Origin of the sequence: Streptomyces minutiscleroticus (assembly GCF_014650875.1) — a bacterium.
In the GTDB taxonomy this organism is placed as follows: domain Bacteria; phylum Actinomycetota; class Actinomycetes; order Streptomycetales; family Streptomycetaceae; genus Streptomyces; species Streptomyces minutiscleroticus.
On sequence record NZ_BMVU01000035.1, the window covers coordinates 1 to 57671 of the forward strand.

The 57671-nt window shown below is 74.2% G+C and carries 51 protein-coding genes (1 of these 51 running past the window's edge); 21 read left to right on the plus strand and 30 right to left on the minus strand.

Translation table 11 applies throughout. The features are described from left to right. The 3 genes from IE271_RS27585 to tkt form a co-directional block, all read right to left on the minus strand. The coding region (locus tag IE271_RS27585; protein WP_229919595.1) for a glucose-6-phosphate dehydrogenase at positions 1-1122 on the minus strand (1122 nt) is incomplete at its 3' end. Between the two features lie 2 nt (positions 1123-1124). Continuing rightward, on the minus strand, positions 1125-2270 hold the full coding sequence (gene tal / locus IE271_RS27590; protein ID WP_190193159.1) for a transaldolase: 1146 nt from the start codon (positions 2268-2270) through the stop codon (positions 1125-1127). A 19-nt stretch (positions 2271-2289) separates the two neighbouring features. Continuing rightward, positions 2290-4365, minus strand: a complete 2076-nt coding sequence (gene tkt / locus IE271_RS27595) for a transketolase (protein ID WP_190193160.1) — start codon at positions 4363-4365, stop codon at positions 2290-2292. 145 nt (positions 4366-4510) lie between these two features. On the opposite strand from tkt, the gene IE271_RS27600 reads away from it, so the two are divergent. Next, entirely contained in the window at positions 4511-5419 is a 909-nt protein-coding gene (locus IE271_RS27600; RefSeq protein WP_190193161.1) for a helix-turn-helix domain-containing protein, read from the plus strand. Between the two features lie 242 nt (positions 5420-5661). Here the strand turns inward: IE271_RS27600 and IE271_RS27605 are convergent, their stop codons facing one another. After that, positions 5662-7047, minus strand: coding sequence for a glycoside hydrolase family 16 protein (locus IE271_RS27605; RefSeq protein ID WP_190193162.1), 1386 nt, complete (start codon positions 7045-7047; stop codon positions 5662-5664). A 207-nt stretch (positions 7048-7254) separates the two neighbouring features. Beyond that, the gene (locus tag IE271_RS27610; RefSeq protein WP_190193163.1) at positions 7255-8037 is read right to left on the minus strand and encodes an IclR family transcriptional regulator; all 783 of its coding nucleotides are present in this window, start codon (positions 8035-8037) and stop codon (positions 7255-7257) included. Positions 8038-8316: 279 nt separating this feature from the next. On the opposite strand from IE271_RS27610, the gene IE271_RS27615 reads away from it, so the two are divergent. Beyond that, positions 8317-9654 (plus strand): 6-phospho-beta-glucosidase, encoded by a 1338-nt coding sequence (locus tag IE271_RS27615; RefSeq protein WP_190193164.1) that lies wholly within the window; start codon positions 8317-8319, stop codon positions 9652-9654. 150 nt (positions 9655-9804) lie between these two features. On the opposite strand, the gene IE271_RS27620 is transcribed toward IE271_RS27615, so the two are convergent. Continuing rightward, positions 9805-11013: an ATP-grasp domain-containing protein gene (locus IE271_RS27620; protein WP_190193165.1), complete on the minus strand. Its 1209-nt coding sequence runs from the start codon at positions 11011-11013 to the stop codon at positions 9805-9807. A 273-nt stretch (positions 11014-11286) separates the two neighbouring features. On the opposite strand from IE271_RS27620, the gene IE271_RS27625 reads away from it, so the two are divergent. Beyond that, positions 11287-12195: a metallophosphoesterase family protein gene (locus tag IE271_RS27625; protein WP_190193166.1), complete on the plus strand. Its 909-nt coding sequence runs from the start codon at positions 11287-11289 to the stop codon at positions 12193-12195. Then, a complete protein-coding gene (locus tag IE271_RS27630; protein WP_190193167.1) occupies positions 12143-12823 on the plus strand; it encodes a 4'-phosphopantetheinyl transferase family protein in 681 nt (226 codons plus the stop codon). The genes IE271_RS27625 and IE271_RS27630 overlap by 53 nt, the downstream gene beginning before the upstream one ends. A gap of 356 nt (positions 12824-13179) precedes the next feature. Here IE271_RS27630 and IE271_RS27635 read toward each other — a convergent pair whose 3' ends face one another. After that, positions 13180-13413, minus strand: a complete 234-nt coding sequence (locus IE271_RS27635) for a hypothetical protein (protein WP_190193168.1) — start codon at positions 13411-13413, stop codon at positions 13180-13182. Positions 13414-13731: 318 nt separating this feature from the next. Between IE271_RS27635 and IE271_RS27640 the strand changes: the two genes are divergently transcribed. Further along, positions 13732-14733 carry an alpha/beta fold hydrolase gene (locus tag IE271_RS27640; RefSeq protein ID WP_373308849.1) on the plus strand — a complete coding sequence of 334 codons (1002 nt, stop codon included), beginning with the start codon at positions 13732-13734 and terminating at the stop codon, positions 14731-14733. Positions 14734-14770: 37 nt separating this feature from the next. Here IE271_RS27640 and IE271_RS27645 read toward each other — a convergent pair whose 3' ends face one another. The 3 genes from IE271_RS27645 to IE271_RS27655 all read right to left on the minus strand — a co-directional run bounded on the left by IE271_RS27645 (position 14771) and on the right by IE271_RS27655 (position 17330). Then, positions 14771-15982 (minus strand): MAB_1171c family putative transporter, encoded by a 1212-nt coding sequence (locus IE271_RS27645; RefSeq protein ID WP_190193228.1) that lies wholly within the window; start codon positions 15980-15982, stop codon positions 14771-14773. Positions 15983-16107: 125 nt separating this feature from the next. Beyond that, positions 16108-16638 carry a toxin-antitoxin system, toxin component gene (locus IE271_RS27650; protein WP_190193229.1) on the minus strand — a complete coding sequence of 177 codons (531 nt, stop codon included), beginning with the start codon at positions 16636-16638 and terminating at the stop codon, positions 16108-16110. 32 nt (positions 16639-16670) lie between these two features. Continuing rightward, a complete protein-coding gene (locus IE271_RS27655) occupies positions 16671-17330 on the minus strand; it encodes a helix-turn-helix domain-containing protein (protein WP_190193170.1) in 660 nt (219 codons plus the stop codon). Positions 17331-17597: 267 nt separating this feature from the next. On the opposite strand from IE271_RS27655, the gene IE271_RS27660 reads away from it, so the two are divergent. Beyond that, positions 17598-18257, plus strand: coding sequence for an MmyB family transcriptional regulator (locus IE271_RS27660; protein WP_190193171.1), 660 nt, complete (start codon positions 17598-17600; stop codon positions 18255-18257). A 33-nt stretch (positions 18258-18290) separates the two neighbouring features. Here IE271_RS27660 and IE271_RS27665 read toward each other — a convergent pair whose 3' ends face one another. Both IE271_RS27665 and IE271_RS27670 read right to left on the minus strand, forming a co-directional pair. Then, entirely contained in the window at positions 18291-19067 is a 777-nt protein-coding gene (locus IE271_RS27665; RefSeq protein ID WP_190193172.1) for a PDC sensor domain-containing protein, read from the minus strand. Then, entirely contained in the window at positions 19015-19827 is an 813-nt protein-coding gene (locus tag IE271_RS27670) for a FadR/GntR family transcriptional regulator (protein WP_190193230.1), read from the minus strand. Before IE271_RS27670 ends, IE271_RS27665 begins: the two co-directional genes overlap by 53 nt. Before the next feature lie 125 nt (positions 19828-19952). Between IE271_RS27670 and IE271_RS27675 the strand changes: the two genes are divergently transcribed. The 11 genes from IE271_RS27675 to IE271_RS27725 all read left to right on the plus strand — a co-directional run bounded on the left by IE271_RS27675 (position 19953) and on the right by IE271_RS27725 (position 33112). After that, a complete protein-coding gene (locus tag IE271_RS27675) occupies positions 19953-20999 on the plus strand; it encodes an ABC transporter ATP-binding protein (protein WP_190193173.1) in 1047 nt (348 codons plus the stop codon). Positions 21000-21083: 84 nt separating this feature from the next. Then, positions 21084-22289, plus strand: a complete 1206-nt coding sequence (locus IE271_RS27680; protein WP_190193174.1) for an ABC transporter substrate-binding protein — start codon at positions 21084-21086, stop codon at positions 22287-22289. 8 nt (positions 22290-22297) lie between these two features. Beyond that, positions 22298-23194, plus strand: a complete 897-nt coding sequence (locus IE271_RS27685; protein WP_190193175.1) for an ABC transporter permease — start codon at positions 22298-22300, stop codon at positions 23192-23194. Positions 23195-23212: 18 nt separating this feature from the next. After that, positions 23213-24028 carry an ABC transporter permease gene (locus IE271_RS27690; protein ID WP_190193176.1) on the plus strand — a complete coding sequence of 272 codons (816 nt, stop codon included), beginning with the start codon at positions 23213-23215 and terminating at the stop codon, positions 24026-24028. 121 nt (positions 24029-24149) lie between these two features. Next, positions 24150-25160 (plus strand): LacI family DNA-binding transcriptional regulator, encoded by a 1011-nt coding sequence (locus IE271_RS27695; RefSeq protein ID WP_190193177.1) that lies wholly within the window; start codon positions 24150-24152, stop codon positions 25158-25160. Between the two features lie 172 nt (positions 25161-25332). Then, positions 25333-26697, plus strand: a complete 1365-nt coding sequence (locus IE271_RS27700) for an ABC transporter substrate-binding protein (RefSeq protein ID WP_190193178.1) — start codon at positions 25333-25335, stop codon at positions 26695-26697. 7 nt (positions 26698-26704) lie between these two features. Beyond that, entirely contained in the window at positions 26705-27676 is a 972-nt protein-coding gene (locus IE271_RS27705; protein ID WP_229919596.1) for a carbohydrate ABC transporter permease, read from the plus strand. Next, complete coding sequence (locus IE271_RS27710; RefSeq protein ID WP_190193179.1) at positions 27673-28551, plus strand: carbohydrate ABC transporter permease; 879 nt, start codon at positions 27673-27675, stop codon at positions 28549-28551. The genes IE271_RS27705 and IE271_RS27710 overlap by 4 nt, the downstream gene beginning before the upstream one ends. Before the next feature lie 78 nt (positions 28552-28629). Then, complete coding sequence (locus tag IE271_RS27715; protein WP_190193180.1) at positions 28630-30258, plus strand: glycoside hydrolase family 13 protein; 1629 nt, start codon at positions 28630-28632, stop codon at positions 30256-30258. 113 nt (positions 30259-30371) lie between these two features. Continuing rightward, positions 30372-32549: a discoidin domain-containing protein gene (locus tag IE271_RS27720; RefSeq protein WP_190193181.1), complete on the plus strand. Its 2178-nt coding sequence runs from the start codon at positions 30372-30374 to the stop codon at positions 32547-32549. Between the two features lie 167 nt (positions 32550-32716). After that, positions 32717-33112, plus strand: coding sequence for a group I truncated hemoglobin (locus IE271_RS27725; protein ID WP_190193182.1), 396 nt, complete (start codon positions 32717-32719; stop codon positions 33110-33112). Between the two features lie 64 nt (positions 33113-33176). On the opposite strand, the gene IE271_RS27730 is transcribed toward IE271_RS27725, so the two are convergent. The 7 genes from IE271_RS27730 to IE271_RS27760 all read right to left on the minus strand — a co-directional run bounded on the left by IE271_RS27730 (position 33177) and on the right by IE271_RS27760 (position 38971). After that, positions 33177-33998: an ABC transporter ATP-binding protein gene (locus tag IE271_RS27730; RefSeq protein WP_190193232.1), complete on the minus strand. Its 822-nt coding sequence runs from the start codon at positions 33996-33998 to the stop codon at positions 33177-33179. A 20-nt stretch (positions 33999-34018) separates the two neighbouring features. Next, complete coding sequence (locus IE271_RS27735) at positions 34019-34798, minus strand: ABC transporter permease (RefSeq protein ID WP_190193183.1); 780 nt, start codon at positions 34796-34798, stop codon at positions 34019-34021. After that, complete coding sequence (locus IE271_RS27740) at positions 34795-35568, minus strand: ABC transporter permease (protein ID WP_190193184.1); 774 nt, start codon at positions 35566-35568, stop codon at positions 34795-34797. The genes IE271_RS27735 and IE271_RS27740 overlap by 4 nt, the downstream gene beginning before the upstream one ends. Continuing rightward, the gene (locus IE271_RS27745; RefSeq protein ID WP_190193185.1) at positions 35565-36539 is read right to left on the minus strand and encodes an ABC transporter substrate-binding protein; all 975 of its coding nucleotides are present in this window, start codon (positions 36537-36539) and stop codon (positions 35565-35567) included. Before IE271_RS27745 ends, IE271_RS27740 begins: the two co-directional genes overlap by 4 nt. Before the next feature lie 241 nt (positions 36540-36780). Continuing rightward, on the minus strand, positions 36781-37728 hold the full coding sequence (locus IE271_RS27750; protein WP_190193186.1) for a PDR/VanB family oxidoreductase: 948 nt from the start codon (positions 37726-37728) through the stop codon (positions 36781-36783). Continuing rightward, positions 37725-37910, minus strand: coding sequence for a hypothetical protein (locus IE271_RS27755; protein ID WP_190193187.1), 186 nt, complete (start codon positions 37908-37910; stop codon positions 37725-37727). Before IE271_RS27755 ends, IE271_RS27750 begins: the two co-directional genes overlap by 4 nt. After that, positions 37907-38971 carry a Rieske 2Fe-2S domain-containing protein gene (locus IE271_RS27760; RefSeq protein WP_190193188.1) on the minus strand — a complete coding sequence of 355 codons (1065 nt, stop codon included), beginning with the start codon at positions 38969-38971 and terminating at the stop codon, positions 37907-37909. Before IE271_RS27760 ends, IE271_RS27755 begins: the two co-directional genes overlap by 4 nt. A gap of 591 nt (positions 38972-39562) precedes the next feature. Here IE271_RS27760 and IE271_RS27765 point away from each other — a divergent pair. Together IE271_RS27765 and IE271_RS27770 are read left to right on the plus strand one after the other, a co-directional pair. Continuing rightward, positions 39563-41623, plus strand: a complete 2061-nt coding sequence (locus IE271_RS27765; protein WP_190193189.1) for a phosphocholine-specific phospholipase C — start codon at positions 39563-39565, stop codon at positions 41621-41623. A gap of 178 nt (positions 41624-41801) precedes the next feature. Beyond that, positions 41802-42635 (plus strand): LURP-one-related family protein, encoded by an 834-nt coding sequence (locus tag IE271_RS27770; protein WP_190193190.1) that lies wholly within the window; start codon positions 41802-41804, stop codon positions 42633-42635. Between the two features lie 155 nt (positions 42636-42790). Here the strand turns inward: IE271_RS27770 and IE271_RS27775 are convergent, their stop codons facing one another. Together IE271_RS27775 and IE271_RS27780 are read right to left on the minus strand one after the other, a co-directional pair. Then, entirely contained in the window at positions 42791-43792 is a 1002-nt protein-coding gene (locus IE271_RS27775) for a DMT family transporter (protein WP_190193191.1), read from the minus strand. Further along, a complete protein-coding gene (locus tag IE271_RS27780) occupies positions 43789-44589 on the minus strand; it encodes a phosphatase PAP2 family protein (RefSeq protein ID WP_190193192.1) in 801 nt (266 codons plus the stop codon). The genes IE271_RS27775 and IE271_RS27780 overlap by 4 nt, the downstream gene beginning before the upstream one ends. 226 nt (positions 44590-44815) lie before the next feature. Between IE271_RS27780 and IE271_RS27785 the strand changes: the two genes are divergently transcribed. Next, positions 44816-45439, plus strand: coding sequence for a TetR/AcrR family transcriptional regulator (locus tag IE271_RS27785; RefSeq protein ID WP_190193193.1), 624 nt, complete (start codon positions 44816-44818; stop codon positions 45437-45439). Between the two features lie 147 nt (positions 45440-45586). On the opposite strand, the gene IE271_RS27790 is transcribed toward IE271_RS27785, so the two are convergent. The 3 genes from IE271_RS27790 to IE271_RS27800 are packed head-to-tail and all read right to left on the minus strand — an operon-like array spanning position 45587 to position 49138. Further along, positions 45587-46618, minus strand: coding sequence for a DUF2510 domain-containing protein (locus IE271_RS27790; protein WP_190193194.1), 1032 nt, complete (start codon positions 46616-46618; stop codon positions 45587-45589). Positions 46619-46673: 55 nt separating this feature from the next. Further along, the gene (locus tag IE271_RS27795; RefSeq protein WP_190193195.1) at positions 46674-47831 is read right to left on the minus strand and encodes an anhydro-N-acetylmuramic acid kinase; all 1158 of its coding nucleotides are present in this window, start codon (positions 47829-47831) and stop codon (positions 46674-46676) included. Then, a complete protein-coding gene (locus IE271_RS27800; protein ID WP_190193196.1) occupies positions 47822-49138 on the minus strand; it encodes an MFS transporter in 1317 nt (438 codons plus the stop codon). Before IE271_RS27800 ends, IE271_RS27795 begins: the two co-directional genes overlap by 10 nt. Before the next feature lie 222 nt (positions 49139-49360). Here IE271_RS27800 and IE271_RS27805 point away from each other — a divergent pair, with 222 nt between their 5' ends. Further along, a complete protein-coding gene (locus IE271_RS27805) occupies positions 49361-52039 on the plus strand; it encodes an ATP-binding protein (protein ID WP_190193197.1) in 2679 nt (892 codons plus the stop codon). Between the two features lie 120 nt (positions 52040-52159). Here the strand turns inward: IE271_RS27805 and pcaDC are convergent, their stop codons facing one another. The 6 genes in view from pcaDC to IE271_RS27835 are tightly spaced (at most 13 nt apart) and all read right to left on the minus strand, a layout consistent with a single transcriptional unit that may run on beyond the window. Continuing rightward, positions 52160-53305 (minus strand): bifunctional 3-oxoadipate enol-lactonase/4-carboxymuconolactone decarboxylase PcaDC, encoded by a 1146-nt coding sequence (pcaDC, locus tag IE271_RS27810; RefSeq protein WP_190193198.1) that lies wholly within the window; start codon positions 53303-53305, stop codon positions 52160-52162. Then, complete coding sequence (gene pcaB / locus IE271_RS27815) at positions 53302-54636, minus strand: 3-carboxy-cis,cis-muconate cycloisomerase (protein WP_190193199.1); 1335 nt, start codon at positions 54634-54636, stop codon at positions 53302-53304. The genes pcaDC and pcaB overlap by 4 nt, the downstream gene beginning before the upstream one ends. Continuing rightward, positions 54633-55241 (minus strand): protocatechuate 3,4-dioxygenase subunit alpha, encoded by a 609-nt coding sequence (pcaG, locus tag IE271_RS27820; RefSeq protein ID WP_190193200.1) that lies wholly within the window; start codon positions 55239-55241, stop codon positions 54633-54635. Before pcaG ends, pcaB begins: the two co-directional genes overlap by 4 nt. 5 nt (positions 55242-55246) lie before the next feature. Further along, complete coding sequence (gene pcaH / locus IE271_RS27825; protein ID WP_190193201.1) at positions 55247-56020, minus strand: protocatechuate 3,4-dioxygenase subunit beta; 774 nt, start codon at positions 56018-56020, stop codon at positions 55247-55249. A gap of 13 nt (positions 56021-56033) precedes the next feature. Further along, positions 56034-57239, minus strand: coding sequence for a thiolase family protein (locus IE271_RS27830; RefSeq protein ID WP_190193202.1), 1206 nt, complete (start codon positions 57237-57239; stop codon positions 56034-56036). Then, positions 57236-57671, minus strand: partial view of a CoA transferase subunit B gene (locus tag IE271_RS27835; protein ID WP_190193203.1) — the 3' portion only. It continues 215 nt past the right edge of the window; the window shows 436 of its 651 coding nt (coding positions 216-651); the start codon falls outside the window, past its right edge; it ends in the stop codon at positions 57236-57238. The genes IE271_RS27830 and IE271_RS27835 overlap by 4 nt, the downstream gene beginning before the upstream one ends.

Sequence of the window (57671 nt, forward strand, 5' to 3'; positions counted from 1 at the left end):
GATGCCGTCGTAGTAGCCGGCGCGGCCGCCGATGCCGATGTCCTCGGCCATGGTGATCTGCACGTGGTCCACGTAGGACCGGTTCCAGATCGGCTCGTACATCTGGTTGGCGAAGCGCAGCGCCAGGATGTTCTGGACCGTCTCCTTGCCCAGGTAGTGGTCGATCCGGAAGACCTGGTCCGGGTCGAACACCTCGTGCACGATCTTGTTCAGCTCGCGCGCGCTGGCCAGGTCGCGGCCGAAGGGCTTCTCGATGACCGCGCGTCGCCAGGACCCCTCGGAGGACTTGGCGAGCCCGTGCCGCTTGAGCTGCTGGACCACCTTGGGGAAGAACTTCGGCGGCACCGACAGGTAGAAGGCGTAGTTGCCGTTGGTGCCCCGGGAGGCGTCCAGCTCGTCGACGGCCTCGCGCAGCTGCTCGAAGGCGGCGTCGTCGTCGAAGTCGCCCGGGATGAACCGCATCCCCTCGGCGAGCTGCTGCCAGACCTCCTCACGGAACGGCGTACGGGCGTGCTCGCGCACCGCCTCGTGCACCACCTGCGCGAAGTCCTGGTCCTCCCACTCGCGGCGGGCGAAGCCGACCAGCGAGAAGCCTGGCGGCAGCAGACCGCGGTTGGCCAGGTCGTAGACCGCCGGCATCAGCTTCTTGCGGGACAGGTCGCCGGTGACACCGAAGATCACCAGACCGGAGGGGCCGGCGATGCGGGGCAGGCGGCGGTCGCGCGCGTCGCGCAGCGGGTTGTCCCAGTCGGGGCCGAGGGCGCCGGCGAGGGCCTGCTCGACGGAGAGCGACTCCTCGGCGGACTTCGGCAGCGTCTCGCCCTCCGCCCCGGCCGCGTCCGCCTCCTCGTCCGCGGCCCCGGCCGCCGCACGGTCGGAAGCCTCGGCCGTCAGCTCGCCGGCGGCCTCGACGGCCGCGCGCTCGCCCGCGGCGTCGGCTGTCTCCCGGTCGGTGGCCGGGTCCGCGGCCGGCTCCGCGGCCCCGGCCGCGTCGGCCTTCGCGGGCGTCACCGTGGAACCGGGGTCGGCGGCCGAGGCCCCGGCCCCGGCCGCCGTCGCCCCGGCGGACCCCTCCGTGGGCTCCCCGGCCGTGGCGGTGCTGTCCTGACGCTTCTTTCTCATGCTCATACGCCTTCGCCTCCCTTGGCGCGCAGCGACGTGGCGACCGCCTCCAGCAGGTCCTGCCAGGCGATCTCGAACTTCTCGACGCCCTCGTCCTCCAGCTGCCGCACGACCTCGTCGTAGGAGATCCCGAGCCGCTCGACGGCCGCGAGGTCCGCGCGGGCCTCCTCGTACCGGCCGGTGACCGTGTCGCCGGTGACCTCGCCGTGGTCGGCGACCGCGTCGAGCGTGCCCTGCGGCATCGTGTTGACGGTGCCCGGAGCGACCAGCTCGTCGACGTAGAGCGTGTCCTTGTACGCGGGGTCCTTGACGCCGGTCGAGGCCCACAGCGGGCGCTGGCGGTGGGCCCCCGCGTCCTTCAGCGCGGTCCACCGCTCGCCGGCGAAGACCTCCTCGTAGGCCTCGTAGGCGAGCCGCGCGTTGGCGAGCGCCGCCTTCCCCTTCAGGGCGAGGGCCTCGTCCGTGCCCACCTTCGCCAGCCGCTTGTCGATCTCGCTGTCGACGCGGGAGACGAAGAACGAGGCGACGGAGTGGATGCTGGACAGGTCCAGGCCGCGCTCCCTGGCCTTCTCCAGGCCGGCGAGGTAGGCGTCCATGACCGCGCGGTAGCGCTCCAGCGAGAAGATCAGCGTGACGTTGACGCTGATGCCGAGGCCGACGACCTCGGTGATCGCCGGGAGGCCCGCCTCGGTGGCCGGGATCTTGATCATGGCGTTCGGCCGGTTCACCAGCCAGGCCAGCTGCTTGGCCTCGGCGACGGTGGCCTCGGTGTCGTTCGCCAGACGGGGGTCGACCTCGATGGAGACCCGGCCGTCCCGGCCGCCTGTCGCGTCGTACACCGGGCGCAGGACGTCGGCGGCGTCCCGGACGTCGGCGGTGGTCATCATGCGGACGGCCTCGTCGACCGTCACACCGCGCACGGCCAGGTCGGCCAGCTGCTCCTCGTAGCCCTCACCGGAGCCGATGGCGGCCTGGAAGATCGAGGGGTTCGTGGTGACGCCCACCACGTGCCCCCTCTCGACCAGGTCGGCCAGGTCGCCGGAGGTCAGGCGCCTGCGCGACAGGTCGTCGAGCCAGACGGAGACGCCCTCGGCGGCGAGGCGCCTGAGTGCTCCCGCGGGTGCGGTCGCTTCGGTCACTGTGATCATCTTCTTTCGAGCGTTCGGATCAACCGCGCACGGCGGCCAGGGATTCCCGGGCTGCCGCGGCGACGTTCTCGGGGGTGAAGCCGTACCGGGCGAACAGCGTCCCGGCGTCGGCGGAAGCACCGAAGTGCTCCAGCGAGACGATGCGCCCTGCGTCACCGACGTACCGGTACCAGGTCAGACCGATCCCGGCCTCGACCGCCACGCGGGCCTTCACGGACGGCGGCAGAACACTTGCGCGATAGGCCTGCTCCTGCTCCTCGAACCACTCGACGGACGGCATGGACACGACCCGGGTGCCCACTCCCTCCGCCTCCAGACGTTCCCGCGCCTCGACGGCGAGGTGCACCTCGGAGCCGGTGGCGATGAGGATGACCTCGGGCGTCTCGGTCGAGGAGTCGCGCAGGACGTAGCCGCCGCGCGCGGCGTCCGGGTTCGCCGGGTAGGTCGGCACGCCCTGGCGGGTGAGGGCCAGGCCGTGCGGGGCGGGACGGGTCGCATGCCGCTTGAGGATCTCACCCCAGGCGATCGCGGTCTCGTTGGCGTCGGCCGGACGGACGACGTTCAGGCCGGGGATGGCGCGCAGGGAGGCCAGGTGCTCGACCGGCTGGTGGGTCGGGCCGTCCTCGCCCAGGCCGATGGAGTCGTGCGTCCAGACATAGGTGACGGGCAGCTGCATCAGCGCGGAGAGGCGGACGGCGTTGCGCATGTAGTCGGAGAACACCAGGAAGGTGCCGCCGTAGATGCGGGTGTTGCCGTGCAGGGCGATGCCGTTCATCTCCGCGGCCATGGAGTGCTCGCGGATGCCGAAGTGGATCGTGCGGCCGTACGGGTCCGCCTCGGGGAGCGGGTTGCCCTCCGGGAGGAACGACGACGTCTTGTCGATCGTGGTGTTGTTGGAGCCGGCCAGGTCGGCGGAGCCGCCCCACAGTTCGGGGATGACCGCGCCGAGCGCCTGGAGCACCTTGCCGGAGGCGGCGCGGGTGGCCAGCGAGGAGCCCTCCTCGAAGACCGGCAGGGCCTCCTCCCAGCCCTCGGGCAGCCGGCCGGCCACGATCCGGTCCAGCAGGGCGGAGCGCTCGGGCTGCGCGGCGCGCCACTCGGTGAGCCGCTTGTTCCAGGCGGCGTGCGCCTCGGCGCCCCGGTCCAGGGCCCGCCGGGTGTGGGCCAGCACCTCCGGCTCCACCTGGAAGGACTGCTCCGGGTCGAAGCCGAGGACGCGCTTGGTGGCCGCGATCTCCTCGGCGCCGAGGGCCGAGCCGTGGGACGCCTCGGTGTTCCGCGCGTTCGGGGCGGGCCAGGCGATGATCGTGCGCATCGCGACGATCGAGGGGCGCTCCGTCTCCGCGCGGGCCGCCTGCAGGGCCGCGTACAGGGCCCGCACGTCGATGTCGCCGTCGGCGGTGGGCTCGATGCGCTGGACGTGCCAGCCGTAGGCCTCGTAGCGCTTGAGGACGTCCTCGGAGAAGGCCGTCGCGGTGTCGCCCTCGATGGAGATGTGGTTGTCGTCGTAGACGAAGACGAGGTTGCCGAGCTTCTGGTGGCCGGCCAGTGAGGACGCCTCGGCGGAGATGCCCTCCTCCAGGTCGCCGTCGGAGACGATCGCCCAGATCATGTGGTCGAACGGCGAGGCGCCCTCGGGGGCGTCCGGGTCGAACAGGCCGCGCTCGTAGCGGGCGGCCATCGCCATGCCCACCGCGTTGGCGACGCCCTGGCCCAGCGGCCCGGTGGTGGTCTCGACGCCGGCGGTGTGCCCGTACTCGGGGTGGCCCGGCGTCTTCGAGCCCTGCGTGCGGAACGCCTTCAGGTCGTCCAGCTCCAGCTCGTAGCCGGACAGGAAGAGCTGGGTGTAGAGGGTCAGCGAGGTGTGGCCGGGGGAGAGGACGAAGCGGTCACGGCCGGTCCACTCGGGGTCCGCCGGGTCGTGCCGCATCACCTTCTGAAAGAGGGTGTAGGCGGCCGGGGCCAGGCTCATCGCGGTGCCGGGGTGGCCGTTGCCGACCTTCTGCACCGCGTCCGCGGCGAGGAGTCGGGCGGTGTCGACGGCACGCCGGTCAAGGTCGGTCCACTCCAGGTGGTCGTGTGTCTGCGCGCTCATCTTCAAGAAGTCCTCAGGAAGTATGGAGTAACTGCCGGAACGCCTTCAAACCTAAAAGTCTGACTTTTGCTGACCAAGGTCATCGTGTGCCAGGCTTCGGTGAATCTGGGACACGGGGTCGCGGACGAGCAGGTACGAGACGGACATGACGGGCGAAGCGAGCTACGAGGGCAGGGCCGACGGCGGGACCGACGGCGGGATCAGGACCTTCCCGTTCGACGCGAGCGCGAGCGTCTGCGGGGTGGGCATGCAGATCGGCCCCATGGGGTCCGACCGCGCCTGGCACGCGGACGCCGTCCGGCGGCGCGTGCACCGCATCGACTTCCACCTGGTGCTGCTCTTCACCGGCGGCCCGGTGACCCACATGGTCGACTTCGCCGAGTACGAGGCGCGGGCGGGCAGCCTGCTGTGGGTCCGCCCCGGCCAGGTGCACCGCTTCTCGCCCTCCGACGCCTACGCGGGCACGGCGCTCACCATGCAGCCGGGCTTCCTGCCCCGGGCCACCGTCGAGGCCGCCGGCCTGTACCGCTACGACCTGCCGCCGCTGCTGACCCCCGGCCCGGCGCAGCTCACCGGGCTCCAGGACTCCCTCGACCAGCTCGGGCGCGAGTACGAGGACACCGAGACGCTGCCGCTCAGCCTGCACACGGCGGTGCTGCGGCACACCCTGACGGCGTTCCTGCTGCGGCTCGCGCACCTGGCCGCCCGGTCCGCCGAGCCGGGGCAGGGGCAGGCGGACAGCACCTTCACACGGTTCCGTGAGGCGGTCGAGCGGGGCTTCCCCACCAACCACAGCGTCAGCGCGTACGCCGACGCGCTCGGCTACTCCCGGCGCACCCTGGTCCGCGCGGTGCGCGCCGCCACCGGGCAGACGCCCAAGGGGTTCATCGACCGCCGCGTGATCCTGGAGGCCAAGCGGCTGCTGGCCCACACGGACATGCCGATCGGCCGCATCGGGGTGGCGGTGGGCTTCCCCGACGCGGCCAACTTCTCCAAGTACTTCCACCAGCACACGGGCGCCACGCCGGTGGCCTTCCGGGCCGAACTGCGCTGAGGCCCGCCGCTCGGAAAGCGGCGGGCCCGGACGGTGAACGCCCGGCGGGCCGCCCGCGGTGACGCGGACGGCCCGCCGGGTCGTGGTGGCCCGGCCCGGCCGGACCGCGCGGCGTCCCCCGGGGAAGGGGGCCGGGCGCGGGAGGCGCTCCGCCCGGCCACGGGGTGCCGGCGGACCGGCCGGGGAGTGCCGGTGCCGGCTGCCGTGCGGCCCGGCCGCCGCGTCCGGGCGGCCGGAGCGGGTCAGCGGCCGAAGGTGAACCAGTTGACGTTCACGAAGTCGGCCGGCTGGCCGCTGGTGAAGGTCAGGTAGACGTCGTGGGTGCCGGTGACGTCGGAGATGTTCGCCGGGACCGTCCGCCACGACTGCCAGCCGCCGGTGTTGCCCACCGCGAAGCTGCCGATCGGCGTGCTGGTGCGGCTGTCCAGGCGCACCTCGACCAGGCCGCTGACGCCGCTCGCCGCGCCGCTGGCCACCCGGGCGCTGAACTGCTTCGCCGCCGTGGAGCCGAAGTTCACACCCTTGTACAGGGCCCAGTCGCCGTTGGCGAGGGCGCCGATGTTCTGGCCGCCGCCGGAGTCGGTGGTGGACTCGGTCAGCGTGCCGCTCTGCTGGTCGAAGGACTCGGCCTGGACGGTGCCGTAGGCGTCGCGGTTGCCGGTGGGCGGCGGGGTCGTGCCGCCGCCGGAGGACTGCAGGACCTGGACGTAGTCGACCACCATCGAGTGGCCCGGCACGGTGTTGCCGTCGGGGCCGCCGCCGAAGGCGTCCACGAAGCCGCCGCCCATCGCCACGTTCAGGATGACGAAGTAGCCGTGGTTCGTGGCGTTCGCCCACGTGGTGGCGTCGACCTGGTTGGCGCGCACCGTGTGGTAGTTGCGGCCGTCGAGGTAGAAGCGGATCTCCTCCACGCTCGTGGACCTGTCCCACTCCATCGCGTACGTGTGGAACCCGGCCTGGCACGTGGTGCCCTGGCAGGTGGTGGAGGAGCCGATGCCGGAGGTCTCGTTGCACGGGCCGCCCGGGCTCGTGCCGCAGTGCATCGTGGCGTGGACGGTGTTGAGGCCGTTGGCGTTCTCCATGATGTCGAGCTCGCCGACGCTCGGCCAGTTCCAGTAGTTGCCCCGGTAGGGGGAGCCCAGGGCCCAGAACGCCGGCCAGTAGCCGCGGGCCGCGGTGCCCGTCACGTTCGGCAGCTGGATGCGGGACTCGATGCGCAGCTTGCCCCCGGAGGGCGGCTGGAAGTCGGTGCGGCGGGTCTCGATGCGGCCCGACGTCCAGTTGCCCGCGGCGTCCCGGCGCGGCGTGATGCGGAGGTTGCCGTTGCCGTCGAGCGACACGTTGTTCGTGCTCGACGTCATCGTCTCGATCTCGCCGGTGCCCCAGTTGGCGGCTCCGCCGGGGTAACCGGTGCCGGTCGCGTACTGCCAATTGTTCGTGTTGACGCCGGTGCCGGCGGTGCCGTTGAAGTCGTCGACGAAGACCTGCGACCAGCCCGAGGGGGGAGTGGGGGCGGACGCGCCGGCGGGCGTGGCGGCCGTGGCCGCGGTGGCCGCCAGGCTCAGGGCGCCGAGCACGGCGACGAGCGCGCGTCTGAGCGGGCGGCGTCTGCCGGAGGTTTCACGCATGGGGTGCCTCTTCTGGGTGGGGAGAGGGGTGAGAGGAACACGGGTGTCGTGCACGCGGCCGGGAACGCTTTCTGAGAGCGCTCTCAGGCTGCGCCGACAATGTGCTCTCTGGCACTCCGGCCGTCAAGAGGTAAAGCCGAGAAAGTCCTTGCGCTCCGGAGGAGTTCACGGGGTGAAAGGGGCATGGAGGGGTGAACTCGGCCGGGCCTACGGCTCCTGTGGCGGGTCGGTGTCCGTGTCGGGGTCGCGCGGCTGCCAGCCGAGTGCGCGTGATATGCCGCGGGCCGCCAGCCGGACCGCCGGGACCAGCGCCGGGGTGCGGGCCGTGGGGTACGGCACCACGACCGAGACCGCCGCGACCACCGCGCCCGCGGGACCGCGGACGGGCGCGGCCACCGACAGCGCGTCGTCCGTCACCTGACGGCGGCTCACCGCCACGCCGGTGCGCCGCACCTCGGCCAGCGTCCGGCGCAGCACGGCCGGGTCGGTGACCGTGTGCGCGGTGAACGCCGCGAGCGGCCGGGCGCAGTAGGCGTCCTGGACGGCCGGCACCTCGTGGGCGAGGAGGGCCAGGCCCACCCCGGTGGCGTGCAGCGGCCAGCGGGCGCCCACCTGGATGCGGACGCCGACCGCCGACCGCCCGGAGATCCACTCGGTGTAGACCACCTCCGGGCCGTCGCGCACGGCCAGCTGGACGTTCTCGTGCGTCGCCTCGTACAGGTCCTCCAGGTACGGCAGCGCGGCCTGGCGCAGCCCGAGGCCGCGCGGGGCGAGCGCCGCGACCTCCCACAGCCGCAGCCCCACGTGGTACGCGCCGGACGCGTCGCGCTCCAGCGCGCCCCAGCCCGCGAGCGCGCCGACGAGCCGGTGGGCGGTGGTGAGGGACAGCCCGGCGCGGCGGCTGATCTCCGTGAGCGACAGCGCCGGGTGGTCGTGGTCGAAGGCGGCGAGCACGGCGAGCAGCCGGTCGGCCGCGGAGGGGCCGGTCACCGGACCGGCCCGGATGCGGAGCCGGTCCCGGTCCGTGGGGTCCGGGCGGTCCTGGTCTGCGCGGCGTGCGGCCGGCGGGCGATGGCGTACCCCCTGGTGTCGGCCCCGGCGGGGCGGCGGTCGGTCCGGTGCGGCACCCAGGATGGCCCGAGACCGGCCGTCCCGACCCCGCCGTGCGGGCCGGAGTCCACACCGCCGGGCCGCCGTACGTGCTGGTGGTGACGGGCGCCGGGGTGATACCGGTAGAAGCAGTTCCGGACCGGGAAGGCGGTTGTGCGCGTGAGGCTGACGATTCTGGGCGGTGGCGGGTTCCGGGTGCCGCTGGTGTACGGGGCGCTGCTCGGGGACCGCGCGGCGGGCCGCGTCACCCACGTCGTCCTGCACGACCTGGACGCGGACCGGCTCACGGCCGTCTCCCGGGTGCTGGCCGAGCAGGCGGCGGACGTGCCCGACGCGCCGGAGGTGACCGCGACCACCGACCTCGACGAGGCCCTGCGCGGCGCCGACTTCGTCTTCTCCGCGATCCGCGTCGGCGGCCTCGAGGGGCGCGCGGCGGACGAGCGGGTGGCGCTCGCCGAGGGCGTGCTCGGCCAGGAGACCGTGGGCGCGGGCGGCATCGCGTACGGCCTGCGCACCGTGCCGGTCGCCGACGACATCGCGCGGCGCGTGGCCCGGCTCGCCCCCGACGCCTGGGTCATCAACTTCACCAACCCGGCCGGCCTGGTCACCGAGGCCATGTCCCGCCACCTGGGCGACCGGGTGATCGGCATCTGCGACTCGCCGGTGGGCCTGGGCCGCCGCGTCGCCCGCGTCCTGGGCGCCGACCCGCGCGAGGCGTGGATCGACTACGTCGGCCTCAACCACCTCGGCTGGGTGCGCGGCCTGCGCGTCGACGGCCGCGACGAACTCCCGCGCCTGCTGGCCGACCCGCGGCTGCTCGGCTCCTTCGAGGAGGGCAGGCTGTTCGGCCCCGACTGGCTGCGGGCGCTGGGCATGATCCCCAACGAGTACCTGCACTACTACTACTTCAACCGCGAGACCGTGCGCGCCTACCAGGAGGCGGAGCGGACCCGCGGCGCCTTCCTGCGCGACCAGCAGGCGCGGTTCTACGCACAGGCGGTGCGGCCCGGCACGTCCGCGCTCGCGGCCTGGGAGTCCACCCGCGCCGAGCGCGAGGCGACGTACATGTCCGAGAACCGGGACACGGCCGGCGCGGGCGAGCGCGAGGCCGACGACCTCTCCGGCGGCTACGAGAAGGTGGCGCTCGCCCTGATGCGGGCCGTCGCCCGCGACGAGCGCACCACCCTGATCCTCAACGTCCGCAACGGCCGCACCCTGGCCGCGCTCGACGCGGACGCCGTGATCGAGGTGCCCTGCCTCGTCGACGCAGGCGGCGCGCACCCCGTGGCCGCCGACCCGCTGCCGGACCACGCCACCGGACTGGTCTGCTCGGTCAAGGCCGTGGAGCGCGAGGTGCTGGCCGCCGCCGCGTCCGGCTCCCGCGCGACGGCCGTCAAGGCCTTCGCCCTGCACCCGCTCGTCGACTCCGTGGGCGTCGCCCGCCGCCTCGTCGACGGCTACACGGCGGCGCATCCGGGGCTGGCCTATTTGAGGTAGCGGACCGTCCGAGGCACAGGTTTCCCATCGGGCCGGGCCGGGCGCAGCCGGTCGGGCACGCGGACCCGGAGGCCGCCCCTGCGCCCTGCCTGGCGGAACCGGCGGGGGCGTGGGGTCGCTAGACGCCCACCGGCCCGGGCGGCCCCCGGGTCAGACCGCCAGCGGCCGGTCCGCCGCGGGCTGCGGCCGCACGGCGAGTCCGGCCGCGGCGGCCGGAGCGGCCGGAGCGGCCGGAGCGGCCGGAGCAGTCGTGGCGGCCGGAGCGGTCGCAGCCGCGGGGCCGGGCACGGGGGCCGGCTCCGCCGGGGCGTCCGTGCGCTGCTGCTGGGGCAGGGAGACCGGCCGCACCGGACGCGGCCCGGCGACCACCGCGTAGTCCTGGCCGAGGAACGGCGGCACCACGTCGCCCGGGTCCTCGCCGAGCGCCAGCCGGACCGCCGCCCAGGGAGCGTTGATCCCGCACAGGGACAGCTGGTGCAGCCCGCCGGCCGGGCGCGTGTTGACGTCGAGCAGCACCGGCTCACCGCCGTGCACGCGGAACTGGATGTTGGAGAGGTGGTGCAGCCCGAAGTTCTCCGCGATCAGCCGGGCCGGCTCGATCCAGCGGGGATGGAGCGTGAAGCCGCGCCGCCGCCCGTTCTTCGTCCGGCCCACGGCCATCCGCACCCGCCCGTCCGTCCCGGTCAGGCAGTCGACGGACACCTCGGGCTCCGTCAGCAGCGGCATCACCAGCCAGTCGACCGGCTCCTCGGTGCGCCGCAGGGCGTCGAGCACCAGGTCCAGCGGCACGTACGGGCTCGGGAACCCGCCCAGGTGCAGCAGTGAGAAGGGGGAGCGGGTGACGATGCGGAAGCCCATGCCGCCCGCGCCCGTCGCCGGCTTGAAGCACGCCTTGTGCCCGGCCGCCTCCAGCGCGTCGACGGCGGCGAGAAGCTCCTCGGCCGACCGCACCCGCGACCACGGCGGCACCGGCACGCCGAGCGCCCGGACCGCCTCGTACGCGGTCACCTTGTCCTGGAAGGTGGCCACGGCCCGCGCGGACGGCGCCAGCAGCGCCGTGCCGACGGCCGCGAACTCCTCGCGGTGCTCCACCAGCGCCGCCTGGTGCAGCACCGGCACGAACACGTCGATGCCCCGCCGGGCGCACTGGTCCAGGGCGTACTCGACGTACGCGGCGGTGGACAGGCCCTCCGGCTCCATGGCGGCGGTGTCGGCGGCGGCGAGGACGGGGGAGTCCGGGTCGCCGTGGGTGGCGTGGATCTCGACGGGACGGCCCTGCGGATTACTTCGCAGCTGATCCATGAAGAACACGTTCTCCGCGTACGTGCGGTTGAGCCAGACGCGTACGCGAGAGACCATGCAGGCCGCCTTTCGGGGTTCGCGGGCAGGGCGAAGCAGGCCGTGCCCGGCCGGGGAGTAGGGAGGTACACCAAACCGCCGTTCGGAAACGGGAGTTCGTGAGCGGTCGTGTGAGGCCGATCATAGGGGTTTCCGGGGCACGGTGCTGCTACACCCGTGTTACGGATCCGGGCAGACGGTGGTCCGGCCGGGCGCGCGCCCCGCCGGGAGGCTCCTGTACGGTCGTCCGGAGCGTGTTCTTGTGTACGTGTCAGGATTCGTGGAGGGGGCGGCGTGGAGTCGACGGCTGACCGGTCCGGCCGGCTGCTGGCCATCAGCGATCTGCACATCGGGTACGCCGAGAACCGTGCCCTCGTCGAGGCGATGCGCCCGGAGACCGACGACGACTGGCTGCTGGTGGCCGGCGACGTCTCGGAGATCTCCACCGACATCCGCTGGGCGCTCAAGACCCTCGCGGGCCGCTTCCGCAAGGTCGTCTGGGCTCCCGGCAACCACGAGCTGTGGACCCACCCCTCGGACCCCGTGACGCTGCGCGGCGTCGCCCGCTACGAGCACCTGGTCGGGATGTGCCGCGAGCTGGGCGTGGTGACCCCCGAGGACCCGTACCCCGTGTGGGAGGGGCCCGGCGGGCCCGTCGCGGTCGCCCCCCTCTTCCTGCTCTACGACTACTCGTTCCTGCCGAAGGGCTGCGCCACCAAGGAGGAGGGGCTGGCCTACGCGCACGGGACGGGCGTCGTCTGCACCGACGAGCACCTGCTGCACCCCGATCCGTACCCGAGCCGCGAGGACTGGTGCGCGGCGCGGGTCGCGGAGACCGCGCGCAGGCTGGACGCGCTGCCGGACGACCTGCCGACGGTGCTGGTCAACCACTATCCGCTGGACCGGCACCCCACCGACGTCCTGTGGTACCCCGAGTTCGCGATGTGGTGCGGCACCACGGCCACCGCGGACTGGCACCGCAGGTACCGCGCCGCCGCCATGGTCTACGGGCACCTGCACATCCCCCGCAGCACCCGGCTCGACGGCGTCCCCTTCGAAGAGGTCTCCGTGGGATACCCCCGCGAGTGGCGCAAGCGCACGCAACCGCCGGGCCGGCTGCGCCGCATTCTGCCGATGGAGGTCGGATCCAGTGATCGAGGAACTGCTCCCGGACTCGGTCGTGGCCGTGGAGGCGCACGGTGACGAGCCCGTCGCGGGCACGACGCTGTACCCCGAGGAGGAGGCGCTGATCGCCCGGGCGGTGGAGAAGCGGCGCCGGGAGTTCACCGTCGTCCGCGGCTGCGCGCGCCGCGCCATGGAGAAGCTGGGCGTGCCCCCGCACCCCGTCGTGTCCGGGGAGCGCGGCGCCCCGCAATGGCCGGACGGCGTGATCGGCAGCATGACGCACTGCGAGGGCTACGGCGCCGCGGCGCTCGCCCGCGCCGCCGACCTCGCCTCCCTCGGCATCGACGCCGAGCTCCATCTGCAGTTGCCGCAGGACGTGCTCCCCGCGGTGTCGCTGCCCGCGGAGCGGCGGCGGCTGGAGGACCTCGCCCTGGACCGTCCCGCCGTCCACTGGGACCGGCTCCTGTTCAGCGCGAAGGAGTCCGTCTACAAGGCGTGGTTCCCGCTCACCCGCAAGTGGCTGGACTTCTCCGAGGCGGACATCGAGCTGTTCACCGACCCGGAGGACCCGTCCTCCGGCCGGCTGCGCGCCCGGCTGCTGGTGCCGGGCCCGGTGGTCGGCGGCCACCGCCGCGACCACTTCGACGGCCGCTGGACCGTACGCGACGGCCTGCTGGCCACGGCGGTGACGGTGCCGCACGCCTGAGGACGGCCGGGCGGCCGGACGCCGCCGTCCGTCCTGGTGCGGACGATGCAGGTCGTCCTGATGAGGGCGCCGCCGTCCGTCCTGGTGCGGACGGCGCCGGCCGCGCGACGCCCGGGGCGCCGTCCTCGTGCCGGCGGCGGTGAGGACGCCCGCCGGACGGTGCGGGCGGCTGCGCAAGCGCGCGACGCCCGCCGCCGGGCCGTGCCGCCGCCGGACGCGACCCCGGCGGGCGGGGCGGGCACGGACGGCGGACGAGACCCGGCGGGCGGGACGGGCGCGGGTGGTGGACGGCCGGCGTCCGCCACGCCACCCCGGGGCCCGTCCGCGGGCGCGTCCGCCGCGTCGGTCCGCCGTCCTCAGCCGGGGCCGGGATACCAGGCGTGCAGCAGTCTGAAGAAGGCATCCTCATTGCCCTCCAGGCCCGCGGCGGCCAGGGCCTGCTCCGCCTCGGCCAGGGCGGAGGGCGGCACCATCACCGGCGGCCGGCCGCTGTCGGGCGGGCCGTCCAGCGCGGCCCGCACCGTGTGCAACAGGCGCAGGTACGCCTGCACGGCCGTGCGTTCGCTGTCGGTCAGTACGGCGGTCGGCATCGGACGGCTCTCCCTGTCGTCTTCGTCGTCTTCTCCGGCCTCACGGCCTGTCTCGCCCCGCGGCCGTTCCCCCGAGGTACCGGCCGCCCCGCGCACGGAGCCGGGGCGCACCGACCAGCTTGCCGTCCGCCACTGACAATCCCCCCTGACCAGCTTGTGGGCACCCGGCCCACGGCGGAAGGATTCCGGCGACATCCCAAGGGGGACATGCGTTTTAAGCTGGAAGAACGGGCTGGGGGCCGCCCTCGGGCGGCCGGGCGGACGGGAGGGACCCCGGTGGCCCACGTTCCACGGCAGCGTCCGCGGCGCAGCTTCCGGCTGCGCCCGGTGGGCGACAGCGAGCTGCGGCTGCACCACCGCGTCGTGCACGGTTACCGCCGCGCCTACCGCATGGCCGGCCAGGGCCCTCCGCTCGTCCTCATCCACGGCATCGGCGACTCCTCCGCCACCTGGGCCGAGCTCATCCCCGACCTGGCCCGCACCCACACCGTGGTCGCCCCGGACCTGCTGGGCCACGGCGCCTCGGACAAGCCGCGGGCCGACTACTCGGTGGCCGCGTACGCCAACGGCCTGCGCGACCTGCTGACGACCCTGGACATCGAGCAGGCCACGCTCGTCGGGCACTCGCTGGGCGGCGGCGTCGCCATGCAGTTCGCGTACCAGTTCCCCGAGCGCACCGAGCGGCTCGTCCTGGTCAGCGCGGGCGGCGTGGGCCGCGAGGTGAACCCGGTGCTGCGCACGGTCTCCCTGCCCGGCGCCCACCTGATGCTGTCCGCCCTGCAGCTGCCGGGCATGCGCCTGTACGTGGGGCTGTTCGCGCACCTGATGCGGCTGCTGGACACCGACCTGGGGCAGGACGCCTCGGAACTGCTGACCCTCGTGGACGCGCTGCCCGACGCGACCTCCCGCAGCGCCTTCATCCGCACCCTGCGGGCCGTGGTCGACTGGCGGGGGCAGGTGGTCACCATGCTCGACCGCTGCTACCTGACCGAGGGCATGCCCACGATGCTCATCTGGGGCGACCGCGACGGCGTGGTGCCCGTGCGGCACGCCTACGGGGCGCACGAGGCGATGCCCGGCAGCCGGCTGGAGATCTTCGAGGGGGCGGGGCACTTCCCGTTCCACAGCGACCCGGCCCGCTTCCTGTCCCTCGTCCAGGACTTCACCGGCACCACGAGCCCGGCCGACTGGAGCCGCGAGCGCTGGCGCGAGCTGCTGCTGGCCGGCCGTCCGGGCAGCGCGGCGGGACAGCCCGACACGCCCCTGGCCCGCGCGGTCGAGCGCGAGCTGCAGGAGGCGAGCGAGCGCAGCGCCACCTGACCCCGCACGGCCGTACCGGCGCGCCGGGCGCCCGGGCTCAGCGGGGAGCGCGCTCGGGGACGCCGCTCCCCGGCCTGGCCGCGGACCGCCCCCGTACGGCCGCGACGACGGGGGAGCGGCGCAGGGCGAGGGAGATGCGGACGAGGTCACGGGGGCCGTCGGCGAGGCCCGGGGGAGCGTCGGCCGCCTCCGCCGAGCCGGCGACGCGGCCCTCGGGGTCGGCGGTCCTGGCCCGCAGGGCCGCCACGACCATCGCCGCGTCGGCCTCCGCCCGCGCCCGGTCCGCGCCGGAGCCCGCCGCGAGGGCCGCCGCGCGGGCGGCCGCGCGCACCCCGGCGTCGAAGTACGGGTACAGCGCGAGCATGCCGTCGTGGATCTGCGCCTCCCGGTGGACGACCCGCAGCCCGGCCGGTGTCCACCAGGACATCCGCACCGCCCGGTCCCGGTGCGCGGACACCGGCCGCAGCTCCCGCCACAGCGGGCCGAGCCTGTGGTACGCCGACCGGGCCGCCCAGCCGTCCGCGAGGCGCGGTCCCGCCAGGGGCAGGGCGAAGCCGACCGCGCTGACCTGCGCCCCGACCGACGCCAGGACGGGCGCGGCGCAGCTGCTCAGGGCGTCCAGGTCGCCGCCGTACCAGCGGGCGGCCACGGCCGCGGAGCGGGCCGCCAGCGAGGCGAGGACGCACACGTGGCCGACCACGACGACCGTCAGCCCCGCGCGCAGCCAGCCGCGCACCCGGCGGGCCCAGCGCCGGCAGAGGTGGATCATCGCGACGACCGCGACGGCCAGCGCCACCAGGTGGAGCACGATCATCTCGCGGAGGTACGGCGCGGTGGCGTAGTACGTGTCCAGGTCGCGGGGCCCCTCCGCCGGGGCGTCGCCGAGCAGGAACAGCACCACGATGCCCGTGATCACCGCGCCGTGGCCGAGGACCAGCCGGCGGGTGGTGCGCCGCAGGGCCCGGGGCGTGCCGCCGCGCCAGTGCGCGAGGAGGACCAGGCAGGCGGCGCCGCAGGCGTTCAGCAGGCACGAGGCCAGCACCGCGGAGGCGTTGGCGGTGCCGGTGAGCCGGTCCACCGCGGCGGCCGCCGTCGGGGCCGAGCACAGGAAGGCCGCCCCGGACAGGGCGATCAGCGCGCACACCGGACGCACCAGGGGATCGCGCCAGTCGCGCAGCAGCGCGGGCAGCCTGAGGGCGAGCGCGCCGGCCATCGCGGCCGCGGGCAGGTAGGAGAGGGAGCCGTCCATGTCGTCGGTGCCGCCGGCCTCGTCGTTCCCGTCGCTCCCGGTGCGCCGCCGGGGCCGCCGCGGACGTCGTGCCGCGCGGTCCGCGCTCCGGGGGCCGGGGGCGGCGGTGCGCACCGGCCGCGTCGTCAGCCGCACGGCGCCCCGTGGCCCAGGGAGGCCGCGATCCGGCCCGCCACGTCGTCCCGCGGGACGGGCCCGCGCCGCCCCGGTCCGGCCAGCCAGCCGCGGCATCTGCTGGCGAGCAGCAGCCCGAAGCACTCGGCCTCCTTCTCCTCGGCCAGGTCGAAGCGGGTGCGCGCGGCCACCTTCAGGACCGTCGCCCGCAGGTCGGCGGAGTCCGACAGCAGCCGGGCGGCCACCGCCGCGCCCGGCACGTGGTGGGCGCAGTGCCCGGTCCTCATGTGCCACAGCTCGTGGCCCAGTATCACCAACTGGTGCTCGGGGGCGGTGCGCTCCTCAATGACCACGAGGTCCTGGTCCGCCATGTCCAGCCACAGACCGCTGGCGGTGCCCGGCGGGAAGACGGCCGTGCGGTGCCGCACGGGGCGCCCGCGCCGCCCGCTCATGCCCTCGCACAGGGCGGTGTACAGGTCGGCGGGGCGCGCGGGGGCGGGGAGCGACAGTCCGCCGACCAGCTCGCCGCACAGCCGGCGCATGTCCCTCCCGATGCCCATGTCCCTCCCGCGGATCACGACGACTCGGGCCGCCTGACGCTCTCCAGCAGCATGTCCAGCCATTCCGCGACCTTGTCGCGGTGCTGGTCGGTCGGTAACTGCGCGGCGCGCCAGGCGATGCCCCGTACGCCGTGGTCCTGCAGCAGCCGCTCGAACGGGTCGGCCTCGGCCGGTCCCGACCGCCGCTCGCGGCCGGCGAGCTGCTGGAGCAGGTCCTGCTCGATCCGCTGCAGGGCGCCGGCCAGCGCCTCGGGGTCCTCGGCCGTCAGGAACCCGGCGTGCACCCGGAAGAAGCGCTGCAGGGCGTCGCAGTGCTCCATGGTGGGGCGCCGGTCGCCGTTGATGAGGGCGCCCGCCTGCTGGCGGGACATGCCCGCGCCGTCCGCCATCTCCTGCTGCGTGTAGCGCCGGCCGTTGGGTTTCAGGCGGGTGCGCCGCAGCAGGTCCAGGCGCTGCAGGAAGCGGGCCTGCAGATCCGGCTCGCCGGCCGGACGCCCGCTCAGCAGTGCCTTGACCACGGGCTCCGGCACGCCCGACGCGGCGGAGAGGCGCCGCACGTCGAACACCTCGCTGTGCGGCGCGCCGAGCCGGTCGGCGAGGGCGGCGACACGGGCCACGACCGCCGGCAGCAGACCCGTCGACGTGGCGCCCGGAACCTCGAAGCCTTCCGTCACCGACAGATCTCCTACATCTCTTCCGGACCGGTGTGAACAGGTCCGCGACCATGGGGTTGTGACGCCCCGTGAGGGCGGGAATGTGCAGAGTGAGCTGCCCGGGAGACTAGCCGTATGTTCGAACCCGCATCCAGGTCTCGCCACAACTGTGGCGAATTCAGGCCGTCAACAGGCGTCAAATGCCACGATAGTTGACATGACTGCGAGCGGGATAGCAGGATCACCACGCCGCGTAAAGGCCGCACAGGCAAGAGGGGTGACCTCCCGATGGCACATCAGGCAGGAGGGCAGCGCCCCCGGCAGCGCCCCGTCCCCGAGAGCCCCGAGACGCGGGCCTATCTGGAGGACTACGCCGCGCTCCTGGAGGCCGTCGCCTTCCCGTCCGTCGTCCTCGACCACCGCTGGGACGTCGTCCTGGCCAACGGCGCGTTCCGGTCACTTTTCCGGGGGGTCGGCCCGCACCCGACCGCCATGCCCGGCGACAACTTCCTGCGGTTCGTCCTCTTCCACCCGGACGCCGGCACGGTCCTCGACGAGCACGAGTCGAGCTGGTGCCTGCCGATGCTGGCGCACCTCGCGGACGCCGTGGAGCGGCACGGCCAGGACGGCGGCCTGCAGTCCATCGTGCGCGACGTCGCCCAGGACCCGATCATGCACGCCGCGTTCCGGCACGGGCTGCCGCACTGGATCCGCGCGGTCGGCCCGGACGCCGTGGAGCACGACGGCGCGGTGCGCCCGCTGCTGCACCCCGACCCCCGCTGGGGGCGCACGGACTGCCGGATCGTCAACGAGACGCCCAAGGCCCTGCAGAACCTCGGCTACACCCGCCTGACGCTGGTGCTGCGCGAGCCCCGCCGGCCGCGCCCGCTGCGCCGCAGACGCCGCACGGCGGGCCACCTCAGCGTGGTGCCCGCCGTGGAGGCGTGAGCCGCTCCCGAAGCCTCCGGGCTCCTCCGGTTCTCAAGGCTCCGCGACGACCAGGACGAGCGGGAGGCCGTCGCACGGCACGAGACGCCGCCCGGCCTCGCTGACCGGCCGCCGGCGCGCCAGGGACGCCGCGGGGCGGGGCTCCTTGGCGAGGGAGCCCGCGAGGTGCCCCGGGTCGGTGGAGGCCGTGACCCGGCCCCGGGCGTTGACCAGGTACGCCGGTCCCGGCAGGCGCTGCAGGAGCGGGAGCACGGCGGCCTCGAAGTGGCGCAGGTAGACGTCGGCGGCGGCGACCCCCGCGAAGCGCCCGGCGACGGTGACCGGGGCGGACAGGGTCAGGCTGTACTCGTCGGAGCAGAGGTAGTCCACGTACGGTCCGGCGACCGTCCGCTCACCGGTGTCGCGGGGCAGCGCGAACCACTCCCAGTGCGTGTAGTCCGAGTAGGCCGACCGCTGCGGGTCCAGGTCGAGCAGCAGCGGCTGCACCTCGCCCGCGGAGTCCGACTGCCACCACTCCAGCCACGCCGGGACGTCGTCCAGCAGGCCGGGCCGCGCCACGAACCCCGCCCCGGACACCAGCGGGCAGCGGGCCAGGCGCAGATGGAGGCCGGGCCTCAGGGCGGCCAGGTCGGCCGAGACGGGGCGGCGGCCCCCGGCGGTGACGCGCGACAGCAGGGCCGTCGCGTCCGCGCGGGTCTGCGCGACGGCGTCGAAGACGGCCTCGAGGACGCAGCGGACCCCGGCCGCGACACCCGTCTCAGGGGTCGCGTCGAGAGTCGCCGTGCCGACGGGGCCGGAGCTGCTCCTCATGGGTGCCCTCCAGCGGACGGGGACCGGATGCCGTGCCCGGCAGTGCGAGGCGCAGGGCGATGAGCCGCGCCGTGGACTCCTGCACGCACCGCTCGGCCAGCTCCCTGGCCGAGTCGGAGGCCCCATCCTGCACCGCCGAGATCACGGAGCGGTGACGCTCGGCGACTTCTTCACGGTATGCGTCCTGTGCGAGCACGAGGCACAGCAGGGCGCCGATCTCCGTCTGCAGGCCCACCTGCTCGCGGGTGAGCCGCGCGGACTGGGCCGCGGCCGCCAGCTCCACGTGGAACCTGCCGTACATCCGGCTGCGTGCCGCCGCGTCGTCCGCGTGCGCCAACTCGTCGAGCGTACGCCGAAGTTGAAGCAGATCCTCCGGCTCCGTACGCTGGGCCGCGAGCCGCGCGGCCGCACCCGAGACGGCCGCCCAGTGATCGCCCAGGTCCCGCAGCTCCTCGGTGCTCCAGCCGGCGAGCCGGGCCTGGAGGCGCTCCGTGCCGGGAAGTTCGGGGAGGGAGACGAAACTGCCCCCGCCACGCCCTCTGCGGGTGATGACCAGGCCCTGCTGACGCAGGGCCATGAGCGCCTCCCGCAGGGTCACGGTGGACACGCCGAGCTGGCCCGCCAGCTCGCTCTCGCCGGGCAGCTGCTCCCCGTCGGCGAGCAGTCCCAGCTCGATGGCGTCGCCCAGCCTGCGGACGACGGCCTCCACCCGGGCGCGGTTGTCCACCGGGGTGAAGACCGCCCTCCGCGCTCCGCCCATGCCTTGCTTCACGGCCACCACCTTGTGCGTTGACTCAACCTTTACCTTAAGGGGGACTTGAGCTTTGAACTATGACTTCATATCTTTTCATTCAACGTTCGAGAGCGTCAGAAAGGTTCCCGCCCATGGAGGCACCAGCGGTCCGGCTCCAGGGCCTGCGGAAGTCGTTCGGTGAGACGACCGCCGTGTCCGGGGTCGACCTGGAGATCGGCGACGGGGAGTTCTTCTCGATGCTCGGCCCGTCCGGCTCGGGCAAGACGACGGTCCTGCGGATGATCGCCGGTTTCGAGACCCCCACCGCGGGCCGCATCGAGCTGGCCGGGCAGGAGGTCACCGGCCTCGCCCCCTTCGAGCGGGACGTCCACACCGTGTTCCAGGACTACGCGCTCTTCCCGCACATGACCGTCGAGCAGAACGTCGCCTACGGACTCAAGATCCGCAAGGTGCCCCGGGCACAGCGCCGCGCCCGGGCCCGCGAGGCGCTGGCCGGCGTCCGCCTGGAGAAGTTCGCCGACCGCCGGCCCGCGCAGCTCTCCGGCGGCCAGCGCCAGCGCGTCGCCCTCGCCCGCGCCCTCGTCGGCCGCCCCCGCCTGCTCCTGCTCGACGAACCCCTCGGCGCCCTCGACCTCAAGCTGCGCGAGCAGATGCAGGTCGAGCTGAAGGCGATCCAGCGCGAGGTCGGCATCACCTTCGTCTTCGTCACCCACGACCAGGAGGAGGCGCTGACGATGAGCGACCGCATAGCGGTCTTCAACGAGGGCCGCATCGAGCAGGTCGGCACCCCGGCCGAGGTCTACGAGAAGCCGGCGACCCCGTTCGTCGCGGGCTTCGTCGGCACCTCCAACCTCCTCACCCACGAGGCCGCGCAGCGGATCGTCGGCCGCCCCGGCGTCTACAGCGTCCGGCCGGAGAAGATCCACGTGCTCACCGGCGGCGCCGCGGTCACCCCCGCCGCGGAGCCGGACCGCATCACCGCCGACGGCACCGTGGCCGAGGTCGTCTACCTGGGGGACGCCACCCGTTTCCTGGTCGACCTCGACGCCGGAGGGCGCCTCACCGCCCTCCAGCAGAACCTGGAGACCTCCTCCGAGGACGTCGCCGCACTGCGCGGCGCCCGCGTCAGGCTCCAGTGGCAGCAGCGGCACACCTTCCGGGTGCCGGACGCCGTCTGAACCACCCGCAGCACCCCGGGCCGCGGGCGGCGACCGCCGCCGGCGCCCCGCCCATCCCCCCTTCCCAGCCCCCTGGAGATCTCCGTGCGTCTCAACAGGTCAGTCAAGGCCGCCGTCGCCGTCGGCGCCCTGCTGCTGGTCACCGCCTGCGGCTCGTCCGACGACGAGGGCGGCTCCCCGTCCGCGCAGTCCGGGCTCAACCCGCCGGACCTCAAGGCCCAGTCGAAGCTCGGCAGGACCGAGGGCCAGGTCAACCTCATCAACTGGGCCGGCTACGTCGAGGACGGCTCCAACGACCCGAAGGTGGACTGGGTCAGCGACTTCGAGAAGGAGACCGGCTGCCAGGTCAACTCCAAGGTGGCGGCCAGCTCCGACGAGATGGTCAAGCTGATGAAGACCGGCCAGTACGACGCGGTCTCCGCCTCCGGCGACGCCTCCCTGCGCCTCATAGCCTCCGGCGACGCCGCCCCGGTCAACACCGACCTGGTGCCCAACTACAAGGACGTCTTCGGCGGCCTGAAGAACCAGGAGTGGAACTCCGTCGACGGCACCGCGTACGGCATCCCGCACGGCCGCGGCGCCAACCTGCTCATGTACAACACCGAGAAGGTCAAGCCCGCCCCGGACTCCTGGTCCGTGGTCTTCGACGGCGCCTCGAAGTACAAGGGCAAGGTCACCGCGTACGACTCCCCGATCTACATCGCCGACGCGGCCCTCTACCTCAAGGCGACCCGGCCCGACCTGAAGATCGAGAACCCGTACGCGCTCGACCAGAAGCAGTTCGACGCGGCCGTGGACCTGCTGAAGAAGCAGAACGAGAACGTCGGCGAGTACTGGGGCGACTACCTCAAGGAGGTCTCCGCCTTCAAGAGCGGCGACTCCGTGGTCGGCACCACCTGGCAGGTCATCGCCAACCTGGCGGAGGACGAGGGCGCGAAGGTCGAGGCGGTCGTCCCCAAGGAGGGCTCCACCGGCTGGTCCGACACCTGGATGCTGTCCGCCAAGGCCAAGCACCCCAACTGCGCCTACAAGTGGATGGACTGGATCATCTCCCCCAAGGCCAACGCCCAGGTCGCCGAGTACTTCGGCGAGGCGCCGGCCAACTCCAAGGCGTGTGACCTGACCAGCGTCAAGGACTGGTGCGAGACCTACCACGCGGCCGACGAGGACTACTGGAAGAACACCGCGTTCTGGAACACGCCGATCGAGCAGTGCCTCGACGGCCGCACCGACACCAAGTGCGTGCCCTACGCCAAGTGGGTCCAGGCCTGGACCGAGATCAAGGGCTGACCGGCCCGATGACGCCGTCGCACACCGTGCGGACCGCCGGACGCTCCCGCGTCCGGCGGCTCGCCGGGGCCCTGCACCGCCGCCCGCGGCTGCGGCTGTCCCTGCTCCTGACCGCGCCCCTGCTGTGGCTGGCCGTGCTCTACCTGGGCTCGCTGGCCGTGCTGTTCGTCTCCGCCTTCTGGACCACGAACTCCTTCACCTCCGAGGTCGTCAAGGTCTGGTCGACGGACAACTTCGAGGCGCTGTTCACCACGCCGGTCTTCCGGCAGGTGATCTGGCGCAGCATCGGCGTGGCGCTCGCGGTCACCGCGCTGTGCGCCGTGATCGCCCTCCCGATCGCCTTCTACACGGCCCGGGTCGCCCGGCCCCGGTGGCGCCCGCTCCTCGTGGTCGCGATCCTCACCCCGCTGTGGGCCAGCTACCTGGTCAAGGTGTACGCGTGGCGGCTGATCCTCTCCGAGGGCGGCCTCGCCGACTGGCTGCTGGCGCCCCTCGGGCTCGACGGCCCCGGCTACGGGCTCACCGCCGCGGTCGTCACCCTGACGTACCTGTGGCTGCCGTACATGATCCTGCCGATCCACACGGCGCTGGAGCAGCTGCCCGACAACCTGCTCGACGCCTCCGCCGACCTGGGCGCGCGGCCCGGGCGGACCCTGCGCTCGGTGGTGCTCCCGGTGGTGCTGCCCTCCGTGGCGGCGGGCTCGGTGTTCACCTTCTCGCTCAGCCTCGGCGACTACATCACCGTGCAGATCGTGGGCGGCAAGACCCAGCTCATCGGCAACCTCGTGTACTCCAACATCGAGCTGAACCTGCCGATGGCCGCCGCGCTCGGCACCGTGCCCGTCGTGGTCATCGTGGTGTACCTGCTCGCGATGCGCCGCACCGGCGCCCTCAGCAGCCTCTAGTCCGGGGAGACCTCCGCCATGCACCTCTCCCGTCCCGCGCGTGTCGCGCTGCGCGTCGCCGCCTGCCTGGGCTTCGCGGTCGTCTACGTCCCGCTGGCGCTCGTCCTGCTCAACTCCTTCAGCACCGACCGCAGCGCGAGCTGGCCGCCCGACGGCCTGACCCTGCACTGGTGGTCGGTGGCCTGGGACAACGCCGGCGCCCGGTCGGCGCTGTGGGTGTCGGTCAAGGCCGGCCTCGGCGCCACCGCCGTCGCCGTGGTGCTCGGCACCCTGATCGCGTTCGCCGTGGCGCGGCACCGCTTCTTCGGCCGCGACACCGTCTCCTTCGTGGTCGTGCTGCCGATCGCGCTGCCCGGCATCGTCACCGGCATCGCGCTCAACTCCGCGTTCAGCACGGTCCTGGAGCCGCTCGGGATCGGCCTCGGCATGTTCACCGTGGTCGTCGGCCACGCCACCTTCTGCATCGTCGTGGTCTTCAACAACGTCGTGGCCCGGCTGCGCCGCACCTCCGGCAGTTACGAGGAGGCGGCGATGGACCTGGGCGCGCACACCTTCCGGGCGTTCGTGGACGTCACCTTCCCGATGGTGCGCTCCTCGCTGCTGGCGGGCGCGCTGCTCGCCTTCGCGCTCTCCTTCGACGAGATCGTGGTGACCACCTTCACGGCCGGTCCGGGCGTCGAGACCCTGCCCATCTGGATCTTCAACAACATGACCAGGCCGCAGCAGGCGCCCGTCGTCAACGTGCTGGCGGCCGTCCTGGTCCTGCTGTCCGTGATCCCCATCTACATCGCCCAGCGGCTGTCCGCGGACACGGCGGCGTCGAGCCGGGTCTGATCCGGCACCGGGGCGACGCCCCGGACGCGGGCGCGTGCGTTGAAGGGGCGGCTCCCCGGGAGCCGCCCCTTCAACGCACGGTACGCAAGCCGTTTGCAAAGCTTGCGCTATTCTTGCGCGCATGACGCGACGACTTGCTCAGGTGGCCCGGAAGGTCGGAGTCAGCGAGGCCACGGTCAGCCGGGTGCTCAACGGCAAGCCCGGGGTCTCGGAGGCCACCCGGCAGGCGGTGCTCTCCGCGCTCGACGTCCTCGGCTACGAGCGGCCCACACAGCTGCGCGGCGAGCGCGCCCGGCTCGTCGGCCTGGTCCTGCCCGAGCTGCAGAACCCGATCTTCCCGGCGTTCGCCGAGGTCATCGGCGGCGCGCTGGCCCAGCTCGGACTCACCCCCGTGCTGTGCACGCAGACCAAGGGCGGCGTCTCCGAGGCCGACTACGTGGACCTGCTCCTCCAGCAGCAGGTGTCCGGGGTGGTGTTCGCCGGCGGCCTGTACGCCCAGGCCGACGCCCCGCACGAGCACTACCGGCGGCTCGCCGCGCGCAACATCCCGGTCGTGCTGGTCAACGCGGCCATAGAACACCTCGGCTTCCCGGGCGTCTCCTGCGACGACACCGTCGCGGTCGAGCAGGGCTGGCGCCACCTCGCCTCCCTCGGTCACGAGCGCATCGGCCTCGTCCTGGGCCCCGGCGACCACGTCCCCTCCCACCGCAAGCTCGCCGCCGCCCGCGCGCTGGCCGCCGCGAGCGGCGCCGAGCTGCCCGAGGAGCACGTCGCACGGGCGATGTTCTCCCTGGAGGGGGGCCAGGCCGCCGCCTCCCGGCTCCTGGACCGCGGCGTCACCGGCTTCCTGTGCGCCAGCGACCCGCTCGCGCTGGGCGCCGTACGGGCCGCGCGCCGCAAGGGGCTCGCCGTGCCCGCGCAGGTGTCGGTCGTGGGGTACGACGACTCGGCGTTCATGAACTGCACCGAGCCCCCGCTGACCACCGTCCGCCAGCCCATCGAGGCCATGGGGCGCGCCGCCGTGGAGATGCTGAACGCGCAGATCGGCGGCCAGTCCGTACCGGCCGAGGAGCTCCTGTTCGAGCCGGAGCTCGTGGTGCGCGGCTCGACCGCGCAGGCCCCCCGCGCCTGACGGCCGAACGGCGGGCACAGAGAATCATCCGCCTGTCGAATAATTACAGAGTTCGCGCGACATCTTGCGGTCAGATATTGACAGTGCTTGAGTGTGCGGCGCCAGACACGGCGCCGCACCGCCCGGTGTGCCGCCGTGGGCCTTCCACGCGCCTGCCCGAAGGGGTCCGCCCATGAGAAGCACCGGGTTCCGCCGCCGTACCAGCACCGCGCTCCTGACCTCGGCCCTCGTCCTCGTCGCCGCGACCGCCACCGCCTGCGGGCCGGACGGCGGCGACGACGCCGCGGACGGCAGGACCCGCATCACGGTCAACTGCATGCCGCCCAGGAGCGCCGAGGTCGACCGCTCCTTCTTCGAGGCCGACGTGAAGGAGTTCGAGAGGCGGAACCCGGACATCGACGTCGTCCCGCACGACGCCTTCCCCTGCCAGGATCCCAAGACCTTCGACGCCAAGCTCGCCGGCGGCCAGATGGAGGACGTGTTCTACACGTACTTCACCGACGCCCGGCACGTCGTCGACGTCGGGCAGGCCGCCGACATCACCCCGTACGTCAAGGAACTCAAGAGCTACGGCACCCTCCAGCGGCAGCTGCGCGACATCTACACCGTCGACGGGAAGGTCTACGGCGTCCCGCGCACCGGCTACTCCATGGGCCTGATCTACAACCGCGCCCTCTTCGAGAAGGCGGGCCTCGACCCCGACGAGCCGCCGGCCACCTGGGAGGAGGTGCGCGCGGCCGCGAAGGGGATCGCGGCGCTCGGCGACGGCACCGTGGGCTACGCCGACTACAGCGCCCAGAACCAGGGCGGCTGGCACTTCACCGCCGAGCTGTACTCCCAGGGCGGCGACGTGGTGAGCGCCGACGGAAAGAAGGCCACGATCGACACCCCCGAGGGGCGCGCGGTCCTGGAGAACCTCAGGGCCATGCGCTGGACGGACGACTCGATGGGCAGCAAGCAGCTGCTCGTCATCAACGACGTCCAGCAGATGATGGGCTCGGGCAGGCTCGGCATGTACCTCGCCGCCCCCGACAACATCCCGATCCTGGTCAAGGAGAAGGGCGGGAACTACAAGGACCTCGCCCTCGCCCCGATGCCCGGCGGCAAGGGCACGCTCATCGGCGGCGACGGCTACATGTTCAGCAAGAAGGCGTCGCCCGAGCAGATCCGGGCCGGCCTGAAGTGGCTCGACCACATGTTCCTCACGCCCGGCGACGGCTTCCTCGGCGACTACGCCCGCGCCAGGAAGAACGACGCGCCCGTCGGCCTGCCCGAGCCCCGCCTGTTCACCGGCGCCGCCGACGCCGCCGACCAGAAGGCGAAGAAGGCCGACGCCAACGTCCCGGTGGAGAACTACCGGGCCTTCCTCGACGGCAACCAGGACCTGGAGATGAAGATCGAGCCGCCGCGGGCCCAGCAGATCTACTCCGTCCTCGACGGCGTCGTCTCCGCGGTCCTCACCCAGGAGGACGCCGACGTCGACCGGCTCCTGAAGGACGCCTCCGGCAAGATCGACGGCATCCTGGCCCGGGGCTGACCCGCCCATGACGACCGCCTCCCGGCCCTCCCTGCTCCCCCCGGCCGCCCCGCGCGTGCCAAAGGGGAAGCCGCGCCCGCCCGTACGCCGCACGGCACACCCCTGGCGCCGCCGCCTCGCCGACCAGGCGCACGCCTACGCCTTCCTGCTCGGCGGCCTGCTCTGCTTCGCGCTGTTCTCCTGGTACCCGGCGATCCGCGCCGTCGTGATCGCCTTCCAGGAGTACACGCCCGGCTCGGGCGGCGAGTGGGCCGGCACCGCCAACTTCACCCGCGTCCTGCACGACCCGGAGTTCGCCGCCGCCTGGCGCAACACGCTCGCCTTCACCGCGCTCGCCCTGCTCGTCGGCTTCGCCGTCCCCTTCCTCCTCGCCCTCGTCCTGAACGAGCTCCGGCACGCCAAGGCCTTCTTCCGGGTCGTGGTCTACCTGCCCGTGATGATCCCGCCGGTGGTCAGCGCCCTGCTGTGGAAGTGGTTCTACGACCCGGGCGCGGGCCTGGCCAACGAGGCGCTGCGCTTTGCGCACCTGCCCACCTCCACCTGGTCCAACGGCGCCGACACCGCGCTGATCTCCCTGGTGATCGTGGCGACCTGGGCCAACATGGGCGGCACCGTGCTCGTCTACCTGGCCGCGCTCCAGGGCATCCCCGGCGAGCTGTACGAGGCCGCCGAACTGGACGGCGCCGGCCTCCTGCAGCGCATCCGGCACGTCACGGTCCCGCAGACCCGGTTCGTGATCCTCATGCTGATGCTGCTGCAGATCATCGCGACGATGCAGGTCTTCACCGAGCCGTTCGTCATCACCGGCGGCGGCCCCGAGAACGCCACCGTCACCGTGCTCTACCTGATCTACAAGTACGCCTTCCTCTACAACGACTTCGGCGGGGCCTGCGCGCTCAGCGTCATGCTGCTGCTCCTGCTCGGCGCCTTCTCGGCGGTGTACCTGCGGCTGACCCGCTCCGGAGAGGACGACGCGTGACCGCCCCCCGCACCCTCGTCTCGCCGGCCGCCCTCGCCCGCCCGCGCGGCAGGGCCGTCTACTGGACCGTCTTCACCGGCGTCGTCCTGCTCTTCGCGCTCGCCTTCCTCTTCCCCGTGTACTGGATGGCGACGGGCGCGATGAAGTCGCCGGACGAGGTGACGCGCACGCCCCCCACCCTGGTCCCCGAGCAGTGGCACCTCGGCGGGTACGCCGACGCGTGGGAGCTGATGCGGCTGCCGACCCACCTGTGGAACACGGTCGTGCAGGCCGCGGGCGCCTGGCTGCTCCAGCTCGTCCTCTGCACGGCCGCCGCGTACGCCCTGTCCAGGCTGCGGCCCGCCTTCGGCAAGGTGGTCCTCGGCGGCATCCTCGCCACCCTGATGGTCCCGGCGCAGGCCCTGGTCGTCCCCAAGTACCTGACCGTCGCCGACCTGCCGCTGATCCACACCAGCCTGCTCAACGACCCGCTCGGCATCTGGCTGCCCGCCGTCGCCAACGCCTTCAACCTCTACCTGCTCAAGCGCTTCTTCGACCGCATGCCGCGCGACGTCCTGGAGGCCGCCGAGATCGACGGCGCCGGACGGGTGCGCGTGCTGTGGTCGATCGTCCTGCCCCTGTCCCGGCCGGTCCTCGGAGTGGTGTCGATCTTCGCCCTGGTCGCCGTCTGGCAGGACTTCCTGTGGCCGCTGATGGTCTTCTCCGACACCGACGAGCAGCCGATCAGCGTGGCCCTGGTCCAGCTGTCGCAGAACATCCCGCTGACGGTGCTCGTCGCCGCCATGGTGATCGCGAGCATCCCGATGGTCGCGCTGTTCCTGGTCTTCCAGCGGCACATCATCGCGGGGGTCGGCGCGGGCGGCACCAAGGGCTGAGCCGCGGCCCCGGGACGACCGCACCCGTCACCCCTCACGAGCGAAAGGCCCCGAGTGACCCCAGTGAAAGGCACCCACGTGGCACGCGAGTCCGACCCCGTCCGCCCCGCGGCCCCCGGCGCCGGCCGGGACGGGTGGTGGCGCTCCGCCGTCATCTACCAGGTGTACGTCCGCAGCTTCGCGGACGGCGACGGCGACGGCACCGGGGACCTGGCGGGCGTGCGCGCCCGGCTGCCGTACCTCGCGAAGCTCGGCGTCGACGCCCTGTGGTTCACCCCCTGGTACCTCTCGCCGCTGGCGGACGGCGGCTACGACGTGGCCGACTACCGGACCGTCGACCCCTCCTTCGGCACCCTCGCCGAGGCCGAGAAGCTCATCGCCGAGGCCCGCGAGCTGGGCATCCGCACCCTCGTCGACATCGTCCCCAACCACGTCTCCGACCGGCACGCCTGGTTCCGGGCCGCGCTCGCCGCCGGGCCCGGCAGCCCCGAGCGCGAGCTGTTCCACTTCAGGCCCGGCCGCGGGAAGGACGGCGGGCTGCCGCCCAACGACTGGCGCTCGCAGTTCGGCGGTCCCGCCTGGACGCGGCTGCCCGACGGCGACTGGTACCTGCACCTGTTCGCGCCGGAGCAGCCCGACCTCGACTGGGCGCACCCGGCCGTCCGGCAGGAGCACGAGGACGTGCTGCGGTTCTGGTTCGAGCGGGGCGTGGCGGGCGTGCGCATCGACTCGGCGGCGCTGCTGGCCAAGGACCCGCGCCTGCCGGACTTCGTGGAGGGCCGCGACCCGCACCCGTACGTGGACCGCGACGAGCTGCACGACGTCTACCGCTCCTGGCGGCGGGTGGCCGATGAGTACGGAGGCGTCTTCGTCGGCGAGGTGTGGCTGCCCGACTCCGAGCGCTTCGCCCGCTACCTGCGCCCCGACGAGCTGCACACCGCCTTCAACTTCGCCTTCCTGTCCTGCCCGTGGGAGGCGGGCCGGCTGCGCGCGGCCGTCGACGAGACGCTCGCCGAGCACGCGCCGGTCGGCGCGCCCGCCACCTGGGTGCTGTGCAACCACGACGTGACCCGCACGGTCACCCGCTACGGCCGCGCGGACACCGGCTTCGACTTCGCCACGAAGGAGTTCGGCACCCCCACCGACCTGGCCCTCGGCACCCGCCGGGCGCGCGCCGCCGCCCTGCTCACGCTCGCCCTGCCCGGCTCGGTCTACCTCTACCAGGGCGAGGAGCTGGGCCTGCCCGAGGCGGAGGTGCCCCGGGAGCACATCCAGGACCCGATGCACTTCCGCTCCGGCGGCCGCGACCCGGGACGCGACGGCTGCCGGGTGCCGCTGCCGTGGACGGCCGACGCCCCCCACGCCGGGTTCGGCTCGCGCGAGCGGCCGTGGCTGCCGCAGCCCGCGGACTGGCCCGCGTACGCGGCCGACCGCCAGGACCGCGACCCCCGCTCCATGCTGAGCCTGTACCGGGAGGCCCTGCGCCTGCGCCGGGCCGAGCCCGGCTTCGGGGACGGCCCGCTGCGCTGGCTGGAGGCGCCGGAGGAGGTCCTGGCGTTCGCCCGCGCCGACGGCCTGCTGTGCGTCGTGAACCTGGGCTCCGCCCCCGCGGACCTCCCCGCCCACCGCGCGCTCCTGCTCTCCAGCGGCCCGCTCGGCCCCCGAGGGCGGCTGCCGCGCGACACGGCGGTCTGGCTGCGCGCCTGACCCGCCCCACCCCCCGCCTGCACGTTCCGTTCTCCCAACCCCCACCACGAAGGGACCGGCACATGCACAGCCATCGGTATCCGCACCGCACCGGCACCAGACCTGTCAGGAGCATGTCACGATCGGCGGTGACGGCGGCCGCGGTCGCCGCCGCGCTCGCCGCCGGGACGCCCGCCGTCACCGCGCCCCCCGCCGCCGCGGCTCCCGAGGCGGCCGCCGCCGCGGGCGCCGACCTCCCCTTCACCTCCGTGGAGGCCGAGTCCGCCACCACGACGGGCACGAGGATCGGCCCGGACCACACCCAGGGCACCCTCGCCTCGGAGGCGTCCGGGCGGCAGGCGGTACGGCTGACCGCCGGACAGCGCGTCGAGTTCACCGCGCCCCGCGCCGCCAACGCCCTGAACACCGTCTACAGCGTCCCCGACGGCCAGACCGGCACCCTCTCCGTGTACGTCAACGGCCGGAAGCTGTCCCGGACGATCCCCGTCACCTCCAAGTACTCCTACGTCGACACCCCTTGGATAGCGGGGTCGAAGACCCACCACCTCTTCGACGACGCGCGGCTGCTGCTCGGGCAGAACGTGCAGGCCGGCGACAAGGTGGCCCTGGAGGCGACCGGCACCCAGGTCACCGTGGACGTGGCCGACTTCGAGCAGGTGGCCGCGGCCGCGAGCAGGCCCGCGGGGTCCGTCTCCGTCACCGACCGGGGCGCCGACCCGAGCGGGCAGGGCGACTCCACCCAGGCGTTCCGGGATGCGATCGCCGCCGCCCGGGGCGGAACGGTGTGGATCCCGCCGGGGGAGTACCGCCTGACGTCGTCCCTCAACGGGGTCCAGGACGTCACGATCCAGGGCGCCGGCAACTGGCACTCGGTCGTGCGCGGCTCCCGCTTCATCGACCAGAGCAGCGGCTCCGGCGACGTCCACCTCAAGGACTTCGCCGTGATCGGCGAGGTCACCGAGCGCGTCGACTCCAGCCCGGACAACTTCGTCAACGGCTCCCTGGGGCCGGACTCCACCGTCTCCGGCATGTGGCTGCAGCACCTCAAGGTCGGCCTGTGGCTCACCGGGAACAACGACAACCTCGTCGTCGAACGCAACCGCGTCCTCGACATGACCGCCGACGGCCTCAACCTCAACGGCACGGCCAAAAACGTGCGCGTCCGCGACAACTTCCTGCGCAACACCGGCGACGACGCGCTCGCCATGTGGTCGCTGTACTCGCCGGACACCGACAGCAGCTTCGAGAACAACACCATCTCGCAGCCGAACCTCGCCAACGGCATCGCGATCTACGGCGGCACCGACATCCAGGTGAAGAACAACCTGATCGCCGACACCAACGCCCTCGGCAGCGGCATCGCGATCTCCAACCAGAAGTTCATGGACCCGTTCTTCCCGCTCGCCGGCACCATCACGGTCTCCGGCAACACCCTGGTGCGCACCGGCGCGATGAACCCCAACTGGCAGCACCCCATGGGCGCGCTGCGCGTCGACTCCTACGACAGCGCGATCGGGGCGACGGTGGACATCACCGACACCACGATCACCGACAGCCCGTACAGCGCCTTCGAGTTCGTCTCGGGCAGCGGGCGCGGGTTCGCGGCCAGGAACGTCACCGTCAGCGGCGCGACGGTCGGGAACACCGGCACGGTCGTCGTGCAGGCCGAGACCCCCGGCGCCGCCACCTTCCGGAACGTCCGGGCCACCGGGGTCGGCGCGGCCGGGGTCTACAACTGCCCCTACCCCGCCGGGTCGGGCACGTTCGCGCTCACCGACGGCGGCGGCAACTCCGGCTGGGACAGCACCTGGTCCGACTGCTCCACCTGGCCGCAGCCCGGCCGGGGCGACCCCGGGCCCGACCCGGACCGCAACCTCGCCAAGGGCCGCCCGGCCACCGCCACCGGCTCCGCCGACGTCTACACGCCCGGCAAGGCGGTCGACGGCGACGCGGACACCTACTGGGAGTCCACGAACAACGCCTTCCCGCAGTCCCTGACCGTGGACCTCGGCTCGCCGCAGGCCGTGCGCCGTCTGGTGCTGAAACTGCCGCCGCAGGCCGCCTGGCAGGCCCGCACCCAGACGCTGTCCGTGCAGGGCAGCACGGACGGCTCGGCCTGGTCGACGGTGGTCGCCTCCAGGGGCTACCGCTTCGACCCGGCCACCGGCAACACGGCCACCGTCGCCCTGCCGGGCGGCACGAACCTGCGCCACCTGCGGCTCCAGGTGAGTGCCAACACCGGCTGGCCGGCGGCCCAGTTCAGCGAGGTGGAGGTCTACCTGACGGACTGAGGGACGAGCGACGGACCGGAGGACCGGGTGTTTCCGTCGCTCGTGCGCCGCGTGAGGAGCCGGTTACGGAAGGCTCCTCACGCGGCACGACCGCGCCGGAGGAGGTTCTGACAGGCCGGTAACCCCGCCCTGACTCCCGGGCAAGAAGCCGGCGCGACGCTGGCCGCATGACCGACACCACCTCCGGCACACCGGCCGCGACCAGCACCACGAGCCTCTTCGAGCAGCTCGGCGGAGAGCCCGCCGTGGCCGCCGTCGTGGACGTCTTCTACGACAAGGTGCTCAGCGACCCGGACCTGGCACCGTACTTCGCGGGAGTCGACCTCGACCGCCTCAAGCAGCACCAGCGGCGCTTCATCGGACAGGCCCTCGGCGCCACCCGCCCCTACTCGGGGCGCTCCATGCGCAAGGCCCACGAGCACCTGGCGATCACGGACGCCGCCTTCGGCCGGGTCGTGGAGCACCTGGCCGCCTCGCTCGCCCAGGCCGGCGTGGACGAGCCGACGATCGGCACGATCGCCGAGGCGCTGCTGCCGCTCAAGCCGGAGATCGTGACCGCCTGACGGCGCCCCTGTCCCGCTCCCGTCTCCGTTTCCGTCCCCGTCCCGGCAGGTCCGGCCGCCCGGCTCAGCGGGGCGGGTACGTCCTCGCGCCGGCGTCCTCCACCGGTGCCGCCCCGCGCTTCGCCGCCTGGACCTGCTCGTACACACGGGTCCGCAGTTCGGCGAAGCGCGGGGCGACGCGGGTGTGCAGCTGGTCCCGCTCCACGGGCAGGTCGACGGCCAGCTCCTCCTGCACGACGGTGGGCGACGAGGACAGGACGATCACCCGCTGCCCCAGGTAGACGGCCTCGTCGATGTCGTGGGTGACGAACAGGACCGTGACGCCGCGCTCCCGCCACAGCCCGCGCACCAGGTCCTCCAGGTCGGCCCGCGTCTGGGCGTCGACCGCCGCGAACGGCTCGTCCATCAGCAGCACGTCCGGCTCGTAGGCGAGCGCGCGGGCGATCGCCACCCGCTGCTGCATGCCGCCCGACAGCTGCCACGGGTAGGCGTCCGCCGCGTCGGCCAGGCCCACCGACCCCAGCGCGTCCGCGACCAGCTCCCGGCGCCGCTCCCCGCCCAGCCCCTTCTGCCTCAGCGGCAGCTCGACGTTCCGGCCGACCCGCATCCACGGGAAGAGGCTGCGGCCGTACTCCTGGAAGACCACCGCCATGCCGGGCGGGGGAGCGGTGACGGGCCCGCCGCCCAGCCGGACCTCGCCCGCCGTGGGCCGCAGCAGCCCGCCCACGCACTTCAGCAGCGTGGTCTTGCCGCATCCCGACGGGCCGACGAGACAGACGAACTCGCCCGCGCCGACGGTGAAGGAGAGGTCGCGCACCGCCTCCACGCGGCGCCCCGCCCCCTCGTACACCTTGCGCAGGCCGGACACGGTGAGCAGCGGGTCCACGGACCGCCCTTCCACGAGGCTCACGGCGACCGCCGGGAGGAGGCGCGCAGGCCGTGGTACCAGCCCAGCGCCCTCCGCTCCAGAAGCCGGAAGACGACGGAGAGCACGAAGCCGAGCAGACCGAGCAGCAGGATGCCGGTCCACATGTCGGGGATCGCGAAGCCGCGCTGGAACTGCACGATCGTGAAGCCGAGGCCGTTGCTCGCCGCGAACATCTCGCTGATGACCATCAGGACGATGCCGACGGACAGGGCCTGGCGCAGGCCCGCGAAGATCTGCGGGGCCGCCGAGGGCAGCACGAGGTGGCGCAGCCGGGCCGCGCCCGTGATCCCGTACGAGCGGGCCGTCTCCGCCGCCACCGCGTCGAGCGCGCGCACGCCCTCCACGGTGTTGAGCAGCACCGGCCAGACGCAGCCGCTCGCGATCACGGCGACCTTCATGGCGTCGCCGATGCCCGCGAACAGCATGACGACCGGCACCAGCACCGGCGGCGGCACCGCCCGCAGGAACTCCAGGACCGGCTCGCACACCGCCCGCACCCGCCGGTGGGTGCCGATCACCGTGCCGAGCGCCACGCCCGCGACGGCCGCCGCCGCGTAGCCGCCCGCAAGGCGCACCACGCTGGGCAGCACGTCGCCGCGCAGCCGCTCGCCGGTCCACACGTCGGGGAAGGCCGCCAGGACCGTGCGCAGCGGCGGCCAGTACACGTTCGTGCTGCCGTCGGAGGCCAGCCACCAGACGGCGACGAGCAGCGCGGGCAGGGCGAGGGCGAGGAACAGCCGCACGACGAGGCCCCTCACACCGCCACCTCCCCGCGCACGGACCGGTGCCAGGACAGCGCCCGCCGCTCCACCGCCCGCGCGCCCACGTTGATCAGCAGCCCCAGCAGGCCGGTGACCACGACGAGCGCGTACATCTCCGGCACGGCCTGCGAGGCCTGCGCGACCGCGATACGGGCGCCGAGGCCGGGGGCGCCGATGACCAGTTCGGCGGTCACGGCGAGGATCAGCGCCACGGCGGCGGCCAGCCGCACCCCCGTCATGACGTACGGCAGGGCCGTCGGCCACAGCACGTGGCGCACCCGGGCCCAGGCGCCGAGCCCGTAGGAGCGGGCCGTCTCCTCCGCCACGGGGTCCACGTCCCGCGCCCCGTACAGGACCTGGACCAGCACCTGCCAGAAGGAGGCGTACACCACCAGCAGCAGGACCGAGCGCAGTCCGGTGCCGTACAGCAGCACGGCGAGCGGGATCAGGGCCACCGACGGGATGGGCCGCAGGAACTCGACGGTGGAGGCCGTCGCCTCGCGCAGGTACGGCACGACCGAGATCACCACGCCGGCCGCGACGCCCGCGCCGACCGCGAGCGCCAGCCCCAGCGCCCAGCCGGTCAGGGTGTCGCCGAGCGCCGTCCAGAAGGCGCCGTCCGCCGCCTCGCGGCCCAGCGCGCCCGCGATCCGGCTGGTGGGCGGGAGGTACTCCTCCTTCACGAGGCCGAGCCGCGGCACCGCCTCGCCCAGGGCGAGGAAGGCCGCGAGCCCGGCCGCGCCGAGCGCGGCACCCGCGCCCCTCACGGCAGCAGCTCGTCCAGGTCGGGCTCGTCCGCGAAGAGGCCGTCGCGCTCGCCGAGGTCGCGCAGCGCCTCGATGGAGGGACGGTTCGCCTCGGCCGGCCACTTCGGCAGCGTCACCCCGGCCAGCACCGGCGCGGGGATCTTCGTGTACGTGGTGACGACCTCGCGCACCTCGTCGGGGTGCGCGTCGGCGTAGGCGAGGGACTCGGCGGTCGCCTCCCGGAACCTCTCCACCACGTCCGGATGCCGTTGCGCGTACTGCCGCGAGGTGAAGTACATGGCGACGGTGAGCTTGTCCGCGACGTCGACCATGGCCGAGGCGATCTCGCGGCCGCCCTGGCTCTTGACCGTGGCGAGCGCGGGCTCGACCACCATCGCGGCGTCGACCCGCCCGCCGTCCAGCGCGGCGGGCATCTGGTCGAAGGCCAGCTCGACGAAGTCCACCTCGTCCGGGTCGCCGCCGTCCCTGCGCACCGAGGCGCGCACCGCGGTCTCGTTGATGTTCTTGAGCGTGTTGACGGCGACCTTCCTGCCCTCCAGGTCCCTCGGCCTCTCGACCGGGCTGCCCTTCTTCACGGTGATCGCGCCGAAGTCCTCGCCCGCCACGCCCGAGGAGGCCGCGCCGTTGACGACGGCCTGCACGGGCACGTCCTTGGACTGGGCGATCATCAGCGAGGTCATGTTCGAGAAGCCGAACTGGAACTGGCCGCTGACCACGCCCGGCACGATCGCCGCGCCGCCCTGCGCGGTCGTCATCGACAGCTTCAGGCCCCGCTTCTCGTAGAAGCCCTTCTTCCGGCCGAGGTAGACGGGGGCCACGTCGACGATGGGGATGATGCCCACCTTGACGGTGGTGGTGCCGCCCGCTCCGCCGCCGTCGTCGGAGCCGCCGCCTTCGTCGGACGAGCCGCAGGCCGTCAGCGCGGCCAGCAGGGAACCGGCCGTGAGGCCGATGAGCAGACGACGGCGCATGACTCCCCCTGTGGGCCGACCGATGTGCTCCGACAGGCTGTGCGCGGACCGCACGAGTGTGCTGAGCGGGAACGTAGAGGGTGTGCTGACGCGGGGTGAATGCCCTTGCGTGCGACGGTAGTTGACGGCGTGGAAAGTGTGATCGCAGTGCGGTCCGGCCCCGCGCGGCCCGCCGCCCCGGCCGCCGGGGGCGGGGTCCGGGGTCCGGGGGCCGAGGTCCGCGCGGAAGCGGACCCCGGGATCACAGGTCCAGCACCAGCCGCTCCCCGCGGCAGCGGGAGACGCAGATGAGCATGGTCTCGCCGGCCTCGCGCTCCTCCTCGGTGAGGACCGAGTCCCGGTGGTCGGGGACGCCCTCGACGACGTCGGTCTCGCAGGTGCCGCACGTGCCCTCGGCGCAGGAGTACAGCACCTCGACGCCGGCGGCGCGCACCGCGTCGAGCACGGAGACGTCCGGGCCGACGGCCAGGGTGCGCCCGGAGCGCGCCAGCACCACCTCGAAGCCGTCGTTCCCGCCCGCCGCCGGCTCCGCGGGCCGGAACCGCTCCGTGTGCAGGGCGCCCGCCGGCCAGGCCGCCGCGCAGCGCTCCCCGACCGCGTCCAGCAGCGGGCCGGGCCCGCAGCAGTAGACGAGCGTGTCCGCGTCCGGTGCGGCGAGGGCCGTGTCGAGGTCCAGCGGTCCGGTCTCGTCCTCGGGCGCGAGGCGCACCCGGTCCCCGTAGCGCTCCAGCTCCTCACGGAACGCCATGCCCGCGCGGGTGCGCCCGCCGTACAGCAGCGTCCAGTCGGCGCCCGCCGCCTCGGCCGCGGCCAGCATCGGCAGGATCGGGGTGATGCCGATGCCGCCCGCGACGAAGCGGTAGCGCGGTGCGGGCCGCAGGGCGAAGTGGTTGCGCGGTCCGCGCACCCGCACCGTCGCGCCCTCCGCGAGCCGTGTGTGCACGTACGCCGAGCCGCCGCGCCCGTCCGGCTCGCGCAGCACCGCCAGGCGCCAGGCGCTCCGGTCGGCCGGGTCGCCGCACAGCGAGTACTGCCGCTCCAGGCCGGGCGCGAGGACGACGTCGACGTGGGCGCCCGGCTCCCAGGCCGGCAGGGCCGCGCCCGCCGGGTGCCGCAGGACGACGGCCAGGACGCCGTCGGCCGCCGGGGCGAGGCGTCCGACGACGAGCTCGGCCTCGTACGGGGTCATGAGCCGTTCCCCCGTGCCGTCGCGCCGGGCGGGCGGTGCCCCTCGGGGTGGGCGAGCATCCACTCCCACATGGCGACCGGGTCCTCGGCGGTGTGCTCGGCCCCGCAGTGGCAGGTGCCGTGCAGCACGTCGGTGCCGGGGAGCCAGGCGACGCGGTAGACCTCGCCGGTGCGCGCGCTCACCGGACCTCTTCCGCGGGCTTGGCGCCCTCCTCCACCAGCCGGGCGAGGATGCGGCGGGCCGCGAGACCGCCGGTGTCGATGTTGATGCTCAGCTCCTGGTAGCCGGCGCGCTCGGTGCCCAGCGCCCGCTGCAGCAGGTTCAGCGCCGTCACGTCCTGCATGACCACCGTGTGGTTGTTGGCGCGCAGGAACTCGGTGACCTCCGCGTCGTCGGTCGCCCAGTCGCGCGAGACGGCCCAGAAGTCGTACACCTTCCCCTCGGCGGACGGTGTGATCGCGTACGTGATCTCGGTGTGGAAGCCGTGCGGGTCGGCGCCGTCCGCCCCGGGCACCACGCCGACCGGGGCGATCCGGCTGTGCAGCAGGTACAGGCACGGAGCGTGGTACTCGATGTCCTGCCAGCGGGTGATCCGGCCCTCGATGCCGGTCGAACGGGCGTAGAAGGGCGGGCACTCGGCGTCATCCATGTGCCGGCTCACCCGCACCACGCCCGCGCCCTCGTCGACCTCGGTGGTGATCGGCGTCTCGGCGACCTCGGGGGTGCCGATGAAGCCGCCGTGCAGATAGGTCTCGTGCGAGAGGTCGAGGAGGTTGTCGACGAGGAGGCCGTGGTCGCAGTCGATCGGCTCCATGCCGCGCACGGTGACCCAGCCGGGGGAGTCCAGGTGCCGCGCCCGCGGCACGGTGTCCGGGTCGGCGAGGGCGGGGTCGCCGATCCACACCCACACCAGGGAGTCCAGCTCCGCGACGGGGTAGGAGGCGACGCGCGCGGTGCGCGGGACGCGCTTCTGGCCCGGCACGTACACGCAGGTGCCGGTCGTGTCGTAGGTGAAGCCGTGGTAGCCGCACACGATCCGGTCGCCGTCGAGGCCGCTCGCGGACAGCGGGTAGCGGCGGTGCACGCAGCGGTCGTGGAGGGCGACGGGCCGGCCGTCCTCCTCGGTGCGGTACAGGACGAGCGGCTCTCCCAGGACCGTACGGCCGAGCAGCTCCCGTCCCACTTCGTGGGAGTACGCGGCGACGTACCACTGGTTTCTGGCGAAGGCGGTCATGTGCGGCATGAGCGGTCCCGTCCCTGAAGGGCGGGGCCCCGTCGCCCCGCGTGCCACCACGGTCGTGACGGGGGACACACGGCCGCAACACGGCTTCCGCTTGACGGAAGCCCGGCCGGACGCGCCCGCACGGGACGGCGCCCGCGCGGGGACGGCCCGCCGGGCGGCCGGGGAGGAGGCGCGGACGCACGGGTGCGGAGGCCGCCGAAGGGCGCGGACGTGCGCCGGACTCCCGCCGGCGGGCGCGCGTGCCCGCCGCCGGGCAGCACGGGCACGCGCGCGGACGCCGGGCAGCACGGGCACGCGCGCGGACGCCGGGCAGGACATGGGCACGCGGGCGCCGCCGGACAGGGCACGGGCGCGCACAGATGTCGGGCAGGGCATGGGCACGCGGAAGCCGCCGGGCAGAACACGGGCACGCGGGCGGACGCCGGGCGGGACACGGGCACGCGGGCGGTCGCCCGGTGGTGTTCGCGTCCCGGACCCTCCGGCGTCACACGGGCGCCACGGGCCCTTCCCCGGCGTTCGCTGCTCTTGGACCATTCCTCCCGCACGCGTCCCATCCGTCGCACCACACAGGACAAAGAGGTCACCCCACCCATGACCGAGGTCAACCGGCGCCGCTTCCTCCAGCTCGCGGGCGCCACCACCGCGTTCACCGCCCTGTCGGGCAGCATCGAGCGGGCCGCGGCGCTGCCCGCCAACCACCGCACCGGGACGATCGAGGACGTCGAGCACATCGTCGTCCTGATGCAGGAGAACCGGTCCTTCGACCACTACTTCGGCGCGCTCCGCGGCGTCCGCGGCTTCGGCGACCCGCACCCCGTGAGCCTGCCGAACGGCAGGTCCGTGTGGCACCAGCCCGACGGCGAGGGGGAGCTGCTGCCCTTCCGCCCGGAGGCCGACGACCTCGGCATGCAGTTCCTGGAGGGACTGCCGCACAGCTGGCCCGACGGGCAGGAGGCCTACAACGGCGGAAAGTACGACCGGTGGGTCCCCGCCAAGGGCACCACGACGATGGCGTACCTGACCCGCGAGGACATCCCGTTCCACTACGCGCTCGCCGACGCGTTCACCGTCTGCGACGCCTACCACTGCTCGTTCATCGGCTCCACCGACCCCAACCGCTACTACCTGTGGTCCGGGCACACCGGCAACGACGGCAGGGGCGGCGGCCCGGTCCTCGGCAACGACGAGCTCGGCTACGACTGGACGACCTACCCCGAGCGCCTGGAGAAGGCCGGGATCTCCTGGAGGATCTACCAGGACGTCGGCGACGGCCTGGACGCGGACGGCTCCTGGGGCTGGATACCCGACGCCTACCGCGGCAACTACGGCGACAACTCCCTGCTGTACTTCGACAAGTACCGCACCGCGCGCCCCGGCGACCCGCTGTACGACAAGGCCCGCACGGGCACGGACGTCAAGAACGGTGACGGCTACTTCGACAGGCTGCGGGCGGACGTCGAGGCGGACCGGCTGCCGCAGGTCTCCTGGATCGCGGCCCCCGAGGCATTCTCCGAGCACTCCAACTGGCCCTCGAACTACGGCGCCTGGTACATCGCGCAGGTCCTGGACGCGCTCACCGCCAACCCGGAGGTCTGGTCGAAGACGGCGCTGTTCATCACCTACGACGAGAACGACGGCTTCTTCGACCACGTCGTGCCGCCGCTGCCGCCGGCGTCCGCCGAGCGGGGGAAGTCCACGGTCGACGTCTCCCTCGACCTCTTCCCCGGCGACGGCTCCCGCGTCGCCGGCCCCTACGGCCTCGGCCCGCGCGTGCCGATGCTGGTCGTCTCGCCGTGGAGCAAGGGCGGGTTCGTCTGCTCCGAGACCTTCGACCACACCTCGGTCGTCCGGTTCATGGAGCGCCGCTTCGGGGTGCGCGAGCCGAACATCTCGCCCTGGCGCCGGGCCGTCTGCGGCGACCTGACCAGCGCCTTCGACTTCTCCCGCAAGGACAGCAGGCCGGCCGCGCTGCCCGACACCGACGCGTACGAGCCGCAGGACCGCGACCGCCACCCGGACTACCGGCCGACGCCGCCGGCCGACGCCGCGCTGCCCCGGCAGGAGCGCGGCGTGCGCCCCGCCCGCCCGCTGCGGTACGCGCCCGCCGTGGACGGCGCGGCCGACCCGGGGGCGGGGACGTTCACGCTGACCTTCGCCTCCGGGGCCACGGCGGGCGCCGCCTTCCACGTCACCTCCGGCAACCGCGCCGACGGCCCGTGGTTCTACACCACCGAGGCGGGCAAGCGGATCTCGGACACCTGGGACTCCGCGTCCTCGGAGGGCTCGTACGACCTGACCGTGCACGGCCCGAACGGTTTCCTGCGCGTCTTCAAGGGCCCGGGGCGGACGGCAGGACCCGAGGTGACCGCCCGGCACAAGGGCGACGACATCGAGCTCACCTTCACCAACAAGGGCTCCGGCACGGTGGGGCTCAGGCTCGCCGACGGCTACGGCGGCCGCCCGCGCACCCTCAAGGTGCGCGCGGGTGCCACCGTCCGCCACACCGTCGGCCTGGGCGCGAGCCGGCGCTGGTACGACCTGACCGTCACCTCCGAGGCGGACCCCGCCTTCCTGCGCCGGTTCGCGGGCCACGTGGAGAACGGCCGGCCCGGCGTGAGCGACCCGGCGATCGGCGCGGCGGGGAGGCGCTGAGAGCGGCGGGCGCCCGCGGGGACCGCGCGGGCGCCCGCACGCGCCGACGCGGCGGCGTACGGCGGGGTTCTCACCCCGGCACCGCGTCTGACGTGCGAGGATCTCGGTCCGGACGTGCGAGGGTCTCGGTCCGGAAAAGCGTGGCCGGAAAACGCCGGTGGCGGGATAGTGTGCCTCGGTGACGACACAAGCGAACACTCCCGCAGGCTGGTACCCGGATCCGCACGGGGCGCCCCGGACGCTGCGCTACTGGGACGGGGCCCAGTGGACGCAGAACACGAGCCCCGAGCAGCAGGCCCCGGGCGCCGCCCCGCAGGGGCAGCAGCTGCCGCAGCAGCCGGCCGCGCCGGACCCGCGCGTCCAGCGGCAGGTGCAGCAGCAGGCCGGAGTGGCCGGGGGCGCCGCCGGCGGCGGGACCCTGTTCACCGAGCCGGTCCTGGTGGTGAACCAGAAGGCCAAGCTGATCGAGCTGACCAACGAGTACAAGGTCATGGACCAGCAGGGCAACCAGCTCGGCGCGGTCGTCCAGGTCGGCCAGAGCGCGCTGCGCAAGATCCTGCGCTTCGTCTCCAGCCTCGACCAGTTCCTGACGCACCGGCTGGAGATCCGCGACGCGTACGGGCAGCCGCAGCTGCTGCTGACGCGTCCGGCGAAGATATTCAAGTCGCGGGTGGTCGTGACCCGGCCGGACGGGACGCCGGTCGGCGAGATCGTCCAGCAGAACATGATCGGGAAGATCAACTTCGCGATCAACGCCGACGGGCGGAAGGTCGGCGAGATCAGGGCGGAGAACTGGCGCGCCTGGAACTTCGCGATCGTCGACCACGCGGACAACGAGGTCGCCCGGATCACCAAGACCTGGGAGGGCCTGGCCAAGACGATGTTCACGACGGCCGACAACTACGTCCTGCAGATCCACTACCAGCTGCCCGAGCCGCTGCTGAGCCTGGTGGTCGCGACGGCCCTCACCGTCGACACGGCCCTGAAGCAGGACTCCCGCGGCCTCGGCTGAGCCGGCGGCGCGACACGGCCGGGTCCCGGCGGCACGACTGCCGAGGTCCTGCGGTACGGCGGCTTGGGCCCTGCGGTACGGCGAAGGGGCCGCGGAACACCCCGCGGCCCCTTCGCCGTACCGGAACCCGGCCGGCCTCCCGGCCGGTCACGGCACTAGAGGCGGGTCAGGCGGGTCCCCGGCTGCTTCGGCACCCGCGCCGGTTCGTACGGGGCCGGGGCCGGGAGCGGTGCGGGGGACGGGGAGGCGTGCGAGGGCAGGGACAGGACCGCGGCGACCGGGTGCTCCTCGCCGGCCGGGCCGGCCGGGGGTGCCCCGCCGGCGGCGGCCGGCTCCGGTGCCGAGCGGGACAGCGCGACCACGCCGAGCGCCGCCAGGGCCGCTCCGGCCAGCGCGAGCAGCAGGCCCGCCGTGCCGCCCTGGAGCCGCTCGCCGAGCAGCGACAGGCCGATCGCGGCGGCGGCGACCGGGTTGGCCAGGGTCACGACCGCGAGCGGGGCGCCGAGCCCGCCCCGGTACGCCGTCTGCGACAGCAGCAGCCCGCCCGCGGCGAAGGCCGCGACGAGCACCGCCACGACGATCACCTGGACGTCGAGCAGCGGCCCCGTGCGGTCGGTCACCGCGACCGTCACCGTCTGCGTGAGTGCGGAGGCGACGCCCGAGGCGACGCCGGACGCGGTGGCGTGCCGCAGCCCGGGCCGTGCGCCCGGCCGGGACAGCACGCCGATCAGCGCGGCCGTGGCGCCCGCGACCGCCAGCGCCTCGGGGACGCTCAGCACGTCGTCGGGCGCGGGACCGGACGCGGTGACGAGCAGGGCCCCCAGCCCGGCCAGGGTCAGCGCCGTGCCGCGCCACTCCACGGCCCGCACCCGCCGTCCGGCCACGCGCGCGCCCAGCGGCACCGCGGCGACCAGGGTGAGCGCGCCCAGCGGCTGGACCAGGGTGAGCGTGCCGTACTTGAGGGCGGCCACGTGCAGCAGCGCGGCGGCCGCGTTGAGCGCGACCGACCACCACCAGGCGCCGCTGGCCAGCAGGCGCAGCGCGCCGGAGTCCGCGTCCGCCGTGCGGAAGGCGAGCCGTTCCTGCGCGACCGCGGCCGCCGCGTACGCCACGGCGGAGAACAGGGACAGGACGACGGCGGACAGGGTGGCGTTCATCGGCCGGCCCCCACGAGAGGGGCCGTCGCACGGTCGGCGAGGACCGTCCGGGCGCCGCGCCGGGTCACCGTCGCCCGGCCGCCCGGCGGGTGGAGCGCGGTCAGCGCGAGGCCGAGCAGCGCGGCCGCCGCGATCGAGTCGAACCAGTAGTGGTTGGCGGTGCCGGTGATCACCAGCAGGGTGAGCAGCGGGTGCAGCAGCCAGAGCCAGCGCCACCGGGTGCGGGTGGCGGCGACGAGACCGACGGCGACCATCAGCGCCCAGCCGAAGTGCAGCGACGGCATCGCCGCGAACTGGTTGGACAGCGTGTCGGTCGTCGGCGAGGCGCTGTAGACGGAGGGCCCGTAGACCCGCGCGGTGTCGACGAGGCCGGCCGCGGCCAGCAGCCGGGGCGGCGCCAGCGGGAACGCGAGGTGCAGCACCAGGGCCGCGGCCGTCAGCGCGGTCAGGACCCGCCGCGCCCACACGTAGTGCGCGGGCCGCCGCAGGTACAGCCAGACCAGGAAGGCGACCGTGGCCGGGAAGTGGACGGTCGCGTAGTAGGTGTTGGCGACATGGACGAGGGCGTCGCCGTGCAGCAGGACGGACTGCACGAGGCCCTCGCCGGGCAGGTGGACGGCGCGTTCCGCGTTCCACACCTCGTGCGCGTGGCGGAAGGCCTCGCCGGTGTGCCCGTCGGCGAACTGCCGGCCGAGTTTGTAGACGAGGAAGAGTCCCGCGACGAGGAGGAGTTCGCGGACGAGCGGGGGCCGCCCGGCGGCGGCCCCCGGCTGCGCAGGCTCGGTACGGGAATCCATCCCCCGGCCCCTTTGCTGACGTACGGCTCATGTGGTGCGTGGTGAGCCCGGGAGGCCGCCCGCTCCCACCGGACCGGACCGTCTCCACGACTCATCGAAACGCCAGTGTACCGATACGCATCCGTACCGGTACACTGGCGTTTCGATGGGGTGAAGTCGCCCCGACGGCGGGCACACTGGAAGCGGCCCGGAGCGCGGGGTCCCGGGGGCGAGGAGGGAAAGAGCCATGACGTCGCAGGCTGCGGACGGACCGGACACGGTCGTCGCGTCGCGCCGCTCCAAGATCACGCCGGAGCGTGAGCAGGAGTTCTACGACGCCGTGCTCGCGCAGCTCCGCGAAAGCGGCTACGACTCCCTGACCATGGAGGGGGTCGCCGCCAGCACCCGGTGCAGCAAGTCCACGCTCTACCGGCAGTGGCGGACGAAGCCGCAGTTCGTGGCCGCCGCCCTGCGCGCCAACCGCTGCCCGCGGTTCTCCGGGATCGACACCGGCTCGCTCGCCGGCGACCTGCTGGAGGCCGCGCGCCTGGCGGGGGAGCGCTCCGGCGGCGACACCCGGCTGCTGCAGGCCCTCGGCCACGCCATCATGCAGGACGCGGAGCTGAAGTGCGCCCTGCGCGAGACGCTGGTCGAGCCGGAGGTCGCCGAGTTGCAGGAGATCGTCCGGCGGGGCGTGGAGCGGGGCGAGATCGCCGCCGACCACCCGGCGCTGGAGTTCCTGCCGGCCCAGCTCTTCGGGGTGATGCGCGGCCGCCCGGTGCTCACCGGGCGCTACGCCGACCCCGAGTACATGGTCCGCTTCGTCGAGGCCGCCGTCCTGCCGGCCCTCGGCCTGCGCAGGCCGGACTGAAAGACCCAGGCCGCCGTCCACGGGATGACTGGACGGTGACCTGCTCGCGCCGCACCGTGGGGACGGGGGCGGCGCGCACCCCCCGGCCGGGTGGGGTTCCTCCGGAGCGGAGAGGCGCCCCACCCGGCTGAACTTCGTCCCCCGGGGTCACACCTCCTGGCCGCTGCTGCCGCCCGCGGCCTTCTTGATGCCCTTGGTGATCTCGTCGATCACCGACAGCTCGGGCGCCTCGTCGCTGACGTCGATGCCGAAGCGGACGACGACCAGCACGTCGGAGTCGGCCGGGGAGGGGAAGGCGAGCGACTCGACGTAGCCGTCGTCGCCGTTGGCGGTCTCCACCTTCCAGCGGACCATGTAGCCCTTCTCGCCCGCCACGGTCACGGCCTTCGAGGCCAGCTCGTCGTGCGAGGTGATCTCGCCGTAGCTCTCGCCCCCGTAGGAGTCCTCCGCGTTCTTGGAGATGTCCTCCTTGGCGGCGGCCTCGGCGGTGGTGGCCTTCAGCTCCCAGGCCCGGGCGGGCGCCGAGTTGGCCCCGCCGCGCACGCACTGCGAGGAGGAGTCGCCGGGGCACGCGTACGTCCCCGTCGAGACCGAGGCGCCGATCGCGCCGGAGGAGCCGGTCCAGCCGTCGGGCACGGGGATGCTGATGCCGCTGATCCCGTCGGTGGCGTAGCCGTCCTCGGTCTGCGGCTGCCGCGGCGCGCCGCTCTCGCCGCCGCCCGGACCGCCCTGGCCGCCGCCGTCCTGCCCCTCCGGGCCGCCCGGCCGCTGCGGCGCGGTGCGCGCGGTGTCGCTGCCGCCTGTGTCGTTCGAGGTCAGCGCGTACACGCCGCCGCCGATGCCGGCCAGGACCGCCACGGCGGCGGCGACGGCTATGCCGGTGCGCAGCCCGCGCCGCTTCGGACCGTGCGGCACGGCCGGGTACGCCCCCGCCGGGTACGGTCCCGCCGGGTACGGTCCCGCCGCCGGGTACGGACCGGCCTCCGGCGCCGCGTACGGCCCGGCCCCCGGCGGCCGGGCCGGTGGAGCCGAGGGGGCCGGCGGGGCCCACGCGGCGCCCGTCCCGGCGGGCCGGGTCTGCGCCGTCCACGTGCCCCCGTCCCACCAGCGTTCGGTGGCGGGGCCGTCACTTGTCTGCCCGGGGTCGGGGTACCAGCCGGGAGGTGTCACCTGGGTCATGGCCCCTACGGTATGAGCCGAGCCTGAAAGCCGGATGAGAGGGACCGGCGAAATCTCATCCGCTCCGCCGCAGCGCCAGCCGCACCGGCCGCGTCCCGCCCCGCGGGGGCAGCCGCAGCCCGTCGCGGCCGGGGGTGAGCGAGCCCAGCACGCTGGGGTGCCGGGCACCGGTGCTCGCCGGGTCGGTGCCCGGCAGCCCGTGCCAGGTCAGGAAGCCCAGGACCGCGAAGGCGTACGCCTCCTTCGCCGCCGAGGGCAGGCCCAGCCCGTCCGAGGAGCGCAGCGCGACACCCGGCAGCTCGGCGCGCAGCGCCGCCATGAGCACCGGGTTGCGGGTGCCGCCGCCCGAGGCGATCACCTCCGTCGCCGCCACCGCGCGCACCGCGTCGGCGACCGTGCGGGCGGTGAGCCGGGTGAGCGTCGCCAGCACGTCCGGCGCGGACAGCTCCCCGAAGCCGGCCAGCGCCGCCCGCAGGTACCCGGCGTGGAACAGCTCCTTGCCCGTCGTCTTCGGCGCGTCCAGCGCGTAGTACGGCTCCGCCAGGAGCCTGCGCAGCAGCGGGCCGTGCACCGTGCCGCGCGCGGCGAGCGCGCCGTCGGTGTCGCGGGACAGGCCGGCGAGGGCGGCCGCGGCGGCGTCCAGCAGCGCGCACGCCGGACCGGTGTCGAAGGCCGTGCCGTCGGGCGCGGTGAGGTTGGCGATGCCGCCCAGGTTCAGCGCCACCGGGGTGCCCGGGCGGCCCCGCAGCCACAGCAGGTCCACCAGGCTGACCAGGGGCGCGCCCTGGCCGCCCGCGGCGACGTCGCGGGGCCGGAAGTCGGCGGCCACGGGCAGGCCGGTCGCCTCGGCGATCCACGCGGGCTGCCCGATCTGCAGCGTGCCGTGCACGGTGTTGCCCTCCGCCCAGTGGTACACCGTCTGCCCGTGCGAGGCGACCAGCTCCGCCCGCCCGCCGCACAGCTCGCGGTCCGCGCGGACGGCCGCCGCGGCGAAGGCGCGGCCCACGAGCGTGTCCAGGCGGCACACCTCGGCCAGCGACGTGGCCGCCGGGGGCAGCGCCGCCGCGAGCGCGTCCCGCAGCCCGGGCGCGTACGCCTCGCTCACCATGCCCAGCGGCCGCAGCTCCAGGGTGTCCCCGTCCAGCCGCAGGTCGGCCGCCGCGGCGTCGATGGCGTCGTACGACGTCCCGGACATCAGGCCGATCACCCGCACGAGGGCTCCTCCCGGTCGCGCCGTCCTCCTCCGCCGAGCAGGGCGAGCGCGCTCACCGCGCACGTCGCCGCCGCGTAGTACGCCGGGACGTCCACGTTCCCGGTCCGCTCGACCGTCTCGGTGACGATCAGCCCCGCGCAGCCGGAGAACACCGCGTTGGACAGGGCGTAGGAGAGCCCGAGGCCGGTGTAGCGCACGTTCGTCGGGAACATCTCCGCCAGCATCGCCGGCCCCGGCCCCGCCATCAGGCCCACCACGGCCCCGGCGGCGAACACCGCCGCGCCCTTCGCCGCGGTCGCCGCGCCCGGGTCCTGGAGCAGGTCCAGCAGCGGGAGCGCGAGCACGACGACCAGGCAGGCCCCGGCGAGCATCACCGGGCGGCGCCCGACCCGGTCGCTGAGCAGCCCCGCCGGGAGGATGGCGAGGGCGAAGCCGAGGTTGGCCAGCACGGTGGCGACCAGCGCCTGGCGGAACGTGGCGTCCAGCGAGCTCTGCAGGTACGAGGGCAGCACGACGAGGAAGGTGTAGCCGGCCGCGGACCAGCCCATGATCCGGGCCGCGCCGAGCACGATCGCCCGGGCGGTCCCGCGGCCCGGCGGCCGCGCGGCCGGCCGCTCCCGCTCCGCGCGGAACGACGGCGTCTCGTCCAGGCGCAGGCGCAGCCACAGCGCTCCGAGGCCGAGCGGCAGCGTCAGCAGGAACGGCACCCGCCAGCCCCATTCGGCCAGCTGCCCCTCGCTCAGCACGGTGGCGAGGAGGGCCGCCGCCCCCGCGCCGCCCAGCAGGCCGAGCGCCACCGTGAACGACTGCCACGCCCCGTACAGGCCCCGCCGGCCGGGCGGCGCGGACTCCGTCATCACCGACACCGCGCCGCCGAACTCCCCGCCCGCCGACAGCCCCTGGACCACCCGCAGCAGCGTCAGCAGCCAGGGCGCGAGGGCGCCCACCGCGTCGTACGTGGGCAGCGCGCCGATCAGCGTGGTGGCGCCGGTCATCAGCACGATCACCAGGATCAGCACAGGGCGCCGGCCGATCCGGTCGCCCAGGCGCCCGAACAGCGCGGCGCCCACGGGCCGGAAGAAGAACGCGAGCGCGAAGGACGCGTACGTCTTCACCAGGCCCTCGGCCTCGCCGCCGCCCTCCGGGGTGAAGAACCGCGCCGCGACGACCGTGGCGAAGTAGCCGTAGACGCCGAACTCGTACCACTCGATGAAGTTCCCCACCGACCCCGCGAGCAGCGCTCTGCGGGAGTGTCCCGGCCGGGCGGCGGCCCGCGGGCCCGGACCGGGTGCGGGACCAGCGCTCATGTCTTCTCCAGCCGTCGCCGCGATCTCGGAAAGTTAGTTTCAGGACAGGGGAGTTGACTGTCAATAACTTTCACACGGGCCGGTCGGCGGCCCGGGGCGTCGCCCCGCGGCGTCCGCCGTCACCCGTGAAGGGAACACTGGTCCGAGCGGGCGCCACCGGAGGGCGTAGGGGACTAGGCTCGATGCCTGTACGTCTTTTGGGCGACCTGGGGAGGTAACGGGATGACGCAGGCACGGCCCGGTCCGTCCGCCGCGGCCTCCCTGTGGGAGCGGGACACCGAGCTCGCCGCCGCCGCGGCGGCGGTCGACGCCCTGTGCGCGGGCACGGCCTCGGGCACGCTGCTGATGTACACGGGCGAGGCGGGCATCGGCAAGACAGCGCTGCTGGCCCGGATCGGCGCCCTGGCCGAGGGCCGCTGCACCGTCTGGTCCGCGCGCGGCGGCGAGACCCTGCGGTCCGTCCCCTTCAACGTCGTGCGGCAGCTGCTCCAGCCCGCCCTCGTCGGACTGCTGCCCGACGAGGCCCGCGACTACCTCGGCGACTGGTACGACATCGCCGGACCCGCCCTCGGCATCACGGAGCCGGGCGAGCGCCACGCCGACCCCCAGGGCGTGTGCGACGGACTGGTCACCGTCGTCCGGCGGCTCGCCCGGCGCGACTGGCCGCTGGTCCTCCTCGTCGACGACGCCCACTGGGCCGACGCCGAGACCCTGCACTGGCTGGCCGCGTTCGCCGAGCGTCTGGAGGAGATGCCCGTCCTGGTCGTGGTGGCCCGCCGCCCCGGGGAGGCCGAGGGCGAGAGCGCCCGCCACCTCGACGCGATCGCCGCCGCGGCCGGTTCGTTCGCCGCCCTGCGGGCCCTGACGCCCGAGGCCACCGCCGGACTGACCCGCGACACGCTCGGCGCGCACGCCGACGACCCGTTCTGCCGCGAGGTCTGGGCGGTCACCGGGGGCAACCCGTACGAGACCGTGGAACTCCTCGCCAAGGTGCAGGACAGCGAGCTCGAACCGGTCGAGGCCGCGGCCGGCGAACTGCGCAACCTGAACCGCTCGGCCCGCGGCCGCGGCCTCGTCGCCCGCCTCGGCAGACTCGGCCCCGACGCCACCCGCTTCGCCTGGGCCGCCGCCGTCCTCGGCACGCAGATCTCCCTCGACCTCGCCGCCGTCCTCGCCGGCCTCGACCGCAACGAGGCGGACCGCTGCGCGGGCCTGCTCACCACCGCCCGCATCCTCACCGCGCCCGACCCCGCGGACCCCGGCCAGGGAGCCGGCGGCGACCTGGAGTTCGTCCACCCGCTCATCGCGGAGGCCGTCTACCGCTCCATCCCCGACGCCCTGCGCACCGCGATGCACGGCCAGGCCGCCTGGGTCGTCACCGAGTCGGGGCGCGGCGCGGCGGCCGCCTCCCGCCACCTCCTCGAGGTCCACCCCGACGACGACCCCGAACTCGTCGAGCAGATGCGCGAGGCCGCCCGCGAGCACCTCGCCGTGGGCGCCCCGGAGGCGGCCCGCCGCTGCCTGGAGCGCGCCCTGCTCGAACCCCCGCGCCCCGACGTGCACGCGCACGTGCTCTACGAGCTGGGCTGCGCCACCCTGCTCACCTCGCCCGCGACCACCATCGGCCACTTACGGGAGGCCCTGGCCCGGGACGGCCTGGACGACGACCAGCGCGTCGACGCCGTCTGCCGGCTCTCCCAGGCCCTGCTCCACAACGACCAGCTGGAGGAGGCCGTCCGCACGGTCGACGAGGAGGCGGCCCGGCACGCGCCGGGACCCGCCCGGATGCGTCTGCAGGCCGTCCACTACATGTGGGAGGGCATCCACGCCGGGGAGGAGGACTCCTCGGGCCGCTCCCGCAGCCTCGCCGCGCTCGCCGGACCGCTCACCGGACGCGACAACTCCGAGCGCGCCCTGCTCATCCTGCGCGCCTTCGACGCCATGATGCGGGGGGAGAACGCCGAGGAGGTCGTCGAGACCGCCGACCGCGCCCTCGTCAACGGACGGCTCGCGCCCGGCCTCGGCTGGACGGACACCGAGTGGAGCTTCGAGCTGCTGATGATGCTCGGCAGCGCGTACATGTTCACCGACCGCCTCGACCGCGCCGAGAGCCTCTTCACGGAGGCCATGCGCACCTACGAGACGGCGGGCTGGAGCGGCGGCCACCTCGCCCTCGCGCACGCCTTCACCGGCTACGTGCACCGCCGGCGCGGGCGGCTCACGGACGCGGAGGCCTTCCTGCGCGAGGCGCTGCGACTCGCCGACCGCGTGGGCCGCGGGCTGCCCATGCACTGGGCCGCGACCTGCATGCTCGTCGACACGCTGCTCGCCCGCGGCCACGTGGAGGAGGCCGAGCGGGTCGCCGCGCGCTACTCCTTCGTCCCGCCCCACCCCTCGACGATCGTGCTGCCCGACACCCACTCCGTGCGCGGCCGGCTGCTGCTCGCCACCGGCCGCACCGAGGAGGGCCTGGAGGAGCTGGAGACCGCGGAGAAGCTGGCCGACCGCCGCGGCGGGCACAACACCGTGATGGCCGCCTGGGCCGGCGACCTCGCCCGCGCCCTCGCCGTCGAGAACCCCGGGCGCGCCGCCTCGCTCGTCGCCGGCCTGCGCGCCCAGGCCGAGCGCCTCGGCACCGACACGGCCGTGGGCGAGGCCCTGCGCTGCGCGGCCGCCCTGGAGACCGGCCGGCGCTCCCTCGCCCTGTACGCGCAGGCCCTCGCCTACCTGGAGGCCTCGCCCAGCGCCTACGAACACGCGGCGGCCCGCGTCGAGTACGGCATCGCGGCCCGCTCCGCCTCCGAACTCGGCCGGGGGCTGACCCTGGCCCGCTCCTGCGGCGCGGACGGCCTGGTGGCACGGGCGCAGGAAGTGCTGGAGAACGGGCGGGGGCTGCGCTAGCGGGCACCGCCGGGCCGTACGGAGGGCGCGACCGGCGAAGTACGGAAGGCCCGTGGCCGGCAGAAACGCTCCTGCCGGCCACGGGCCTCTCGTACCCCCTGCTCCCGCGCTCCGCCGGGTTCACGCGCCGTCCGGCGCCGCGTCCTCCTCCGCGAGGACCCGCTGGGCCACCGCGAACGCCGAGTTCGCCGCCGGGACGCCGCAGTACACCGCCGTCTGGAGCAGGACCGCGCCGATCTCCTCGGGGGTGAGGCCGTTGCGGCGGGCCGCGCGGACGTGCATCGCCAGCTCGTCCAGGTGGCCGTGGGCCACCAGCGCCGTCATCGTGATCATGCTGCGCTCGCGGCGGGCGAGCGTCGGGTCGGTCCAGACCTCGCCCCACGCGTAGCGCGAGATGAAGTCCTGGAAGCGCGCGGTGAAGGGCGTCTGCCGGGACTGGGCGCGGTCCACGTGCGCGTCGCCGAGCACCTGCCGGCGCACCTCCATGCCGCGCCCCGGGTACCCGTCGAAGTGGCCGCGCAGGGCGGCGAGCACGGCCTCCGGGCGCTCGGCGGGCGCGAGGTGCGAGGCGCCGGGGATCTCGGCCAGCGCGGAGCCGGGCACCGCGTCGGCGATCTCGCGCAGGTGGGAGGGCGGGGTCGCCGGGTCCTCGCGGCCCGCGACCAGCAGCGTGGGGACGGTGATCGACGGCAGCCGCTCGCGCAGGTCGAAGGCGGCCAGCGCGTCGCAGCACGCCGCGTACGCCCCGGGGTCCGCCGTGCGGTGGTCCTCGACCAGGCGCGGCACGGTGAAGCCGGGCGTGAACCAGCGGTCGTCGGCGCTCGCCGCGACCGGGGCGAGGCCCTCGCGGCGCACCAGCTCCGCCCGCTCCTCCCAGGGCCTGGCCCCGTTGAAGTGCGCCGAGGAGCAGATCACGGCGAGGCGCTCGATCCGCTCGGGGCGGTGCGCGGCCAGGTGCAGGCCGACCGCGCCGCCGAGCGAGACGCCCGCGTAGGCGAAGCGGCCGATGCCGAGCGAGTCCGCGAGGGCCAGGACGAGGTCCGCGAGGTCGGCGACGGTCGCGCCCGGGCCGATCAGGTCCGCGGGCGAACCGCCGTGCCCGGGCAGGTCCCAGCGCACCACCCGGTGCGCGGCGGACAGTTCGGGCGCGAGGCCGTCCCACAGCGCCAGGGAGGTGCCGAGGGACGGCCCGAGCAGCAGCGGGGGAGCGCTCTCGGGGCCTTCGGCGCGGTGGTGCAGCAGCTTGCCGGTGGGCTGGTCGGTCAACGTCGCTCCAGTGCGCGGTCGGTGAGGGTCGGGGCGGAGCCGGTGTAGCGGGCGGGATCGGTCAGCCCGGCCAGGTCGACGCCGGCGAGTTCGGGCAGGTCCTCCTCGGCCAGCAGCTCGCCCAGCGGACGGCCCTCGGCGTACGTCCGCCGCGCCAGCTCCGTGAGCAGGGACTTGGCGCGGGCGCGGCCCAGCAGCGGCGCCAGCTCGGCGGACAGGCGCTCGGAGACGACCAGGCCGTGGGTGGTGTCCAGGTTCCGGCGCATGGCGCCCGCGTGCACCTTCAGGCCCTCGGTCAGCTCCACCGCGTCGCGGGCCGCGCCGCCGACCAGGCGCAGCAGGTCGCGCAGCGGCTCCCACTCGGCGTGCCAGGCGCCCGCCGGGCGCTCGTCCCCGGCGGTCATCGAGGCGTACAGCGCGGCCGCGAGGTGCGGGGCGCGGCGGGCCGCGGCGGCGATCAGCGTGGACCGCACGGGGTTGGCCTTGTGCGGCATCGCGGAGGAGCCGCCGCCCGAGCCCTCGGCCAGCTCGGCGATCTCGGTGCGGGAGAGCGTGAGGACGTCCGCGGCGACCCTGCCCAGCGCGCCCGCCGCGAAGGCCAGGCAGCCGGCCAGGTCGGCGACCGGTGTGCGCAGCGTGTGCCACGGCAGTTCCGGCGCGGCCAGGCCGAGTTCGCGCGCGTACGCGGCGGGCAGCGCGGTCGCGTCGTCCGCGCCGTACGCCGTGAAGGCGGCCAGGGTGCCCGCGGCCCCGCCGAGCTGGGCGGGCAGCGTCCCGCGCACGGCCCGCACGCGGTCGCGGGCGTCGAGGACCAGCGCGCGCCAGCCCGCCGCCTTCAGCCCGAAGGTCGTCGGCACCGCGTGCTGAGTGAGCGTCCGGCCGGGCATGGCCGTGTCCCGGTGGTCCGCCGCGGTCCGGGCGAGCGCCTGCGCCGTGCGGCCGAGGTCGGCCAGCACGAGGTCGAGCGTGCGCACGGCGACCAGCATCATCGCCGTGTCCACGATGTCCTGGCTGGTCGCGCCCCGGTGCACGTACGGCCCGTACTCCTCGCCGACGGCCGCGGTCAGGTCCGCGACCAGCGGGATCACCGGGTTGCCGCCCTCGCGGGCGCGCAGCGCCAGGTCGCGCGGGTCGAAGCGGGCGGCGTCGGCGGCGGCGGCCACGGCCGGGCCGGCCCCCTCGGGCGCGAGTCCGAGGGAGACCTGCGCGCGGGTGAGCGCCGCCTCCGCGTCGAGCAGCGCCCGCAGGAGGGCGGCGTCGCCCGTCGCGGCCTCGGCGGGGGAGCCCGCCCGCCCGGGGGCGAGCAGGCCGGTGTCGCAGTCGGCTGTCATCGATGGAACTCCAGGAAGACCGTCTCGTTCTCGCCCTGCAGGCGGATGTCGAAACGGTACGTGCCGTTGCCCTCGTCGGCGGCGATCAGCGTGTCGCGGCGCTCCGGCGCCAGCCGGGACAGCAGCGGGTCCGCGGCGAGCGCGGCGTCGTCGCCCGGCAGGTGGATCCGGGTGAACAGATGGGTCAGCAGGCCGCGGGCGAAGACGCAGACGCTGATGTAGGGGGCGTTGCCCCCGCGTGCGCCGGGCCGCAGCGTGTGCGCGTACCAGTGCCCGTTCGCGTCGGTCTGGATGCGGCCGAAGCCGGTGAACTCCACGCCGTTGCGGCCGAGGAAGTCCCCGCTCGCCGGGTCGCGCCGCATCGAGCCGTCGGTGGTGGGCATCCGCCCGTCGGGGCCGGGGCCCCACAGCTCCACGAGGGCGTCCGGCAGCGGCGCGCCCGCGCCGTCCAGCACGTAGCCGTGGACCGTGACGGTGTCGGGGTGGTCGCGGGGCGCGATGTCGTTGCCGCCGCGGAAGGGCAGCGCGTAGCCGTAGAAGGGGCCGACCGTGTGGGAGGGGGTGGGCAGCACGTTCTCCGGGCCGCTGGTGTCGATCTTCGTCATGGCGGTCAGCGACCTTCCTCGATCCAGGTGGCGCCCGGGCCGTCGAGCACGATGTCCCAGTGGTAGCCGAGCGAGAACTCCGGCACCGACAGGCTGTGGTCGTAGGTGGCGACCAGCCGCTGCCGGGCGGCGTCGTCCGTCACGGACTGCAGGATCGGGTCGTAGGGGAACAGCGGGTCGTTCGGGAAGTACATCTGGGTCACGAGCCGCTGCGTGAACGCCGTGCCGAACAGCGAGAAGTGGATGTGGGCCGGGCGCCAGGCGTTGACGTGGTTGCGCCACGGGTACGGGCCGGGCCGGATGGTGGTGAAGCGGTAGAAGCCGTCGTCGTCGGTGAGGGTGCGGCCGACGCCGGTGAAGTTCGGGTCCAGCGGGGCGTCGTGCTGCTCGCGCCGGTGGGCGTAGCGGCCCGCCGAGTTGGCCTGCCAGATCTCGACGAGCTGGCCGCGCACCGGGCGGCCGCCGCGGTCGAGGAGCCGGCCCGAGACGGTGATCCGCTCGCCGACGGGCTCGCCGGTGTGCTGCCGGGTGAGGTCGTTGTCGGTCTCGGTGATGTCCCGCTCCCCGAAGGCGGGGGAGGACAGCTCCACCAGCTCCGGGTCCTTGCTGACGTCGATGGCGACCGGCGGCTGCTTCGGGTGGCGCAGCACCGAGGAGCGGTACGGGGCGTAGTCGCGGCGCGGGTGGTGCTCGACGGGCCCGCCGTCGGCGAGGCGCTTCTCGTACGCGGCGCGCTCGGCCGCGATCTCCGCGTCGATGTCCTGCTGGGTGAGGGTCATGGGAACTCCTGGCCTACCGGCGTTCGAGGACCAGGGCGAGGCCCTGGCCGACGCCGATGCAGAGGGTGGCGACGCCGACGCCGCCGCCCTTGCGGGCGAGCTGGTGGGCGACGGTGCCGGCGAGGCGGGCGCCGGAGGCGCCGAGGGGGTGGCCGAGGGCGATGGCGCCGCCCTGCGGGTTGAGGATCGCGGGGTCGAACTCGGGCCACTCGGCCACGCAGCCCAGCACCTGGGCGGCGAAGGCCTCGTTCAGCTCCAGCACGTCCAGGTCCGCGAAGGACCGGCCGGCCCTGGCCAGCGCCCGCTGCGTCGCCTCCACCGGGGCGAGGCCGAAGTACTGCGGGTCGATGGCGGAGACGCCGGTGGCCGAGACGCGGGCCAGGGGCTCGCGGCCGGTGGCGTCGAGGCCCTCCTCGTCGGTCAGCAGCAGGGCGGCGGCGCCGTCGTTGAGCGGGGAGGCGTTGCCGGCCGTCACCGTGCCCCCTTCCTCGCGGAAGGACGGCTTGAGCCCGGCCATCACCTCCAGGGAGGTGTCGGGCCGCACGGACTCGTCGGCGGCGACGAGGACCGGGCCGCCCTTGCGCCGCGGGATCCCCACCGGCGCGATCTCGGCGTCGAACAGGCCCTCGGCCTGCGCCTTCGCGGCCTTCTGGTGGCTGTGCAGCGCGAACTCGTCCTGCTGCGCGCGGCTGATCCCGTGCTTGTCGGCGATGAGCTCGGCCGACTCGCCCAGCGGGATCGTCCACTGGGGGTCCATCCTCGGGTTCACCATGCGCCAGCCGAGCGTGGTGGAGTACAACTCGGCGTGTCCGGCCGGGAATGGACGGTCGTTCTTGGGCAAGACGTAGGGCGCGCGGGTCATCGACTCGACGCCGCCGGCCAGGGCGATGGACGCGTCGCCGCAGGCGATGGCCCGCGCCGCCTGGATCACCGCCTCGAGGCCCGAGGCGCACAGCCGGTTGACCGTCACGCCCGGCACGGACGTGGGCAGGCCGGCCAGCAGGGCGGCCATCCGGCCGACGTTGCGGTTCTCCTCGCCGGCGCCGTTGGCGTTGCCGAAGTACACGTCCTCGATCCGGGACGGGTCCAGCTCCGGTGTGCGGGCGAGCAGTTCGCGGACGGCGTGCGCGGCCAGGTCGTCCGGGCGCACCGACGCCAGGGCGCCGTTGTAGCGGCCGATCGGGGTGCGCACGGCGTCGACGATGTAGACGTCCTTCACGACCGGACCTCCTCCGGAACGCGGACCGGGGCGGCGGTCCTGGCCACGATCTCCTCGGCGGTGACGCCCGGCGCGCACTCCACCAGCACCAGGCCGTCGCCGGTGACGTCGAGGACGCCGAGGTCGGTGACGACCCGGTCCACGCAGCCCTTGCCGGTCAGCGGCAGCGAGCGCTCCTCGACGATCTTCGCCGAGCCGTCCTTGGCGGTGTGCGTCATCACCACGATCACCCGCCGGGCGCCGTGGACGAGGTCCATCGCGCCGCCGATGCCGGTGACGAGCCTGCCCGGCACCGCCCAGTTCGCCAGGTCGCCCCCGGCGGAGACCTGCATGGCGCCGAGGACGGCGACGTCGATGTGCCCGCCGCGGATCATCGCGAAGGACAGCGCGGAGTCGAAGCAGGCCGCGCCCGGCAGGACCGTGACGGTCTCC

Coding starts and splice junctions, on each gene's coding strand:
- tal (WP_190193159.1), bottom strand. CDS start 2,270: ATGATCACAGTGACCGAAGCGACCGCACCCGCGGGAGCACTCAGGCGC.
- tkt (WP_190193160.1), bottom strand. CDS start 4,365: ATGAGCGCGCAGACACACGACCACCTGGAGTGGACCGACCTTGACCGG.
- IE271_RS27600 (WP_190193161.1), top strand. CDS start 4,511: ATGACGGGCGAAGCGAGCTACGAGGGCAGGGCCGACGGCGGGACCGAC.
- IE271_RS27605 (WP_190193162.1), bottom strand. CDS start 7,047: ATGCGTGAAACCTCCGGCAGACGCCGCCCGCTCAGACGCGCGCTCGTC.
- IE271_RS27620 (WP_190193165.1), bottom strand. CDS start 11,013: ATGGTCTCTCGCGTACGCGTCTGGCTCAACCGCACGTACGCGGAGAAC.
- IE271_RS27635 (WP_190193168.1), bottom strand. CDS start 13,413: ATGCCGACCGCCGTACTGACCGACAGCGAACGCACGGCCGTGCAGGCG.
- IE271_RS27645 (WP_190193228.1), bottom strand. CDS start 15,982: ATGGACGGCTCCCTCTCCTACCTGCCCGCGGCCGCGATGGCCGGCGCG.
- IE271_RS27650 (WP_190193229.1), bottom strand. CDS start 16,638: ATGCGCCGGCTGTGCGGCGAGCTGGTCGGCGGACTGTCGCTCCCCGCC.
- IE271_RS27660 (WP_190193171.1), top strand. CDS start 17,598: ATGGCACATCAGGCAGGAGGGCAGCGCCCCCGGCAGCGCCCCGTCCCC.
- IE271_RS27665 (WP_190193172.1), bottom strand. CDS start 19,067: ATGAGGAGCAGCTCCGGCCCCGTCGGCACGGCGACTCTCGACGCGACC.
- IE271_RS27670 (WP_190193230.1), bottom strand. CDS start 19,827: ATGGGCGGAGCGCGGAGGGCGGTCTTCACCCCGGTGGACAACCGCGCC.
- IE271_RS27675 (WP_190193173.1), top strand. CDS start 19,953: ATGGAGGCACCAGCGGTCCGGCTCCAGGGCCTGCGGAAGTCGTTCGGT.
- IE271_RS27685 (WP_190193175.1), top strand. CDS start 22,298: ATGACGCCGTCGCACACCGTGCGGACCGCCGGACGCTCCCGCGTCCGG.
- IE271_RS27690 (WP_190193176.1), top strand. CDS start 23,213: ATGCACCTCTCCCGTCCCGCGCGTGTCGCGCTGCGCGTCGCCGCCTGC.
- IE271_RS27695 (WP_190193177.1), top strand. CDS start 24,150: ATGACGCGACGACTTGCTCAGGTGGCCCGGAAGGTCGGAGTCAGCGAG.
- IE271_RS27700 (WP_190193178.1), top strand. CDS start 25,333: ATGAGAAGCACCGGGTTCCGCCGCCGTACCAGCACCGCGCTCCTGACC.
- IE271_RS27705 (WP_229919596.1), top strand. CDS start 26,705: ATGACGACCGCCTCCCGGCCCTCCCTGCTCCCCCCGGCCGCCCCGCGC.
- IE271_RS27720 (WP_190193181.1), top strand. CDS start 30,372: ATGTCACGATCGGCGGTGACGGCGGCCGCGGTCGCCGCCGCGCTCGCC.
- IE271_RS27725 (WP_190193182.1), top strand. CDS start 32,717: ATGACCGACACCACCTCCGGCACACCGGCCGCGACCAGCACCACGAGC.
- IE271_RS27745 (WP_190193185.1), bottom strand. CDS start 36,539: ATGCGCCGTCGTCTGCTCATCGGCCTCACGGCCGGTTCCCTGCTGGCC.
- IE271_RS27750 (WP_190193186.1), bottom strand. CDS start 37,728: ATGACCCCGTACGAGGCCGAGCTCGTCGTCGGACGCCTCGCCCCGGCG.
- IE271_RS27760 (WP_190193188.1), bottom strand. CDS start 38,971: ATGCCGCACATGACCGCCTTCGCCAGAAACCAGTGGTACGTCGCCGCG.
- IE271_RS27765 (WP_190193189.1), top strand. CDS start 39,563: ATGACCGAGGTCAACCGGCGCCGCTTCCTCCAGCTCGCGGGCGCCACC.
- IE271_RS27775 (WP_190193191.1), bottom strand. CDS start 43,792: ATGAACGCCACCCTGTCCGCCGTCGTCCTGTCCCTGTTCTCCGCCGTG.
- IE271_RS27780 (WP_190193192.1), bottom strand. CDS start 44,589: ATGGATTCCCGTACCGAGCCTGCGCAGCCGGGGGCCGCCGCCGGGCGG.
- IE271_RS27785 (WP_190193193.1), top strand. CDS start 44,816: ATGACGTCGCAGGCTGCGGACGGACCGGACACGGTCGTCGCGTCGCGC.
- IE271_RS27790 (WP_190193194.1), bottom strand. CDS start 46,618: ATGACCCAGGTGACACCTCCCGGCTGGTACCCCGACCCCGGGCAGACA.
- IE271_RS27800 (WP_190193196.1), bottom strand. CDS start 49,138: ATGAGCGCTGGTCCCGCACCCGGTCCGGGCCCGCGGGCCGCCGCCCGG.
- IE271_RS27805 (WP_190193197.1), top strand. CDS start 49,361: ATGACGCAGGCACGGCCCGGTCCGTCCGCCGCGGCCTCCCTGTGGGAG.
- pcaB (WP_190193199.1), bottom strand. CDS start 54,636: ATGACAGCCGACTGCGACACCGGCCTGCTCGCCCCCGGGCGGGCGGGC.
- pcaG (WP_190193200.1), bottom strand. CDS start 55,241: ATGACGAAGATCGACACCAGCGGCCCGGAGAACGTGCTGCCCACCCCC.
- pcaH (WP_190193201.1), bottom strand. CDS start 56,020: ATGACCCTCACCCAGCAGGACATCGACGCGGAGATCGCGGCCGAGCGC.